At 38.1% G+C, this 57,671-nt stretch carries 61 protein-coding genes (2 of these 61 running past the window's edge); 7 read left to right on the forward strand and 54 right to left on the reverse strand.

Translation table 11 applies throughout. From position 1 onward, the window contains the following. Nucleotides 1–806, reverse strand: partial view of a 4Fe-4S dicluster domain-containing protein gene (locus KQI83_RS05490; RefSeq protein WP_216555283.1) — the 5' portion only. It extends 697 nt beyond the left edge of the window; the window shows 806 of its 1,503 coding nt (coding positions 1–806); the start codon lies at nucleotides 804–806; its stop codon lies off the left edge, out of view. Nucleotides 807–1,087: 281 nt separating this feature from the next. On the opposite strand from KQI83_RS05490, the gene KQI83_RS16685 reads away from it, so the two are divergent. The 3 genes from KQI83_RS16685 to KQI83_RS05505 are packed head-to-tail and all read left to right on the forward strand — an operon-like array spanning nucleotide 1,088 to nucleotide 2,288. Then, nucleotides 1,088–1,426: a spore coat associated protein CotJA gene (locus KQI83_RS16685; protein ID WP_253295496.1), complete on the forward strand. Its 339-nt coding sequence runs from the start codon at nucleotides 1,088–1,090 to the stop codon at nucleotides 1,424–1,426. Beyond that, on the forward strand, nucleotides 1,423–1,689 hold the full coding sequence (locus KQI83_RS05500) for a spore coat protein CotJB (RefSeq protein ID WP_216555285.1): 267 nt from the start codon (nucleotides 1,423–1,425) through the stop codon (nucleotides 1,687–1,689). Before KQI83_RS16685 ends, KQI83_RS05500 begins: the two co-directional genes overlap by 4 nt. Beyond that, nucleotides 1,689–2,288 carry a manganese catalase family protein gene (locus KQI83_RS05505; protein ID WP_216555286.1) on the forward strand — a complete coding sequence of 200 codons (600 nt, stop codon included), beginning with the start codon at nucleotides 1,689–1,691 and terminating at the stop codon, nucleotides 2,286–2,288. Before KQI83_RS05500 ends, KQI83_RS05505 begins: the two co-directional genes overlap by 1 nt. A gap of 73 nt (nucleotides 2,289–2,361) precedes the next feature. Here KQI83_RS05505 and KQI83_RS05510 read toward each other — a convergent pair whose 3' ends face one another. From KQI83_RS05510 to KQI83_RS05540, 7 genes are all read right to left on the reverse strand, one after another. Beyond that, nucleotides 2,362–3,987 (reverse strand): carbohydrate-binding domain-containing protein, encoded by a 1,626-nt coding sequence (locus KQI83_RS05510; protein WP_216555287.1) that lies wholly within the window; start codon nucleotides 3,985–3,987, stop codon nucleotides 2,362–2,364. Then, nucleotides 3,987–4,631, reverse strand: coding sequence for a DUF4956 domain-containing protein (locus tag KQI83_RS05515; protein WP_216555288.1), 645 nt, complete (start codon nucleotides 4,629–4,631; stop codon nucleotides 3,987–3,989). The genes KQI83_RS05510 and KQI83_RS05515 overlap by 1 nt, the downstream gene beginning before the upstream one ends. After that, entirely contained in the window at nucleotides 4,625–5,332 is a 708-nt protein-coding gene (locus KQI83_RS05520) for a polyphosphate polymerase domain-containing protein (RefSeq protein ID WP_216555289.1), read from the reverse strand. The genes KQI83_RS05515 and KQI83_RS05520 overlap by 7 nt, the downstream gene beginning before the upstream one ends. A 202-nt stretch (nucleotides 5,333–5,534) precedes the next feature. Beyond that, nucleotides 5,535–6,686: a hypothetical protein gene (locus tag KQI83_RS05525; RefSeq protein ID WP_216555290.1), complete on the reverse strand. Its 1,152-nt coding sequence runs from the start codon at nucleotides 6,684–6,686 to the stop codon at nucleotides 5,535–5,537. Nucleotides 6,687–6,690: 4 nt separating this feature from the next. Further along, on the reverse strand, nucleotides 6,691–7,425 hold the full coding sequence (locus tag KQI83_RS05530) for a hypothetical protein (RefSeq protein ID WP_216555292.1): 735 nt from the start codon (nucleotides 7,423–7,425) through the stop codon (nucleotides 6,691–6,693). A gap of 10 nt (nucleotides 7,426–7,435) precedes the next feature. Further along, nucleotides 7,436–8,653, reverse strand: coding sequence for a DUF5716 family protein (locus KQI83_RS05535; protein ID WP_216555293.1), 1,218 nt, complete (start codon nucleotides 8,651–8,653; stop codon nucleotides 7,436–7,438). A 15-nt stretch (nucleotides 8,654–8,668) separates the two neighbouring features. Then, nucleotides 8,669–12,208: a DUF5717 family protein gene (locus tag KQI83_RS05540; protein ID WP_216555296.1), complete on the reverse strand. Its 3,540-nt coding sequence runs from the start codon at nucleotides 12,206–12,208 to the stop codon at nucleotides 8,669–8,671. Between the two features lie 99 nt (nucleotides 12,209–12,307). Between KQI83_RS05540 and KQI83_RS05545 the strand changes: the two genes are divergently transcribed. The 4 genes from KQI83_RS05545 (at nucleotide 12,308) to KQI83_RS05560 (ending at nucleotide 15,405) form a co-directional block, all read left to right on the forward strand. Next, the gene (locus KQI83_RS05545; RefSeq protein ID WP_216555300.1) at nucleotides 12,308–13,396 is read left to right on the forward strand and encodes a pyridoxal phosphate-dependent aminotransferase; all 1,089 of its coding nucleotides are present in this window, start codon (nucleotides 12,308–12,310) and stop codon (nucleotides 13,394–13,396) included. A 94-nt stretch (nucleotides 13,397–13,490) separates the two neighbouring features. After that, on the forward strand, nucleotides 13,491–13,862 hold the full coding sequence (locus tag KQI83_RS05550) for a GntR family transcriptional regulator (protein ID WP_216555303.1): 372 nt from the start codon (nucleotides 13,491–13,493) through the stop codon (nucleotides 13,860–13,862). Continuing rightward, a complete protein-coding gene (locus KQI83_RS05555; RefSeq protein WP_216555305.1) occupies nucleotides 13,859–14,554 on the forward strand; it encodes an ABC transporter ATP-binding protein in 696 nt (231 codons plus the stop codon). The genes KQI83_RS05550 and KQI83_RS05555 overlap by 4 nt, the downstream gene beginning before the upstream one ends. After that, nucleotides 14,548–15,405, forward strand: coding sequence for a hypothetical protein (locus tag KQI83_RS05560; protein ID WP_216555307.1), 858 nt, complete (start codon nucleotides 14,548–14,550; stop codon nucleotides 15,403–15,405). Before KQI83_RS05555 ends, KQI83_RS05560 begins: the two co-directional genes overlap by 7 nt. Nucleotides 15,406–15,500: 95 nt before the next feature. On the opposite strand, the gene KQI83_RS05565 is transcribed toward KQI83_RS05560, so the two are convergent. The 46 genes from KQI83_RS05565 to cbiQ all read right to left on the reverse strand — a co-directional run. Next, a complete protein-coding gene (locus KQI83_RS05565) occupies nucleotides 15,501–17,093 on the reverse strand; it encodes a peptide chain release factor 3 (protein ID WP_216555309.1) in 1,593 nt (530 codons plus the stop codon). A 46-nt stretch (nucleotides 17,094–17,139) separates the two neighbouring features. Continuing rightward, a complete protein-coding gene (pepF, locus tag KQI83_RS05570; RefSeq protein ID WP_216555311.1) occupies nucleotides 17,140–18,945 on the reverse strand; it encodes an oligoendopeptidase F in 1,806 nt (601 codons plus the stop codon). A gap of 147 nt (nucleotides 18,946–19,092) precedes the next feature. Further along, entirely contained in the window at nucleotides 19,093–19,503 is a 411-nt protein-coding gene (gene atpC / locus KQI83_RS05575) for an ATP synthase F1 subunit epsilon (RefSeq protein WP_216555313.1), read from the reverse strand. 10 nt (nucleotides 19,504–19,513) lie between these two features. After that, nucleotides 19,514–20,917: a F0F1 ATP synthase subunit beta gene (gene atpD, locus KQI83_RS05580; protein WP_216555315.1), complete on the reverse strand. Its 1,404-nt coding sequence runs from the start codon at nucleotides 20,915–20,917 to the stop codon at nucleotides 19,514–19,516. Between the two features lie 13 nt (nucleotides 20,918–20,930). Then, the gene (gene atpG, locus KQI83_RS05585; protein WP_216555318.1) at nucleotides 20,931–21,836 is read right to left on the reverse strand and encodes an ATP synthase F1 subunit gamma; all 906 of its coding nucleotides are present in this window, start codon (nucleotides 21,834–21,836) and stop codon (nucleotides 20,931–20,933) included. Nucleotides 21,837–21,851: 15 nt separating this feature from the next. Beyond that, nucleotides 21,852–23,363, reverse strand: coding sequence for a F0F1 ATP synthase subunit alpha (gene atpA / locus KQI83_RS05590; protein ID WP_216555320.1), 1,512 nt, complete (start codon nucleotides 23,361–23,363; stop codon nucleotides 21,852–21,854). Nucleotides 23,364–23,368: 5 nt separating this feature from the next. Beyond that, nucleotides 23,369–23,872, reverse strand: coding sequence for an ATP synthase F1 subunit delta (gene atpH, locus KQI83_RS05595; RefSeq protein ID WP_216555322.1), 504 nt, complete (start codon nucleotides 23,870–23,872; stop codon nucleotides 23,369–23,371). After that, complete coding sequence (gene atpF / locus KQI83_RS05600) at nucleotides 23,853–24,302, reverse strand: F0F1 ATP synthase subunit B (protein WP_216555324.1); 450 nt, start codon at nucleotides 24,300–24,302, stop codon at nucleotides 23,853–23,855. The genes atpH and atpF overlap by 20 nt, the downstream gene beginning before the upstream one ends. Nucleotides 24,303–24,335: 33 nt before the next feature. Next, complete coding sequence (gene atpE / locus KQI83_RS05605) at nucleotides 24,336–24,560, reverse strand: ATP synthase F0 subunit C (protein WP_075719054.1); 225 nt, start codon at nucleotides 24,558–24,560, stop codon at nucleotides 24,336–24,338. Nucleotides 24,561–24,581: 21 nt separating this feature from the next. Beyond that, on the reverse strand, nucleotides 24,582–25,271 hold the full coding sequence (locus KQI83_RS05610) for a F0F1 ATP synthase subunit A (RefSeq protein WP_216555441.1): 690 nt from the start codon (nucleotides 25,269–25,271) through the stop codon (nucleotides 24,582–24,584). 414 nt (nucleotides 25,272–25,685) lie between these two features. Continuing rightward, nucleotides 25,686–26,843 carry a phosphopentomutase gene (locus KQI83_RS05615; protein WP_216555326.1) on the reverse strand — a complete coding sequence of 386 codons (1,158 nt, stop codon included), beginning with the start codon at nucleotides 26,841–26,843 and terminating at the stop codon, nucleotides 25,686–25,688. Between the two features lie 111 nt (nucleotides 26,844–26,954). Continuing rightward, entirely contained in the window at nucleotides 26,955–27,266 is a 312-nt protein-coding gene (locus KQI83_RS05620) for a Dabb family protein (protein ID WP_216555329.1), read from the reverse strand. A gap of 12 nt (nucleotides 27,267–27,278) precedes the next feature. After that, nucleotides 27,279–28,607 carry an MATE family efflux transporter gene (locus KQI83_RS05625; protein WP_216555331.1) on the reverse strand — a complete coding sequence of 443 codons (1,329 nt, stop codon included), beginning with the start codon at nucleotides 28,605–28,607 and terminating at the stop codon, nucleotides 27,279–27,281. Nucleotides 28,608–28,622: 15 nt separating this feature from the next. Continuing rightward, on the reverse strand, nucleotides 28,623–29,561 hold the full coding sequence (locus KQI83_RS05630) for a GTP-binding protein (protein WP_216555333.1): 939 nt from the start codon (nucleotides 29,559–29,561) through the stop codon (nucleotides 28,623–28,625). 18 nt (nucleotides 29,562–29,579) lie between these two features. Then, nucleotides 29,580–29,786, reverse strand: coding sequence for a hypothetical protein (locus KQI83_RS05635; protein WP_216555335.1), 207 nt, complete (start codon nucleotides 29,784–29,786; stop codon nucleotides 29,580–29,582). A 193-nt stretch (nucleotides 29,787–29,979) separates the two neighbouring features. Continuing rightward, nucleotides 29,980–30,735, reverse strand: coding sequence for a SpoIIIAH-like family protein (locus KQI83_RS05640; RefSeq protein ID WP_216555337.1), 756 nt, complete (start codon nucleotides 30,733–30,735; stop codon nucleotides 29,980–29,982). Between the two features lie 12 nt (nucleotides 30,736–30,747). Then, a complete protein-coding gene (locus tag KQI83_RS05645) occupies nucleotides 30,748–31,308 on the reverse strand; it encodes a stage III sporulation protein AG (RefSeq protein ID WP_216555340.1) in 561 nt (186 codons plus the stop codon). A 10-nt stretch (nucleotides 31,309–31,318) separates the two neighbouring features. Further along, nucleotides 31,319–31,864: a stage III sporulation protein AF gene (locus tag KQI83_RS05650; RefSeq protein ID WP_216555342.1), complete on the reverse strand. Its 546-nt coding sequence runs from the start codon at nucleotides 31,862–31,864 to the stop codon at nucleotides 31,319–31,321. Nucleotides 31,865–31,911: 47 nt separating this feature from the next. Beyond that, nucleotides 31,912–33,075 carry a stage III sporulation protein AE gene (locus KQI83_RS05655; protein WP_216555343.1) on the reverse strand — a complete coding sequence of 388 codons (1,164 nt, stop codon included), beginning with the start codon at nucleotides 33,073–33,075 and terminating at the stop codon, nucleotides 31,912–31,914. Then, entirely contained in the window at nucleotides 33,072–33,458 is a 387-nt protein-coding gene (locus KQI83_RS05660; protein WP_216555344.1) for a SpoIIIAC/SpoIIIAD family protein, read from the reverse strand. The genes KQI83_RS05655 and KQI83_RS05660 overlap by 4 nt, the downstream gene beginning before the upstream one ends. 15 nt (nucleotides 33,459–33,473) lie before the next feature. Further along, nucleotides 33,474–33,668 (reverse strand): stage III sporulation protein AC, encoded by a 195-nt coding sequence (spoIIIAC, locus tag KQI83_RS05665; protein ID WP_075719038.1) that lies wholly within the window; start codon nucleotides 33,666–33,668, stop codon nucleotides 33,474–33,476. 13 nt (nucleotides 33,669–33,681) lie between these two features. Beyond that, on the reverse strand, nucleotides 33,682–34,197 hold the full coding sequence (locus KQI83_RS05670; protein WP_216555345.1) for a stage III sporulation protein AB: 516 nt from the start codon (nucleotides 34,195–34,197) through the stop codon (nucleotides 33,682–33,684). Beyond that, nucleotides 34,191–35,129 carry a stage III sporulation protein AA gene (gene spoIIIAA, locus KQI83_RS05675; protein ID WP_216555346.1) on the reverse strand — a complete coding sequence of 313 codons (939 nt, stop codon included), beginning with the start codon at nucleotides 35,127–35,129 and terminating at the stop codon, nucleotides 34,191–34,193. The genes KQI83_RS05670 and spoIIIAA overlap by 7 nt, the downstream gene beginning before the upstream one ends. 190 nt (nucleotides 35,130–35,319) lie before the next feature. After that, nucleotides 35,320–35,496 carry a 30S ribosomal protein S21 gene (rpsU, locus tag KQI83_RS05680; protein WP_004054229.1) on the reverse strand — a complete coding sequence of 59 codons (177 nt, stop codon included), beginning with the start codon at nucleotides 35,494–35,496 and terminating at the stop codon, nucleotides 35,320–35,322. 133 nt (nucleotides 35,497–35,629) lie between these two features. Then, a complete protein-coding gene (alaS, locus tag KQI83_RS05685) occupies nucleotides 35,630–38,284 on the reverse strand; it encodes an alanine--tRNA ligase (RefSeq protein WP_330622312.1) in 2,655 nt (884 codons plus the stop codon). Nucleotides 38,285–38,317: 33 nt separating this feature from the next. Next, nucleotides 38,318–38,452: a vanadium nitrogenase gene (locus tag KQI83_RS05690; RefSeq protein ID WP_216555347.1), complete on the reverse strand. Its 135-nt coding sequence runs from the start codon at nucleotides 38,450–38,452 to the stop codon at nucleotides 38,318–38,320. 50 nt (nucleotides 38,453–38,502) lie between these two features. Then, nucleotides 38,503–38,982, reverse strand: a complete 480-nt coding sequence (rnhA, locus tag KQI83_RS05695; RefSeq protein WP_216555348.1) for a ribonuclease HI — start codon at nucleotides 38,980–38,982, stop codon at nucleotides 38,503–38,505. Between the two features lie 25 nt (nucleotides 38,983–39,007). Further along, entirely contained in the window at nucleotides 39,008–39,769 is a 762-nt protein-coding gene (locus KQI83_RS05700) for an MBL fold metallo-hydrolase (protein WP_216555350.1), read from the reverse strand. A gap of 106 nt (nucleotides 39,770–39,875) precedes the next feature. Next, a complete protein-coding gene (spoIVA, locus tag KQI83_RS05705; protein ID WP_216555352.1) occupies nucleotides 39,876–41,363 on the reverse strand; it encodes a stage IV sporulation protein A in 1,488 nt (495 codons plus the stop codon). Between the two features lie 88 nt (nucleotides 41,364–41,451). Continuing rightward, nucleotides 41,452–42,951 (reverse strand): 4-alpha-glucanotransferase, encoded by a 1,500-nt coding sequence (gene malQ / locus KQI83_RS05710; protein ID WP_216555353.1) that lies wholly within the window; start codon nucleotides 42,949–42,951, stop codon nucleotides 41,452–41,454. Beyond that, nucleotides 42,944–43,972: a LacI family DNA-binding transcriptional regulator gene (locus KQI83_RS05715; RefSeq protein ID WP_216555354.1), complete on the reverse strand. Its 1,029-nt coding sequence runs from the start codon at nucleotides 43,970–43,972 to the stop codon at nucleotides 42,944–42,946. The genes malQ and KQI83_RS05715 overlap by 8 nt, the downstream gene beginning before the upstream one ends. Before the next feature lie 24 nt (nucleotides 43,973–43,996). Next, nucleotides 43,997–44,836 carry a carbohydrate ABC transporter permease gene (locus tag KQI83_RS05720; protein ID WP_216555355.1) on the reverse strand — a complete coding sequence of 280 codons (840 nt, stop codon included), beginning with the start codon at nucleotides 44,834–44,836 and terminating at the stop codon, nucleotides 43,997–43,999. Beyond that, the gene (locus KQI83_RS05725; RefSeq protein WP_216555356.1) at nucleotides 44,836–45,678 is read right to left on the reverse strand and encodes a carbohydrate ABC transporter permease; all 843 of its coding nucleotides are present in this window, start codon (nucleotides 45,676–45,678) and stop codon (nucleotides 44,836–44,838) included. Before KQI83_RS05725 ends, KQI83_RS05720 begins: the two co-directional genes overlap by 1 nt. Before the next feature lie 78 nt (nucleotides 45,679–45,756). Next, complete coding sequence (locus KQI83_RS05730) at nucleotides 45,757–47,103, reverse strand: ABC transporter substrate-binding protein (protein ID WP_216555357.1); 1,347 nt, start codon at nucleotides 47,101–47,103, stop codon at nucleotides 45,757–45,759. A 276-nt stretch (nucleotides 47,104–47,379) separates the two neighbouring features. Then, nucleotides 47,380–47,697, reverse strand: a complete 318-nt coding sequence (locus KQI83_RS05735; RefSeq protein WP_216555358.1) for a hypothetical protein — start codon at nucleotides 47,695–47,697, stop codon at nucleotides 47,380–47,382. Beyond that, the gene (locus KQI83_RS05740) at nucleotides 47,694–48,224 is read right to left on the reverse strand and encodes a hypothetical protein (protein WP_216555361.1); all 531 of its coding nucleotides are present in this window, start codon (nucleotides 48,222–48,224) and stop codon (nucleotides 47,694–47,696) included. The genes KQI83_RS05735 and KQI83_RS05740 overlap by 4 nt, the downstream gene beginning before the upstream one ends. 11 nt (nucleotides 48,225–48,235) lie before the next feature. Further along, nucleotides 48,236–48,745, reverse strand: coding sequence for a hypothetical protein (locus tag KQI83_RS05745; protein WP_216555363.1), 510 nt, complete (start codon nucleotides 48,743–48,745; stop codon nucleotides 48,236–48,238). After that, nucleotides 48,742–49,203 (reverse strand): RNA polymerase sigma factor, encoded by a 462-nt coding sequence (locus KQI83_RS05750; protein ID WP_442969777.1) that lies wholly within the window; start codon nucleotides 49,201–49,203, stop codon nucleotides 48,742–48,744. The genes KQI83_RS05745 and KQI83_RS05750 overlap by 4 nt, the downstream gene beginning before the upstream one ends. Nucleotides 49,204–49,410: 207 nt before the next feature. Beyond that, nucleotides 49,411–50,280: an L-serine ammonia-lyase, iron-sulfur-dependent, subunit alpha gene (sdaAA, locus tag KQI83_RS05755; RefSeq protein ID WP_216555365.1), complete on the reverse strand. Its 870-nt coding sequence runs from the start codon at nucleotides 50,278–50,280 to the stop codon at nucleotides 49,411–49,413. After that, on the reverse strand, nucleotides 50,270–50,944 hold the full coding sequence (sdaAB, locus tag KQI83_RS05760; RefSeq protein ID WP_216555367.1) for an L-serine ammonia-lyase, iron-sulfur-dependent subunit beta: 675 nt from the start codon (nucleotides 50,942–50,944) through the stop codon (nucleotides 50,270–50,272). The genes sdaAA and sdaAB overlap by 11 nt, the downstream gene beginning before the upstream one ends. A gap of 9 nt (nucleotides 50,945–50,953) precedes the next feature. Further along, entirely contained in the window at nucleotides 50,954–52,120 is a 1,167-nt protein-coding gene (locus KQI83_RS05765) for an FprA family A-type flavoprotein (RefSeq protein ID WP_216555369.1), read from the reverse strand. A 109-nt stretch (nucleotides 52,121–52,229) separates the two neighbouring features. Next, on the reverse strand, nucleotides 52,230–53,615 hold the full coding sequence (gene gltA, locus KQI83_RS05770) for an NADPH-dependent glutamate synthase (protein WP_216555371.1): 1,386 nt from the start codon (nucleotides 53,613–53,615) through the stop codon (nucleotides 52,230–52,232). Then, nucleotides 53,615–54,502, reverse strand: coding sequence for a sulfide/dihydroorotate dehydrogenase-like FAD/NAD-binding protein (locus KQI83_RS05775; protein WP_216555374.1), 888 nt, complete (start codon nucleotides 54,500–54,502; stop codon nucleotides 53,615–53,617). Before KQI83_RS05775 ends, gltA begins: the two co-directional genes overlap by 1 nt. A gap of 216 nt (nucleotides 54,503–54,718) precedes the next feature. Further along, nucleotides 54,719–56,065, reverse strand: a complete 1,347-nt coding sequence (locus KQI83_RS05780) for an MATE family efflux transporter (RefSeq protein WP_253295497.1) — start codon at nucleotides 56,063–56,065, stop codon at nucleotides 54,719–54,721. Nucleotides 56,066–56,189: 124 nt separating this feature from the next. Next, nucleotides 56,190–57,011 (reverse strand): energy-coupling factor ABC transporter ATP-binding protein, encoded by an 822-nt coding sequence (locus KQI83_RS05785; RefSeq protein WP_216555377.1) that lies wholly within the window; start codon nucleotides 57,009–57,011, stop codon nucleotides 56,190–56,192. A 10-nt stretch (nucleotides 57,012–57,021) separates the two neighbouring features. Next, nucleotides 57,022–57,671: the 3' portion of a cobalt ECF transporter T component CbiQ gene (cbiQ, locus tag KQI83_RS05790; protein ID WP_216555380.1), read on the reverse strand. The gene runs 166 nt beyond the window's last position; the window shows 650 of its 816 coding nt (coding positions 167–816); the start codon falls outside the window, past its right edge — the gene reads right to left on this strand; its stop codon occupies nucleotides 57,022–57,024.

The following is a 57,671-nucleotide window of genomic DNA, read 5'->3' on the forward strand; positions in this document are numbered from 1 at the left end:
AATGCAACCTCATGAACTTCTGAAAATCCCAGTTGTTTTAATGCTGCCTTAACGCGGGCTGGAGTGGCTTCTGGACCGAACTGTCCTACATATGCCGGCGCTACTTCTGCAATAACCTCTCCGCCTTCTTTCATGCAACGAATCAACTGAAATATCTGAGATTTATCTGCAATTGCACCAAATGGACAACTTACCATACACTGACCACAAGAAACACATTTATTACTATCAATCTTAGCTCTTCCCTGATCATCGGTTCCAATTGCTTTTACACCACATGCCTTAGAACATGGACGCTCTTTCTTGGAAATTGCATCATATGGACAAGCTGCCTTACATTTACCACATTTAATACATTTACTCTGATTGATAATTGCGTGACCGTTTTCCTGAGAAATTGCTCCTCTCGGACAGACTTCCATACATGGATGAGCAATACATCCCTGGCACATATTGCTAACTTCGTATTTATTATCCTCACAGAAATTGCATGCGGATGGAATTACCTGCATTAGAGGTGGCTCATAATACTTTTCTGAAATGTTACTTTCTTCCACTCCATCTGTGATATGTACCGGCTTATCCTGCGGTCTTAAGCACATTCCCATTGCCAAACGTACTCGTTCAGATGCAACCGCACGTTCACGATAAATGCTTTCACGAAAACGCGGTTCATCTCCCGGTGTGATTTTATAAGGGATTGCTTCGATATCATTGTTTACATTATCAGACTCATACGCAACCTTTGCTACTTCTACAAAAACCTGTCTTCTTAACTGGTTTACTGGCGTATCAATTCCTCTCATCTGTAACCTCCTAAATATAAAACATATTTATCATAAAAAATTAATATTATTACACTGTTTTCGTTAATAATTTAACATAGTATATCCTCATTTACAAGGGCTTTGAACTATGTTTTCAATAATATACACATGTTTTTACACTTCCGCCATGCTCCTGCTTTCTACTTCTCAAATATTATATGATAGACGAGAATCAATATCAATAGTATTTATGTACCGATAACACATTTTTCTTTTTTTCATATTCTATAATAAATTTAACTTTTGAAAGGATTTTTCTTATGGAAAATTGCAATCATACACCCTCCAAAGAATGTGGCTGCAATACTGCTCCTTCTCGCTCTATGCCTATGCAGTCTCGTTCCATGCCCGGACATTCAACGCAATCTCGTTCCATGCAGTCTCGTTCCATGCCCGGACATTCCATGCAATCACGCCCCATGCAGCGTCCTTGTGAGCATATGAAAAACGACCCGCTTTCTAAGTTGCCAGTGGCTATGGCATATGTTCCATGGCAATATTTTGAAGAAACTTATGAACCGGATAAGGCACTTCAATACGGCACAATTTTCCCTGAATTGAACAAACCGTTTTACGGGAGAGGAGGCTGTCCGAGATGAGAGGAAATCAAATGGAACAAATTAAATTATTTCAGTGGATTAATATGGTCAGCTTTGCCGTAAATGACATTACATTGTATCTGGATACTCATCCAACAGATCAAAATGCCATTGCCTATTTTAATCATTTTCGCCAAATGCGCACCAAAGCTCTTGCAGAATATGAGCAGCTTTACGGACCTTTAACCATTGACTCTGCAATGCTGGAAGATAAATGGCTCTGGTCTACTCAGCCTATGCCATGGGAAGGAGGTTTCTGCTAATGTGGAATTACGAAAAACGTTTACAATACCCGGTAAACATCACTCAAACCAATCCCCAGATTGCTCAGGTTATCATCAGTCAGTTTGGTGGACCTGATGGAGAACTGGCAGCTTCTATGCGCTATTTATCCCAACGTTACACTATGCCTTATAAAGAAGTGTCTGGGTTGCTGACTGATATCGGGACGGAAGAGCTAGCACACCTCGAGATGGTGTCTACTATCGTCTATCAGCTAACTAAGGACCTGACTCCGGAAGAAATCAAAGCTTCCGGTTTCGATAAATACTATGTAGATCACACACTTGCCCTGTGGCCACAAGCTGCCGGTGGTATTCCTTTCAATGCATGTGAATTCCAGTCTAAAGGTGATCCAATTACAGACTTATTTGAAGACCTTGCGGCGGAACAAAAAGCCCGCAGCACCTACGATAACATTCTTCGTCTGGTAAAAGACCCTGAAGTTGCTGATCCGATTCGTTTCTTACGCGCCCGGGAAATTGTACATTTCCAACGTTTCGGAGAAGGACTGCGCATTGTACAGGATCAATTGGATTCTAAAAACTTCTATGCTGCCAATCCGGCATTCGATTGTAGATAAGAACTATATTTTTCAAAAAACAAGGAGCCCTTTCATAAGACTCCTTGTTTTTCTTAGTATTCTTTAATACTTTTTAATTGTCTGCTGTATTATCACTTTCTGTTGTTTCTCCCTGTTCCTGCTTTTGTGGCATTTCTCCGTTCTCCGGCATCTGCGGTTTTTCTCCGTCTTCCGGCATCTTTCCACCGCCATCGAAACCTCCCATATCATTAGAAGTTCCTCCGGCACTTATTACCATACCATCGGTAGTAAAGGAAATCGATTCTGTTCCTCCGGTATAAGAACCATTTTCATAATATCCATGATAACTATCACCGGTAATGGTTCCTTCGGTATAAACTGTATAATCCTGACCAGATGTAATAGTAGCTGTGGATAATAACATATTACTATAATTACCCGGTGCCTCAAATGCAAATACCGTATTACCATCGCTATCTAAGATTCCTATCATATCACCTTTGGATGCACTTCCCAGTAACACGGAGATTTGACTGCTTTCCGATTCAGAAGGTGCACTATTGGTTCCTCCGGTAGCAATCAATGTTCCGCCTGTAATCTTTATCTCATTCATATCACAGTCTGCACCACCCTCTGGCATCTGTGCACCAAAAGCTAAAATCAAACCGCCTGTAATCGTCATGCTTCCATTGGAATCTATCGCATCCCCTGCGGTCATTTCCACATATAGAATTCCTCCATTAATAGTTATGGAAGTTCTCGCATTTAGTCCATCATCATTTCCTGTAATCTCTGTAGTGCCGCCATTAATAGTAAGATCATTTTTACTTTCTAATCCTTCTTCACATTTACTAATCTGAATCGTTCCGTCATTTACTATCAGGTCCCCATATGCTGTAACACCCTTATCCTCTGCTACAATGGTTATTGTACCTCCATTAAGTGCAACAGGACCTTTACTTTGCATTCCGTCATCCGTAGCTGTAATCTGAACTTTACCGCCTTCCACGCTAATCCAGTTATTGGTATAAATTCCATCTTTGACAGCGGTAATCGTATACGTTCCACTTACTACATATACCTCATCATCACTACAAATTCCATGCTTATAGTTTCCATTTACGGTAAGACTACCTTCTCCTAATAATACCAATCTGTCATTAGAAAAAATGGTAGCTTTTTGCTTATCTTCGGTTTCAGCATAACTTTCTCCATCACTAAGTATGTTCTCGGTTCCCTCTGCTGTTTCTATATAACAAGACTTTGCCTCTTTTACATAAATTGCAGGTCCATCCTCGTTGGTAATGCTCACTCCTTGCAATATCAGCTTCACTTCTTCCTCTGTATCCACCTCAATCATTCCATCGGATAATTCTCCTGAAATCACATAGGAACCGCCTTCAGTAATAGTTACCGTATTATCATCAGACACTTCTGCTCCGGTTCCGTCTATGGAAACAGTATCCCCCAGGATAATCTTTGCCTGCTCATTCCAATCTGTTTTTAACTCCAGTGCTTCTATTTCAATGTCATCTGCCTCTTCATAGGCTTCTAATTCTTCCTGAGTTAGCTGTTGTTCCATTCCCGGTCCCTGCTGCATCCCCTGTTTTTCTCCTGATTCTTCGGTCTGTGTGTCAGATTCTGACTCCTTCGTACTACTGTTACATCCTGCCACACCCAAAACCAATGTTACACTAAGAAAAATAATTCCTAATTTTTTTATGTATTCTTTTTTCATTATAATTCCTCCTCTTCCATGTCTGTTCTTCCGAGAATCACCGTAAGATTTCCATTTCTGCACCGCAATGCATCTAAAAACTCCTTTTCTTTTGCCGCTTCTTTCAATGTGGTACGATAGCGAAGTTCATAAAGGCTTCCCATATTTGTGGTTTTTACCTGCAATAATTTATGTCCCTTGGTGTACTGTTCAAAAATCTCTTCAAAAATATTGGTGTAATCTAAATTTTCCGGAATGGTAATCCGTAAGTCCTTTTCCTCAGTACGTTTTTCTCCATAATGTGATAATTGAAGAACCACTAAAATCACACATACAAATACCGTAACGGCTGCTGCAAAAAGCAAATATCCCATACTACAGGTAAGTCCTGCGGTCATTGCAAAGAAGATAAATGCAATATCTCTGGAACTTCCCTGCAAGGAACGGAAACGAATCAGGCTAAATGCTCCCACAATCGCCACTGAAGTTCCTAAATTTCCATTTACCATAGTAATTACAACCGATACCAAAACAGGCAAAATAATCAATGTCCTTGCAAAATTTTTAGATACCTTTCCTGTTTTCATATAGGTAAGAGAAATAATTACTCCTAACACACCTGCTGCTACGGCATACACAAATGCCATCCATATTGCATCTAACATACTTTTCTTCCTCCGTTTTTCTCTAAATTTCTACGATATACATTTCCATACTTTGAAAATGAAGTACTGTGAATTTCAAGCTCCGTTAAAATTTTCACAAACCACAAAGGCATTGCATTGGATATTTTTACTTCCATAAGATAATAGCCATCCTTTAATAGCTTTGTAGTTTCCGTATCTTTTTCTAAGGTCAATGCAAAATCCCGACTTCGGATATTCTGATCAAAGGTCACACGAAATTCTGCATCTTCCTTTCCAAACAATGCAATCCTGTCATAGGCTAAGTATACCTTAGGCATAAGTTGATAATGATTCCACACATAATCCACTTCCCGAAAAATCTGTGATTGCTCCCTGGGCTTTTCTCCATTCTCTAAATACGCCTTTGCTTCCTGTGGTTTCATCACAATTCTTCGCTTATTTACAATGCCTTTATACTTCTTTTTGATTTCCAAAAAATAATCACTCTCTGCATTTGGTTCACCATAGCATCGTACTCGAAATTTTTCTTTGTACTTTGGTTTTTCCAATGACGTGCGTATTAATTCGTCATCCTCTGTGTCATAATAGATATTTCGAATGGTATGTAGTCCGTACTGGTCTTCTTCCATACACGGTTCCATTCTTTGCCTGATAACTTCATATTGTTGCCGGGTAAGCATATACTTTTTCTCATACCGGTTAAATACCTTTTGTATCATATTCCCAACTCCTTTTCCAATTGTAAAGTAATTGTAAAATTCTTAAGTGATGGCTATGTGATGATATTTTAAAGAATTTGAGAACTTTCAACTTTATATTGACACAATTTCCTATTGCATTAAAAAACTCCGGTAAAAAAGAAATATATGTTTTTCTTTTCTACCAGAGTCTTTTCCTTTTATTGTTATATGTAATTTCTAATTAAGACACTCCACATATCTTATCAAGAGAATTCAGTATCTCTCGAATTTCTCCCTCATGTTGACTATAATCTTTTATGAGTTTTTCTATCTCACTTTTTGCTCCCTGAATATTATCAATCTGCATATCAATTCTATCACGCAGTTTCTGTCTTCTTATCAAAAGCTCATGTTTTACTTCTACCATTTCCTTTTTATCTAGCAATGCTTTTGTCTGGTGTACCCATATTTTTGCATCATACAAATGATATGCATGCAAATCTCGTATCAATCTGCTACTAAAATACTCTAAATCTTCATTAGTACGCTGGAACTTTTCACGTTCTTTTACCGCTTCTAAATACTGTTCCCAAATATAATTTAATTCATTTGCATTGTGCACATGATATTTCTCACAGGCATAATCCACTGCATTGGTAATATTAACGTATTTTAATTTTACACCATTTAACAACGTAATTGCCCGATTGATACTTGCTTGAGATTTTTTTACCTCTCTTTCATCATTCTGCATGCGCAAAAGCACTCCGCCACATACACCGCCTGTTACTAACACTGCACCGAAAAGCCACATTTGCACATCCAATCGAATTACCTTTGAAAGTACTACAATGGCAATTACTGCTACGACAAATAATGCCACCATTCCATACAATACACGCTGCAATATCTGATACTCTTTTGAACGGCTTTCCTGATGAATATGCCATTCATTTTTTTCTCCTTCCAAATATTGCATATCCCGCTTTATAGCTGCCTGATAAGCCTCATTCGCCTTTAATCTTCCAATGGCATCGGGTATTTCATCCTGCAACTGATCCATCTGTACAAATTGTGCATCCGAAATCGTCTTTTCTTTTGCTCGATAAATATCTTTTGTTTCACTTAAATTTTGTACCTGTTGTGCAGACTCCTGTATCTTTTTCATATCCGGTTCCGGAAGTTCTTCTATCATCTGTATATCCGTCAGATAATCGGTCACAACTCGATATTCTCGCTTTGTCTCTTCTAAGTCTTTTGCTGCCTCCATAATCTGCTCGCAGTATTCCATTGCCACATGACGTGACTCCTTCTTCTCTGTTTGGACAAATTCCCCATTTTCCACCATTGCTTCTGCAATATACTTTTTTCTCTTTCTCTTAAATAATCCCATTTTCTCACTCGCTTCTCATATATTCTTCTACTAGCTGTTCTAATCTTTGATATACTTCTTTTTCATAACGCCAAATATCTTCCTGCTCCCTCACCTGCCGCAACTGTTCCTCTCGAAATGGCACACGGTTTTCTTCCAGTTTCTGTCCTTCCGCGTAAGCAGTTGCCAGCAAATACTGTTGACGACTTTCCTCATTATCCCCTAATTCATACGCTTTCTTGTAACATTGTGCCGCACGCTGAAATAAAAACTGTTTTGCATAAGCTGTTCCCATATTATGCCATAGTTTACTTTCAAACATTTTATCTGTACTCAGATTTAACAGTTGTAAGTATTCCCACATTGCTCCCTTATATCTTCCCTCTTGAAGCATCCGGTCTGCCTGTAATTTCTTACGTTCTTCCGGCTTTGCCTGTATAATTTGTGTAATAATGGTTTCTACTTTTTTCAGTTCTTCTTTGGTATAATATCCGCTTTCCCAAAGAAGAACTAACATACACCAAAATCCATCTTTACCTTGTGCTAACCCTGTTCGCAATTTCTCACACAAGTTTACAAGCCCCAGTTCCTTTTCTAACCAAAGCAATAACTTTTCATCAAAAAATGTTTCTTCTATTACCTCGGCATTTTGATATAAATAATAACACAATTCCTCTAAAGAATATACATTTATCTGCTGCTGTGTGAGATACAAAGGAATACCTGCTGTTTTATTCTGACATATCCATACTTTACTCATGGTCTTCTCCTTACCCTATTTCGTATTCCCATTCCTGATTACTTCCCGGTAAAAGTTCTCCTAAGCCAATATCTTTTATCTGAAGTTTCATGCCTTCGTCTAAAGTTCCTACTACCTGAAGCTTTAAACGACTTCTTTTTTCCTCCATTGGTTTCCATCCGGAAAGCTCCAGACTTTCAATAACAGCCTCTTTTTTCCCTAAAGGCTGTACCCATATATCCAAAGAAGGTTCTCCTTCCAATAAAATGGTACAATCCTGCTGCACCTGATGTCTGTTCTTTCCTGCCTCCACCAGCGGATACATATATTCTCGTTCCTGATGAGATGCCTTTAAAAATATATTCTTCTTTGTCTTATACTCGCAAAAATATACCGTTTCCATATCCTGGGCATGTTCGTCTAACATACCGGAATAACATGCTCCCTTGGTATAAAGATTTTTCCCTTGAAAGGCTCTGTGCCCTCGACATACCACCTGCAATGAAGTCTTCATCCAGTCCCCTTCAAAACCGTCTCCTATAAGGTATACCGAAGAAATCAGTCTTCCATTTAATGTCTTTTCCAATACTTTGGCAAATTCCAAATCTCGTTCTTCCCTTTCCTCCGGTAATTCCCCAATGTATTGCTTTGTTACCTTGGATACCTGTGGTTTCGTTTTTCGGTCATGGTTCATATTGTAATAACTAACTTCATTTTTTTCACAGGAAAACAGGGCTGCCTCATACATCCATAACTCCGGTTGCTGATTAACCGTATAGGCATAAAAGCTCTCCTTATTATCCTGAATCAGAAATTGTTCTGGCTTCATGCCCACTTCTACCGCCCATTTTGTCAGCAAGTCTACCACTTCTTTTGAAAGCTGTTCTAGGCTTAACACACACTTTGTAACTCCTGCCAATCCTTTTGTTGGTAATACCATTCGAATTACTTTTCGCAAAAACACGCTAAATAATTCTCGGGCATAATAACTTTCCTCTACTTCTACGATTTCTCCCTTTACTGCCTTATTCAATAAATCTTCCACTACAAGCTGCTTAGGTTGTTCTGTCAGATACCACTGGTTCATCCCCTCTTTTTTCCCAAGTCCTGTACTGATTCGATAACTCTGGCTTCCATTCACCAGTCCTTTCGTCTCCGGTTCTTTCATCCCTTCGGTATAGTAACTGACCATCGTCCATTTCCGTCCTATTTCAATTCCGATATACCATTCCTCTTTTAACGGTTGCATCCCTTATCACCACCTTTATATTACTATAAACTTCTCCTGTACTAACTGATTCATTTCTCCATACTGCTCTAAAAGTTTTTTCAGTGTCTTTTCATCCTTCATATGCCAACTGGTAATCATATCATTCAATAACTGATATCGATTTTCTTCCGTGGCAGGACACTGTTCGCCACCTCGTATATGACCACTTTCCGTTACTACCATTTCGCCTTTTTTCTCTTCTTTAATATAATAAGGAATTTCCTCCCCAAAAAACAGCACAAACGGTTTAACAAATATGCCACTGTACATCCTTGTCATTTCGCATTCCTGAAACTCCTCACTTTCCCATTTCCCAAAGCTGATTACCACTCTGGTATCCGGTACGGTTCGATACTCCAGGAATGTTTTATCATAATACATATACTTTTCCGCAAATTCTGCCGGCAGCTTTGTATAAAAAGGAAAATACTTCTTCTCTCCAATTGCCCATTGCAGAATCACTTCTGCCTGTTTCTTTTGTTTTTCTGTCAATGTTCCAATCTTAGCACACCATTTTAAAAATCCAAGACGACACGGTTCGTTTAATTCGTCTCCTTCTTCCAGTAACTCTAAGATTTTTTCAAATACATAATCCGAAACTTCCATATCCGTTGTCAGATACTTATGTGCCATTTGAGAAAGGTAAGCAAGCACAATTAATTTTCTTCCACCATTCTTCTCATAACTTTCAAAAATATCTTCCATACATCTTGCATAACTTCCGGTATACAAAAACTGTACTACACAACGTTCTTCCAAGTCATGGCATTCCATTTCAAAATCTTTTGCCACCTGCCAAAGTCCGGTCATTTCTTTTAAATTTCCGCAAAAATACTGGCACATGTAATGTAATACTAAATCATTGTACTTTCCTCGCAAAAATACACTTCTACACATTCCAATTAAGAAGTCATCCGGCTCCTCCTCTATTTCCCGTATTCGATTACAGATTACAGACAACAACTTCGCCGCGGAAAGGTTTTCACTTCCATATGCCAACACCAGTTCATATGCCTTATGGTAATGTCCTCTTGCTACCAAAAGTTCCATAAGTTTTCCTCTGATATTGCGTTCTAAACGTTCAAAGGACAAATTCAGCAAAAACTCGTCTAAGGTATCTCCCCGATAATTGTCATAATAATATGCAATCAACTGAAGTCGAATTTCCTCTTCATATTCCTTGCTGATTTTTTCGGACTCCATTAATTTCTTTAAATATGGTAAGTCCTCCTCTTCATAGGTCTGCCATATCTTTTTCCGGTCAAAATAACTTAACATATAGCTCAATTTATCATTGGCATATTCCATTCCTTTTCTGAGAAACGGAGCAATATTCATAAACGGCTTTATTATGATATCTTCTTTTGGCAAGAAACGATTTCCCTTTGCATCCTCTAACAGAATACTATACTCTGTTCCGTAAATATTTACATACGCACTGTGATTTATCACTGGAACTGCCTGCTCCTGTTGTAATTGATACTGTCTGACAATCACCCGCACTGCTTTTTCCTCCTTGCAAATAATCTGTTTGGAGAAAATTACATTTGAAAGCCACTGTGCCGATTCTTTATTAATCATTGCCGGTGTCAGCACTTCCTTATAAATCACTACCAGATTTTTATCTATCCTTCCGGCTCTTACCTGTTCTAAAGCAAATTCCTCAATAGCCTTTTGATATCCTTGGTATACCTGCTTCATGCTTTGCTTATTACTTATGATTGCACTATATAGCATAGCTCTCTGCTGATATGCCAAGTTACTGTGATACTGAAAATACATGGTTACTAACTTTGGAATTTTCTGCAACTGTTCCGGCTCTGCCGACAACATCCATGCCTCATAAAGCCCACCGATTCGCAACTCTTCACGAACCCCTGCATCATACCATGTGAAAAACTGTTTTCCGTAACGTCCTGCTCGTATACAGTAACTACAAATTTCCTGCAATAATTCATTAGAGGGAAACTTCTCATAACATGCTTCCATAATCCGATACCATCCTAAGTGAAAGGAATTCAACTGTGGAATTAACTGTTTCACCTGTTCTGCCATTTTTGCAGTCAAAATGTTTTTCTTAGCAGCCCATCCTAAAATCTTTCGCTCCAGCTTATCGCCCTTATGAATCAGATATGGCTCCTGACTTAACAGATAATATGCCTCAACATAGAGAATCGGACTATTGCATCCTCTCTCTATCTGTCTTGCAACGGTCTCTAATTTACGATTGCTACTATAATTTAACTCTTCATCTATGTATAGTAAAATCCACAACAATAGAGCATTTTCCTGATTGCAATGATAGATTTCTTCTATTTGGCTTGTTAATTGATTCACATACGCCGGCTCCGGGTCTGCTAAGGTACATAAATACAAATAATATGCATATAATGGCGTATCTTTTTCCTTATTTTCTCTCCGAAAGGCATCCAATAACCACTGCGCTTCCTGCTTTTGCCGATTGATTAAAAGTGCCTGCGCCTTATATAAAGCACACCACTTATTCTCCGGTTCAATATTCATCAAAAAATCTAATTCTTCACAGGTTCTTTTTGCCCATACCCCTGTTACCATTTGATTCAGGCGAAATGCCACATAACATTTTAGTAGGGATTCTCTGTGTTTTTGAATTTCTAAATAAGTTTTTTCCTTTTCTTCCTGCTTTTTGTCTTTTATAATACAAAGTTCTACGCTCTCTTGTTGAAACTGATTTTCAAAGGTGAGCCTTACATAGTTGTTCCCTGCATGTAACTTGTCCTCTAAAATTACATACTCCGCAACTGCTCTGTTTCCTATAAAATCCTCGGTAGTAATCACTTTTTTCACCGGTTCAACACACGCTGCATCGCTCTTTACTTCAATTGTGGCATAGCCCCAGTTATCCTTTTTCAGGATGATATGCTGTTTCTCATTTTGTCCAATTCCATCTATCTGTGTCTGACTTTCTTCGATGGAAAAAGTAATTCGTTTTTTCTTTTTCGTTAAAATAAGAAATTCTTCTACCTGCGCCATGGTACACGGCTTCTTTAACAAGCCTAAATATCCCAATCGCTCTTCTTGTTCTCTGTCTTTAAAAATATTGATAAATTCCGGCTTTCCAAATACCTCTACTGCCTCTTCATAAGACTTCTGGGCAAGATTGGCAAAACTAAAAATACTATCAATCATTCCCATGGAACTTTGGGGATATCCCTTAGAAACAGATACCAAAAAAGGAAGGTCATATTCTCCTTCATTACAGATAACATAAAAGTTACCCTTGGAAGAATCTCCTTCTACCATGCCTTCACTGTGAAATTCATATTCTATGGTTACTTGTGTTCCCTGAAACTGGGATTCCAGACATTCCATTCGTGGATTGGAAGAATAGATAATGCCACGCATCGGCACTTCATTCACACTTGTTATGGTAAACTTTCCATGTAACGTCTGTTCCTCTAATACGGTTACTTTTAATTCTTCTTCTGAAAATTCCACAATAGGACACTTTTTATCACATTTTCCTGCTGCCAATTCCTGTATTTTCTTTCGCAAATCGTCACCTGCTTTTAGTTGCTTTTTTGTCATTATTCGTTATAATTAAGTATAAACGATTTCCACGAAGGTGTAAATGAAAAGTTTGGAGGCATAAACATGTTACAACATAAAGATCATTTCCATGGCAGCGACCTGGAAAAAATAGAACAAATCTATGGTATTAAAAAGGAAGAAATTACAAGTTTCAGTGCAAACGTAAACCCACTTGGAGTTTCCCCTCTTTTAAAAACAACGCTTGCTAATCATATTGATGCTATTACCACATATCCTGACCGAGAGTATACTTCTCTTCGAAAGTGTATTGCAGATTACGTCAATACTGATTACGAAAACATTATTATGGGAAATGGTTCCACTGAACTGATTTCTCTCTTCATTCAGATTGAACACCCGAAAAAGGCTTTGATACTTGGTCCTACCTATTCTGAGTATGAACGCGAAATTTCTCTGGGAGGCGGCACTTGTCTCTACTACCCATTGAAGGAAGAACAGGGCTTTTGTCTGGATGTTACACACTTTACTTCTCAGTTAAATGAAAACATTGACTTATTGGTTATCTGTAATCCAAATAACCCAACTTCTACTGCCATTACCCAAAAGGATATGCGTACGATTTTAGACATCTGTAAGCAATACGACATTTTTGTCATGGTGGATGAAACCTATGTGGAATTTGCAGATAATTATGATGAAATTGATTCCATTCCGTTGACTGCTTTTTATAATAATATTGTAATCCTGCGAGGAACTTCTAAGTTTTTTGCAGCACCGGGACTGCGCCTTGGCTATGCCATCACCGGTAACCGGGATTTAATCAAGGCAATCAATACACGAAAAAATCCATGGACCATTAACTCACTTGCTGTAATTGCCGGAGAAATCATGTTCAAAGACACCGATTATATTCAAAAAACACGTCAGCTGATTTCTTCCGAACGTGCCAGAATGTATGATGCTTTTTCTAAGGATTCCAGATTTAAGGTATACAAGCCCAGTGGCAATTTTATGTTAGTACGTCTTATGGACGATACTCTTACTTCCGAACTTTTATTTGACCGTGCAATTCGTGAAAAAATGATGATTCGTGACTGTTCTACTTTCCCGTTTCTGGACAATAAATACATCCGTTTCTGTTTCATGAATCCGGAAATGAACGATAAACTTTTAGAATGCTTAATGCGATAACTTGAGAAACACGAAAAATCCTTGACTTTTTTGCCAAAAGCATTTAATGTATTACTCAGATAGTACAATAATACATTGAAAACGAGGTGATATTATGCCATGGAACTTAGATTCCGATAGACCAATTTTTATACAGATTATTGAAAAAATTCAAATGGATATTATTTCCGGTGTATACAAGCCCGGGGATAAGCTTCCCTCTGTGCGGGAGCTTGCAGCTGAGGCTTCTGTAAACCCAAACACCATGCAAAAGGCACTTTCCGAATTAGAACGGACAGGTCTTGTTTATTCCCAGCGAACCAGTGGACGATTTATTACGGAGGATACAAAGATGATTGATGATATAAAGTCAGAAATGGCACGGGAAATTATTTCTCAATTTCTTGAAAATATGCAAAAATTAGGTTTCCAGAAAGACGAAACCGTATCTCTTATGAAACAAACAATTGAGGGGGATGCAAAATGACTTTATTAGAATGTAAAAATTTGAGCAAACAATATGGACGCTACCCTGCCCTTTCCAATATCAATCTGCAAATTGATGGTGGACACATTATCGGTCTGCTTGGACCAAACGGAAGCGGAAAAACAACTTTCATAAAATTAATTGCCGGTCTTCTTACTCCTTCTTCCGGTGAAATCTATCTTAAGGAAGAACCGATTGGAATCGAAAGTAAAAAAATGATTTCTTATTTGCCGGACCATACCTACTTAAATGACTGGATGAAGGTAAAGGAAATCATTGGTTTCTTTGCTGATTTCTATGAAGATTTTGAAACCGAACGTGCTTATGACATGCTGGCTAAGTTGAATATTGATCCAAATAGCAAGTTAAAAACCCTTTCCAAAGGCACCAAAGAAAAAGTACAGCTTATTTTAGTAATGAGTCGTAAGGCAGATTTATACTTATTAGATGAACCCATTGCCGGCGTAGACCCAGCAGCCCGAGATTATATTTTAAATACGATTATCTCTAATTATGACGAAAATGCTTCCATTCTCATTTCCACTCATTTGATTTCGGATATTGAGAATATCTTAGATGAAGTCATTTTTATTCAAAATGGTCAAATCCGTATGCAAACCTCGGTAGATGACATCAGAGAAAACGAGAATAAGTCCATAGATACATTATTCCGGGAGGTATTCAAATGTTAAAAAAATTAATGAAACATGAATTTGAAGCAACTCGTAGGATTTTACTTCCACTGAATCTTACCATTGTTCTTATTACCGTTGTAGGTTGTCTTATTCTATGTACCGATATTTTGCAACGTGATACCTCACTGCCATTAGTGATTTTATTGATTATTTTATATGCACTCTCAATGATTGTACTTACACTTGCAGCCTATATTTATTCAATGGTTCGATTTTACAAAAATTTGTTTACCTCAGAAGGGTATTTAATGTTTACTCTTCCGGTTACACACACACAACTTTTAAACTCCAAATTAATTGTGGCATTTCTCTGGAATTGTTTTAATGTATTACTTACCGTAGGTTCTATCTTTGCTATAAGTTTTTCCAGTAGTTATTACGCAATTGCACATGCTGATTCTGCCAATGAAAAAAGCGCATTTCTTTCCGGTTTTGTTTCCGCCTTGTCCGACGGTGCCCAAACCACTGCTTCTTTCCAGGATATATTTGGATATGGACCATTACAACTTCTGGGGATATGTTGTCTGTCACTTATTGTTGGCAGCTTCTTTTCATTAACTATGGGATACCTTGCTATTGCACTGGGTCAGTTGATGGAACGTCATAAATTAGCATCTTCTATTGGATTTTATATTGCATTTTACATAGTTACACAAATACTTTCCAGTATTCTTATGATTGTGATTAACCTTAACACTTTGCTGGGAACAGAATTGGATTCTTTGACACTTACCCGAAGAATATACAGTTCTTTTCTCCCTGCAACCTGTATATTTAACTTAATTCTTGGTGTTATATTCTATCTTATTACGCGGTTGATTATACGCAGGAAAGTAAACCTTGAGTAATAAACAACATACAAAAAGGATGATAACTGAACGATTATCAGTTATCATCCTTTTATATCTTTTTTATCCTTTATATCTCATTTTTAGATATATCTCTAGTCTCTTCCGAACTCAGATAATTCCAGTCCTTCGTTTCTATCTAAGGTCATTCCCACACTCCAACTATTGATAAACAACAGTAATGGATTTCCCTTTAAGTCCTGAATTTTCTTCATATCAGAGGTTCCTATTAGCTTATCCATATCAATTTCTTTATTCTCAATCCAGCGAATATGCTCATATGGCAGTTTTTCTAAGCGAATTTCTACATTGTATTCATTCTCCAGACGATACTTCAATACATCAAACTGAAGTTCTCCTACCACACCTACGATAATCTCTTCCATACCGGTATTATATTCCTGGAATATCTGAATCGCACCTTCCTGTGCAATCTGGCTGATACCTTTTACGAACTGCTTACGCTTCATGGTATCTAACTGACGTACTCTTGCAAAATGTTCCGGTGCAAATGTAGGAATTCCTTCAAATGCAAACTTTTCATTGGCATTGGTAATCGTGTCACCAATAGAGAAAATACCGGGATCAAACACACCAATAATATCACCTGCATATGCTTCTTCTACAATCTTACGCTCCTGTGCCATCATCTGCTGTGGCTGAGATAAACGTATCTTTTTATTTCCACCCTGAATATGGGTTACTTCCATTCCTGCTTCAAACTTTCCGGAACATATCCGCATAAATGCGATACGGTCACGATGCGCCTTATTCATATTTGCCTGAATCTTAAATACAAATGCAGAGAAATCTTCAGAAAACGGATCAATTTCTCCAATATCAGCTTTTCTCGGCAACGGTGAAGATGTCATCTGTAAGAAATGCTGCAAGAATGTCTCTACACCAAAATTTGTCAAAGCAGAACCGAAAAACACCGGAGATAATTCTCCCTTTGATACTAATTCCATATCAAATTCAGCACTTGCTCCATCCAAAAGCTCAATTTCTTCTAAAAGCTGTGCTTTTTGGTCTTCACCTACGAATTCTCCCAATGCCGGATCATCAATATCAAAGTCACGTTCTGTTCCTTCTTTTGTTCCCTTTAAGGTATCTTCGAAGATTTTTACTTTTCTTGTATTACGATCATACACACCTTTAAAATTCTTTCCGGAGCCAATTGGCCAGTTAATTGGACAAGTTGCTATTCCCAGCTCTTTTTCAATCTCGTCTAACAAATCAAAGGTATCATTAGCATCTCTATCCATCTTATTGATAAATGTAAAAATTGGAATATGACGCATAACACATACCTTAAATAACTTTCTGGTCTGTGCCTCTACACCCTTAGAACCATCAATTACCATGACGGCAGAATCTGCTGCCATCAAGGTACGATAGGTATCCTCTGAGAAATCCTGATGTCCCGGAGTATCCAAAATATTGATACAGTATCCGCCATAATTAAACTGCAATACAGAGGAGGTGACAGAAATACCTCTCTCCTTTTCTATTTCCATCCAGTCAGATACCGCATGTCTTGCTGTGGCTTTTCCTTTTACAGAACCGGCTAAATTAATAGCTCCTCCATATAACAAAAACTTTTCTGTTAAAGTTGTTTTTCCCGCATCCGGATGAGAAATAATCGCAAACGTTCTACGCTTTTCTATTTCTTTTTGTAAATCTGCCAAAAAAATGTCCTCTCTTTCTATTCCCTTATCACTGTTCTTTCCCTACTTATGCATACATTTCATCCAGTTCTTTTATTAATTCACCGAATGTCTTAAGTGCTTCGCTAATTGGTTTCTTTGTTGTCATATCCACACCTGCACCTTTTAATAACTCAATTGGGGACTTTGTACAACCACCACTTAAGAATTCCAGGTATTTATCTACTGCCGGTTTTCCTTCTTCTAAAATCTTCTTGCTGAGTGCCATAGATGCGGAAAAACTGGTCGCATACTGATATACATAGAAATTGTAATAAAAATGTGGGATTCTTGCCCATTCAATTGCAATTTCATCATCCACTACGATATCATTTCCGTAATATTTTACATTTAAGTCATAATATACTTTTTTCAAAGCTTCTGCTGTGAGTGCTTCCCCACGCTCTACCATTTCATGAGTACGAAGTTCAAATTCTGCAAACATCGTCTGACGATACAAGGTTGTACGGAACTGCTCTAAGAAATGGTTGATTAAGTATGCTTTTTTCTTCTTGTCGTTTGTACGTTTTAACAAATAATCCATTAACAATGCTTCGTTACAGGTAGATGCTACCTCTGCCACAAATATTTTATACTCACTATCAAAAATATTATTATTCTTGGAAGAATAATAGGAATGAAGCGCATGCCCCATTTCATGTGCCAAGGTAAATTCAGAATCTAAGTTATACTGATAATTCATCAATACATATGGATGTACTCCGTAGTTTCCGGCAGAATAAGCTCCGCTTCTCTTTCCTTCGTTTTCATATTTATCAATCCAACGATTTTCAAATCCACGTTTTAATACGCTTACATAATCATCACCAAGTACCTGTAATGCTTCTGCGATTTCCTTCTGAGCCATTGGATAAGTGATTTCTTCCTCTTCCTGCTCTACCATTGGTGTATATAAGTCGTACATGTGAAGTTCTTCTACACCTAATAATTTCTTTCTCAGCTTCATATACTGATGCATATAGTCCATGTTTTCATTTACAGCTTCAATTAAGTTGTAATATACTTCCTTTGGCACATTGTTTGCATCTACTGCTGCTTCCATAGAAGCGCTGTATTTTCTTGCTTTTGCATAGAAAAAGTTAGCCTTTGCTTTTCCTTCATATAAGGATGCAAATGTATTCTTGTACTGTTCATATCTTGCATAATATGCCTGGAATGTCTCACGGCGAACACGCACGTCCTTGCTCTCTAACATTGGAACAAATCTTCCGCTGCTTACCTTCACCATTTCCCCATTTTCATCTTTTACTGTTGGATTTTCAAAATCTGCATTTTCCAATAAGCTATATACTTTATCTACTGCACTTCCCATGTCGTTAGATGCTGCTAACAAAGCTTCTGCCTCTGAAGATAACATATGTGGTTTTAATCTTCTTAAATCCTCAATGCTTACTCTATATTCTTCTAACTCCGGTACTTCTTTAAAATACTGATTTATCTTTGCATCATCCATTGCTACAATATAACTTCCAATCGTAGCAGTTACTTCTGCTAATTTATAGTACAGATTTTCTGCTTTACCTCTTAATGCCTGATAATGAGTATTTGAAGTATCTACATCTGCATTTCTTTCAGAATAATTTAATACCTTATCTAAAATCAGCATAACTTCTTCTAAATTCTTATAATACTCTAACAGATGTGCACCACTCTCATTTAAGTACTTTTCATCATACTTGGTAAGTTCTTCCTTCAGTTTCTTTTCTACACTATCTGCATCTGCTAAAAATGCTTCCTCTGTTGCATAAATATCTTCTACTGCCCAGGTATCTTCTACTGCTACCTGTTCTCTTTTTAATAATTCTTTTGCCATTATAATTCTCCTCTATCCTCTTCCTATCTTCTAGGAACACTATTTATCATTATAATTTCCTTATGGAAAAATTGCAATCCCTTTCACTATTATATAATAAAAAAACTACTGCAATAAGTGATTTCACTTAATTACAGTAGTTTTTTCTTACTGATTATACTTGCTGGTTGCCTTCAATCTTGACATTGCTCTTGCAAGAGATGCCTGGGAATGATGGAACTCTTGTATACTCTGTTTCTGACGCATCTGCTCCATAGCTCGTTCCTGAGCTTCTTTTGCTCTTCGTGCATCAATTTCTTCCGGTCTTTCTGCCGTTTCTACTAACAGTGTGACACGGTTATTGATAATCTGTACAAATCCCATACCTACAATACCAATATGTACGGTACCATCTTCTGCTGTTACACGAATCTCACCTTCGTTTACTGCGATTACCATATCTTCATGGTGTGGAAGTATTCCTTTTTCACCATCAATGGCAGGTACAATCAATGACTGGCATTTTCCTTGGAAAAAAGTATGGTCTGCCGCAATCACTTTTAAAAAAAATGTATTCATGAAACCACTCCTATTCTCCGGCGGATTCTTTCATACGCTCTGCCTTTTCTTTTACTTCGTCAATGGTTCCTACATTGAAAAATGCATTTTCCGGATACTCATCCATTTCACCATCCAAAATGGCTTTAAATCCACGGATTGTCTCCTGTACCGGTACATATTTTCCTGAAATTCCGGTAAAGTTCTCTGCAACACTAAATGGCTGTGATAAGAACTTCTGTACCTTTCTTGCACGATATACTGTAAGTTTATCTTCTTCTGATAATTCTTCCATACCGAGAATTGCGATAATATCCTGTAATTCTTTGTATTTCTGTAATACTTCCTGTACTCTTCTGGCTGTCTGGTAATGTTCTTCACCTACTACATCAGCCTCCAAAATACGGGAGTTTGACTCCAATGGGTCAACTGCCGGATAAATACCCTGTTCTACAATCTTTCTGGATAATACGGTAGTTGCATCCAAATGTGCGAATGTAGTTGCAGGTGCCGGGTCAGTTAAGTCATCGGCTGGTACATATACTGCCTGTACAGAGGTAACAGAACCATTCTTCGTAGATGCGATACGTTCCTGTAACTCACCCATTTCTGTTGCCAGTGTTGGCTGATATCCTACTGCGGAAGGCATACGTCCTAACAATGCAGATACTTCAGAACCTGCCTGTGTAAAACGGAAAATATTATCAATAAACAATAACACGTTCTGATGTTTTTCATCACGGAAATATTCTGCCATAGTAAGTCCGGTTTCTGCCACACGCATACGAGCTCCAGGTGGCTCATTCATCTGTCCAAACACTAATGCTGTTTTCTCTAATACACCTGATTCGCTCATTTCAGACCACAAATCATTACCTTCACGGGAACGCTCTCCAACTCCGGTAAAGATAGAATATCCACCATGTTCTGTAGCTATATTGTGAATCAACTCCTGAATCAATACGGTTTTACCTACTCCGGCACCACCGAACAAACCGATTTTACCACCTTTTGCATATGGAGCTAAAAGGTCAATAACCTTAATTCCTGTTTCTAACATTTCAACAACCGGACTCTGCTCCTCAAAAGTAGGTGGATCTCTATGGATAACCCAGTGTGGCTCCTGTTCCAGAGACTCTCCCTTATCCAATGTATCACCTAATACGTTAAATAAACGTCCTAATGTCTTTTCTCCAACCGGAACTTTGATACCGCTTCCTGTTGCAGTTACTACCATATCTTTATGCAGTCCTTCGCTGGAAGCCAACATAATACAACGTACGGTATTATTTCCAATATGTTGTGCCACTTCCATGACGCAACGTTTTCCATCGTTGTCTACTTCCAATGCATCTTTGATTTCCGGAAGTTCACAATTTTCAAACTCTACGTCAACTACAGGTCCCATGACCTGGACAATTCTGCCCTGTTCCATGTATCTGACCTCCTTACTTTCCACCTTGTTCTTTCTTTTTCTTCTGAGCTTTAGCTCCGGCAATTACCTCTGTAATTTCCTGTGTAATTGCTGCCTGCCTTGCTCGGTTATACAATATATCCAATTCCTTTAACATGTCTTTCGCGCTATCCGTAGCCGCCTGCATTGCCATCATTCTTGAATTCTGCTCACTAGAATAAGATTCTACCAATGCACCATATATAAATCCTACAATATAGTCCGGTACAATTCGATTCATTACCGCTTCCGGTGTAGGTAATAACGCTAATTCTTCCATTTTAACGCCAATTGGTATTGACTGGCTACTAAAATCCGCCTTCTTTAACGGAAGAAGCTGTAATACTTCTGCCTCAGCCTGAACTGCATTTACCATTCTGGTATAAATAATATACACTTCATCTAATTTTTCCTGACTATACCATTCTAATACCGTCTCTGCAATATTTCTTGCACGGTTTAATGTTGGATTCTGTACGGTATAATGAAACTGCTCTTCAATGGGAAATTTTTTATGTTCAAAGTATTGTCTTCCTAATTCTCCTAATACAAACAATACCGGATTATCACTTTGCTGCAAATGCTCTTCTGCCACTTTTAATACGTTATGGTTATAAGCACCTGCCATTCCCTTATCGGCAGTAACAACAACATATCCTGTATGCCGCTCACTTTGACTTTTATTTTCACGTTGGTCAAAATAAATGCTTTTTATGTCCGGAATATGTCTCAGAATACGGCTCATGGTTGATTGCAGTGTGTAAAAGTACGGCTCTGTATCTTCCAAACTCTTTTTTGATTTTTTCAATTTGGAAGAGGAAATCATATACATGGCATTGGTAATCTTCATCGTATCCTGAATACTCTTCATTCGGCTCTGGATTTCCTTTGTATTAGCCATTTTTCCTCACCATCCTTACATTACTGCTGTCTGCACATATTCCTTTGCAGCTGCTACAATCTTGTCTGCTGTCTCATCATTAAGCACTTTTTGCTCTTCGATTTCTTTTACCAATTCCGGATGTGCATCTGCCATATGTGCTAACAGATTCATCTGTGCTTCTTTTACTTTCGGTACCGGAACCTTATCGAAAACTCCGTTATTGGCTGCACAAAGTGTAATTACCTGCTCCGGCATACTCATTGGATGACACAATGGCTGCTTTAATAATTCCATCAAAACATTTCCGTGTGCTAACTGTTCCTTTGTACTTTCGTCCAAATCAGAACTAAACTGTGTAAACACTTCCATTTCACGGAACTGTGCCAAATCGATACGGATACTTCCGGTTGCCTTTTTCATTGCCTTTGTCTGCGCTGCTCCACCAACACGAGATACGGAAAGTCCTACGTTTACCGCCGGTCTCATACCGGAGAAGAACAAATCACTCTCTAAGAAAATCTGTCCATCTGTGATAGAAATTACATTTGTTGGAATATATGCAGATAAGTCTCCTGCCTGTGTTTCAATGATTGGTAATGCGGTAATAGAACCTCCGCCTAATTCATCACTCAAACGACTGGAACGCTCTAACAATCTGGAATGAAGATAGAATACATCTCCCGGATATGCCTCACGTCCCGGGGAACGCTCTAATAACAGAGATAATGCACGGTATGCTACTGCATGTTTTGATAAATCATCATATACAATTAATACATCTTTTCCCTTATACATAAAGTACTCTGCTAACGCAGTACCTGCATATGGTGCAATATACTGTAGTGATGCCGGATCACTTGCTGTTGATGATAATACAATTGTATAATCCATTGCATCATGCTGCTGTAATGTGGATACTAATTTTGCAACACTGGAAGCCTTCTGACCGATAGCTACATATACACAAATAACATCTTTTCCCTTTTGGTTCAAAATGGTATCTGTTGCAATTGCAGTCTTACCTGTCTGTCTATCTCCAATGATTAATTCACGCTGTCCGCGTCCGATTGGGAACATGGAATCAATTGCAAGAATTCCTGTTTCCATTGGTGTATTTACGGATTTACGATCAAGAATTCCAGGAGCATCTTCTTCGATTGGACGATAGTCCTCTGCCTTGATTTCTCCTTTTCCGTCAATCGGTTCTCCAAGAGCGTTAATAATTCTTCCTACATAGGCATCACCTACCGGAATACCTGCTTTTTTCTTTGTTCGAACAACTTTTGTTCCTTCTTTAATTCCGGTATCTTTTCCGAACAGAATACATCCGATTTCATTTCTTCTGATATCCTGTACCATACCTTTTAATCCATTCTCAAAAACGACGATTTCACCATATACAGCATGATCGATTCCGTATACAGTTGCAATTCCGTCACCTACCCAGATAACTTCACCTGTTTCCTGACCTTCTTTTTCCCAGTCATAGTGCTCGATTTCGCTTTTTAAAATGGAAATAATATCTGATGCGCTGATTGCACTCACCGCTTTCACCTCCCGGTTAATTTTAATTCCAACTGATGCAGACGTCCTTCGTAGCTATTATCATATTCCATATTTCCAGCTACGATTTTGGTTCCACCCATCAGTTTTTTCTCAATATCGTAGGATAATTGATAAGTCATATCCGGATATTGTTTCTGTAAAAACTTTTCAATTTCCTGTTTCTTTTCATCACCCAGAGGCTTTGCTGAATATATTTCAGCCTTTAAAATATGATGAATACGTCTGTATTCTATCTCATATGCCTCACAGATATTTGCAAGCTGATCTGCCCGGTCATAATCACATAAAAGTTTTACAAAGGATCTCGTCTCTTCCGGGAAAATCCGGTCTGCCACACGACGTTTTTCTTCCTTTGGGACAACCGGGGCTTCTAACACTTCACATACAGCCGGAACTGCTTCGATAATTGCTTTTATCGTCTGCATACTCTCTCTGCTGATATTTAATTCATGAAGTGCCTTCGCATAATTAATAGCTGTCTGTGTCATGGGCATCACCTGCTTCTATAATTTTTCTTGCAGCTAATACCGCAAGTTTGGCAATCTCTTCTTTTGCTTCCTGCTGTGCCTGCTCTTGCTCTGACAAAATGGCAGCCTTGGCTTTTTCTATCATCTGCTCTGACTCAGCTCTGGTCTTCTCTAAAATGCCTGTTCTTTCCTGTTCTGCCAATTCTCTTGCATTATGAACAATATTCTGTGCTTCTTCTTTTGCCACAGAAAGTTTTTCTTCATAATCAGCCTTCAGTTCTTCTGCTTCCTGCTGACTCTTTCTTGCTTCTTCCATGTTAGCTGCAATCATTTCTTTTCGCTTCTCTAGCACTGCCAGTACAGGCTTAAATAAAAACTTCTTCATTAACAGGTACAATACCAGTACGTTGATTACCGTAAACAGCAGATTCCAAACGTCTAAACTTAACATGTTACCGCCGCCTTTCTTATTGTTTTCCTGTTATTATTTTAAGAACATGATAATAAGTAATGCGATAACGAAACCGTAAATAGCGGTTGCTTCTGCAAGTGCACATCCTAATAATAATGCTTTACTAATCTTACCTTCTGCTTCTGGCTGTCTTGCAATAGCATCTGTTGCTTTAGCGGTTGCAACACCGATTCCGATTCCTGCTCCGATTCCTGTTAAAACTGCGATTCCTGCTCCAATAGCGATAATTGTATTCATAGTAATACACTCCTTTTCTTCTTATTCTTCAATAGCTTCTTTAATAAATAATGATGTAAGGAATACAAACACATATGCTTGTATTAAACCGTCAAAAATATCAAAATAGCAGCTGAACGCCACTGGTACCACAACTGGTACTAATAACTTTATCAGTTCCATAACTACGAATGCACCTAATACATTTCCGAATAGTCGCATACATAATGACAATGGTCTGATAAATACTTCCAGAATATTAATAGGAAGAATAATTGGTACTGGCTCTGCAAAACTCTTAAGCCATCCCTTCATCCCCTTCTTGCGTACGCCGGCAATTTCAATTAAAACAATACTCATAATTGCCAGTGCAGCGGTAATATTCAAGTCCTTGGTGGGAGGTTTGAACCCGATTAATCCTATCAGATTCGAAATTCCTATGTAGATAGCAACAGCACTTAAATATGGAATATATTCCTTTCCAAGTCCTCCCATGGTGTCTTCAAAGAATCCGTAGATTCCTTCCACGGCTGTTTCTACAATCAGCTGCCTTCGTCCCGGTTGTTCCACTCGCAGATTTCTGGTGAGTAAAAAGGCGGCAACAGTAAGTCCTGCCATAATAAACCAGGTAACTACCACTGCTTCAGATACGGGAATTCCACCAAATAGGGGGATGGTAAAAACTGTCTCGCAGTTTAACTCCTCCAATAGTGATTCTACGAAAGCATCCATTCTATTCACTTCCTTTCCACCTGCCGGCAGTTCTGACGGTTGACGGTATCCGTGCAAACTCACACTGCCACAGTAATTTCTTTATCTAATTTAATCCCATGTTAAAATAATGTCAATCTTTGTTTTGAGCCTCAAAGTTTACCAAAATACCCCATTTTTTTTGTGAATCACTGACACTGTTTCTTTATTATTTTTTTACTTTTTTGTAACAATTGTATATTGCTTTTTTTACTTTTTATGACCTTTTACTAAATTTCTGTTTTTTTAGGAAATTTCTCTTCAAAAAAAAAATTTTTTTGAAAGAATTGCCTATAATTTTTTCCCATTCTATTGCTAATAAACTGCTAAGTTTTTTTCATTAAAAAAAGGAATTACTGTAAAATCACAAAATCTTACAATAATTCCTCTTTTTTTCTAAAATTTAAGAAGAGTTTCCCCTGAAATTTTCTTTTTTATGCCAAAATATTCTAATATTGTTGCACCAATATCGGAAAAAGTCCGCCGTGTTCCAAAATTACCACCTGCCGGAATGTTCTTTCCGTACATCACTAATGGAGTATATTCTCTGGAATGGTCGGTGGATGGTGTGGATGGGTCGCATCCATGGTCTGCCGTAATCATGAGGATATCTTCTTCTCGCATTTTACCAAGAATTTCAGGTAACCGTTCATCAAAATACGTTAGTGCCTTTGCATATCCCTCCACATCGTTACGATGTCCGTAAAGCATATCATAATCTACCAGATTTACAAAACAAAGTCCTTCAAAATCTCTGTCCATATAGTCAAGTGTCTTATCAATGCCATCCGGATTTCCTGTAGTTCTCACATAATCTGTAATACTTTTTCCTGCAAAAATATCAAATATTTTTCCAACACCCAATACTTCATATCCAGCATCTTTTATCTGATCCAGCATGGTTACTTTGGGAGGAACTAGCGAAAAGTCATGACGTCTTACCGTTCGCACGAAAGCTCCCGGTTTTCCCTCGAAGGGACGAGCTATTACTCTTCCTACTCCATTTTTTCCTACCAGCATATCTCTGGCTATCTGGCAATATTCGTATAATTTTTCTACCGGTACAATATCTTCATGGGCTGCCACCTGAAATACGGAGTCTGCCGAAGTATATACAATTAAATCTCCGGTTTTCATATGTTGTTCTCCGTAATCTTTGATAACCTCTGTTCCGGAATATGGTTTATTGCATAGCACCCCACGTCCTGTTTTTCGAGAAAATTCCTCAATAATTTCTTTAGGAAATCCTTCCGGATAGGTAGGCAACGGAGATTCCGAAATAATACCTGCAATCTCCCAGTGTCCAATCGTAGTGTCTTTTCCCATAGACTGTTCTGTCATTCTGGCAAAAGCCCCCGTAGGATATTCTTCCTTTGCTCCAATTTCTACTCCATCAATATTAAATAGCCCCAATTTTCTCATATTAGGCATAGAAAAATATTGACTGGTAGAAGCTGCCTTCAAAGTATTGCTTCCCTCATCTCCAAATGCTGCTGCATCTGGCATTTCTCCGATTCCAACACTGTCTAATACAATTAAAAAAACCCTTTTCATAGCACAGCACCTCCTGTATTTACTTACTTTCAGCATAATATCTTTTTATTTTCTATGCAAGCCTTTTCCTTTATTTATTCCCACTTTATATTTTTAATATTGCTTCTCTTTTTATTTCTCTTTCTCTGTCTTTAAATCTCCGCAAAGTCGGTCTGTTACAATATCCTTGCATCGTTCACGATGTGCCACATGTAACGGATGGTTTTGAAATGTCTTTAATGCAGCCTCATTCTGAAGTTCTGCATAAAATACCAGATCATATTCCCCGCCTGCAATATTGTTTCCGATTTCCGCGTGCAACAATCCATCAATTTTTCCTTCCATTGTTGCCACTGAATTCTGCAAAAATTCAAGTGCTTCTTTTTCTTTCTGTTCCCCTTTTACCTTTTCTGTATACTTCCAAAATAAAATATGTCGAATCATACTATATCTCCTTTATTTTTTGTCCTTCTTAACTATATAATATACCATTCCGATTATGTCGGCAAGCAACCAGCCAATGGGAACAGACACCCAGATTCCCACTACTCCTATGGTCGGTATTGCCGATAGCAAATATGCCAATAACACTCTTGTTCCCAATGATACAATGGTAATTACTACCGACATCGCCGGGCGATTTACCGCCCGATAATAACCATATAACAGAAATAACACTCCGATTCCTATGTAACAGGCACCTTCTATTCTCAGATATTGTACTCCGACTTCTACAATGGCTTTCTCCTCCGGTGCGATAAAAATATGCATTAGTGGTTTTGCAAAACCTACCACCAAACAACTGATGATGATACAAAAAACGGCTGATGTTATAACTGCGCTGCGAATGCCTTTTCGAATCCTTTCTTTTTGATTTGCTCCATAGTTTTGCGCAACATAAGTAGAAAAAGCATTTCCAAAATCCTGCACCGGCATATAAGCAAAAGAATCGATTTTTACTGCTGCAGCAAACGCAGCCATAACTACAGTTCCAAAACTATTCACAAGTCCCTGCACCATTAAAATCCCAAAATTCATAATGGACTGCTGCACACTGGTTAGCACTGAAAGATTTAATATCTCCAACAGATTTTCTTTTTTCCAATGCATATCAGTTTTCTTTGGTATCAACTGTGGAAATTTTTTAACCATATACATTAGTATTCCAATTCCAGCAATAAACTGTGACAAAACAGTTGCACTTGCTGCTCCTGCAACACCCCAATGAAATACCATAACAAATGCCATATCCAAAATCACATTTAAAATGGAGGATACTGCCAAAAAGACCAGTGGTATCACTGAATTTCCTATCGCACGAAGTACGTTTGCAAAATAATTATAAAGAAATGTTGCTATTATTCCCATAAATATAATGATAAGATACTTTTTCATTAATGGCTGAATATCCGTGGGCACCTGAAGTATCCAAAGTATAACATCCATGCCAATGTATACAAGAATGTTTAGAATCACTGAAATTCCTGCAATGGATACAAAAGACATGAAGATACTTTGCCGCATTTTATCATATTCTCCACTTCCATACTGCATAGAGATTGCTGCACCACTTCCCATACAAAGTCCTAATATGATAGATGTCAAAAACATCATCAATGTATAAGAGGAACCCACTGCCGCTAATGCATCTGCTCCTAAATACCGTCCCACAACCCAGGTATCTGCGATATTATACATTTGTTGCAATAAGTTTCCACACATGAGCGGAAGTGCAAACAACAGAATATTAACGGTGATAGGACCCTTTGTTAAATTTCGTTGCATTCTTCTCTGCCCCTCTTATTCCTGCTTTAAATAACTTTTAATTTTATCTTCCTGCAATTTTTCACCAATTACAATCAATACCTCTTGTCCTACTTCAATGGGCTGCATAGTAATTTCATTATGCGTTGCATTCAGTTGTAACCACTTATCTTCTGCATTTTTTACAAAGCCTTTTACACGGAAAACAGAACCACATTCAGGATCATCCATTATTTTCTTTACAATCTCTTGAATGTTATCTTCCGTCACGTTTTCATTCATAAAATACAACGAATCAAAACCTTTTTGTTCCTCCATATCCATTTTCCGATAATTTTCCATTACATACCCGCAGTTCAATAATTCTTCAAAATCCGCTTGTGAAAGATTTGGCAAACTTTTACACAAAATTTCTTTTTCTAATCTTCTTTTGCATTGTATCTGTTCCAATGCTTTGTTTAAATGCTGTATGGTATGACTCTTTTGTTCTTCTGTGGCTTCATCTGCGTGACTTAAGATAATACGTCCGGCATATGCAGCTTCCGATGCCAAAAGGTAATTTGCTTCCTCTGACATCTCTTCTTCCAATTTTGCATCTACAATGGTAATTACGTTACCAATCTCATACCATTGATCCAATGGTTCATCACGAAGTACGTCAAAAAATTCATCCATATCAAAAATGCCGGATGGCTCTACAATCACTCGGTCATATCCACACATTCCCATGGAAATCAATTTTGTACGAAAACGTCTTCTATGTGTCTCTTTGTCACATCCGCCCGAAATCATTTCTAATTCGCAATTATCTCCCATGAGATTTTGCAGTAACATCATGTCCACGTTTACTGCGCCAAAATCGTTCTCAAGAATTCCTATCTGCATTCCCTTATCTAATAAATATTGGGCATACTTTTTAATAAATGTTGTTTTCCCAGCTCCTAAAAAGCCGGTAATTAAGTCTATCTTTACCACTTTGTATCTTCCTCGCTTTTATTTTTTCTTTTTCGTATTTTCTGCGCTATCTTTTTTCTTTTGTGTTACAGCACCAAATGCAGAGCCAAAACACAAACCGATTCCAAGCCCCAATGCCAGGTTATGAAAAACTATTCCATAAGCAATCCCCATACATACTCCGATACTTAAACCTGCTATTGAATATTTTTTTATCTTTTTCTCGTTTTTTTCTGTCTTTCCCATAAACATTTTCTCCTTCTACTTTTCATTCTAATTATACCAATACCACTATTACTTCTCAACCCCGGCTTTTTTATCCCCGGCTTTTTTATCCTATGATATTACAATAGAATAAAGAGTCCGCTTATGATGACCGGACTCTTTCGTGCTTTTCTCTTGCATAACCTTCCTATCAAACATTTTATTTCTCTTTTGGTTACTCTTGTGTTACTGTACCGGATGTACCTCCCTGTATTGGTGTAATAATAATATTTTCCGGATTCACATTTGTCTTACGTTTTACAATATCCTCAATCTGTGCACGTTTTGCGTCTGTTACTTCTCCCATATTCAGAACCACATCTGCATTATCATCGGTAATACTTACCACAACATCTGTAAATCCTTTTGCCTCTAACAGCATTTCTGCCGCATTTTCCCGTTCTGAAATATCTGTAATGGCAACCATTGCATCAATGGCATTTTGCTTTTGTTCCTGTGAAATATTGGTATTATTGATTACCTCTAATAACGTAGCTTTATTCTGGGAACGCATTTGCTCACGATTTAATTTTACTTCTGCCGCAAAATTTACATTTTCCACTGTATTGCTTGTAAGTACTGCTTCTCCCGGATTTTCTACTGCCTCTTTTTCCTTTGCATTCTGAGCTGCAATGTCTTCTCCTGTCTGGATTCCTAACGGTGCTTCTTCCGTCTGGGTTTCTGCCTGTGGCTGTGCTGCCGCCTCTGTCTGCGCTGTGGTTTCTTCGCCTGCTTCTGTGTCCGTAAAGATATTATCTGCGCTAAATTCTTCGTCAGAAATCTCATATGTAGTATCACTTAAATCCGCACTTGCTTCTTTTGCAATCTTATCATCACTCTGACTTCCGGTATACTGCAAATACCCTGCTACTGCAATCATCATTGCCAGAGCTGTAATAATAATCTGATTTTTCCTGAATATGTTTTTCAAAACAACACCCTCCTAAAGATTCATCTTAACTACCTTAATTTTATGTGCTTCTACTGGAAATAATGCTAAAACTGCATCTGAAATATTTTTTATCACAACGGAATTGCCACCTCCTTCTGCTACTACCAGAATTCCTTCGATTTGTGGGGTTACTTCTTTTGAAATAAAGGGTTGCTGCCCACTTCCCTGTTGCCCTGAAAACACAGTTTCTTCCTGCGACTGATTCTCTGCCGTATTTCGTGCAGAACTCCCTTCTCCCTCTTGCGTATTCTGACTACTGGTGGTTACATCCTTTTCTACTACACTTTCTCCATTGTCTTTCAGTGTAATCATTACTTCTACCTTTCCCACACCATCTATTTTTTCTAACACTTCGGTCAATCTACGTTCTAACTTTTTTTCGTAAACTCCTTCCTGGGATTCTCCTTCTGACATAGTCTGCTGCGTGGATATTTCCTGCGTTTTTTTCTTTCCACCGTCTATTGGAATGGCAATTACCAGTAATAATATTCCCACCAATCCCCCGATTAATATTTGATTTTTTGGAATTTTCTTCCACTTTTCCCGCTTCATCCTTCCACCTCTATTCCTTTACCACAATCTCTATTGCTTCTTCATCAACCTGATAAAACTTCGCCAGTTCTTTTTGCAATTCATACACCTGTGGGTATTCTGCACCTTTTGCAAACGCCGCTTTTTGTTTGGCAGAATCCTCAGATATAAATGCGGTTTCTATATAAATATGTTTTACCAGACATTCTTCCGTAAGACTTACCTCCACCTTTTTCGCCTGTAATTCCTGCCTTTTTGCCATCTGTTCTATATCCATACAAATTGCCTTTTCATATTCCTCCTGATAAATTTTCTGTTGGGATGCCTCCAGATATGCGGTGTCCAATTTCAGATTCTCCATTTTCTGAAAAAAACCCATCTGTTCTATTTTTTCAGAAAGATTCTCACGATTTCCAAACAAGGAAAGTACCGGAGTCAGTACCAATATTGCTAATAACAGTCCCTCGAAGAATCGAACGTATTTTCGATAGCTTTCTTTTGGCAACAAATGTAGTACTGCCGTTATAAAGATGTAAAAACAAACTAAATTTTTTACCCAACCGTATACTACCTCCATATGTTGCTCCTTTCCTATTTCTGCTATGTAAATTAACGTGATATGACTCACCGAAATGTAGTAGCTGCCGTTACCATTGCTATGGTTACTAAAAACATTACAACGGTTGTTACCGTTACCCTTCCAAGCAATCTTCCTCCTTCGCCTGCACCACTAATACAACCTAACATTCGTTTATCTGCAATGGGCTGCATAACCGCAGCAACCATACGATACAAAAATGTCATTACCCATACTTTTATCACCGGTCCTGCACACAATATTAATAATATTAATATGGCTGCCACTCCTACTCCGTTTTTTATTACAATTCCACTTCCAACCATGATTTCTGTAACTGCATTAATGGAAGTTCCCAATCCCGGTATCATTCCGGCTGTTCTGGATATCAGGTTAGACTTAAAACTATCAATTACCGGCGTTAAGAGATTTTGTACCACGTTAATTCCTACAACCATGGTAAATACCAGCTTTAACAGCCATTCTATTCCCTCTTTGATAAGCTCTGTCAGTTTTGACAGCATTTCTTCCTCCGTGAGATAATTCATCATTTCTACTATTACATATATCTGTATCGCCGGAACAACTAAATTATTCATCAGCCATTCAATTGCATATATTACAAAAAAAGTAAGCTCGTAAAATGCCGTTCCGATTGTCATTTGTCCGGAAAACACCATACTTAGGGAAAAGGTGGGGACTAATAATTTTAAAAATACCAGCATGTCCTCTAACACCACCAAAACCACATCTTTTAGAACGAAAAAGGATTTTAATAACAGCACCAAAAGTAACATATATACCATGTAAAAACTGATTTCTGTTACTGCCGGATTTTCAAATATATTGGTAAAATTATAAAGAATGGAAAATACCACACACAGCAGAATCATCTGCAACAGGTCATATCGAAATGCCAAAACTTCTTCAAATATTACCGTCAAAAACTTCTTTAGCAATTCTCCTTTATCTATTTCTTCTCCATTTATAATGCTTTGTACCAATCCCTCAAATGTAATTCCGGTTCCCTTTTCTGCTAACATGCTATCTACTTCATCAAAATCTAACTGTTCTAAATATTCCTCTATGGTATCCTCTTCTGATACCGACTCTGTGAAAGCTTCTTTCCTGTCCTCTTCCATTGCATATGCCTGTATGGAATTCCCGCCTAACAATACCACCAATCCTAATCCCAGCATCCATCTTTTCACGTCAAAAATTCTCCTACGGTTTCTAATAACACCAACAACACCGGCATACTAATTGCTAATATGGATAGTTTTCCAAACATTTCTATCTGACCTGCAACTGCCTGATACCCGGCATCTTTACACAAATTTGCCGAAAACTCTGCGATATATGTAATTCCTATCATTTTGAAAAGAAGTCCTACATACCCTGCATCGATTTTTACATAGTTTTGCATCTGATTTATTACGGATAGCACAATTTCTAACTTCGTAACAATAAAATAAAAAATACACAGACAAGCTCCCATGGAAATAAATAACTCATATTCTTTTTTCTGCCCTTTTAACATAATTCCAAGCAAAGTTCCTGCAAGCCCAAGGGCTGCAATTTTTATAATGTCCATTTTGCCTCCCCGGTGCTATAATGCGAAAAGATTTTTCATAGTTTCAAATAAATCATATATGTAGGGCACAATCCAAAATAATACGATCAAAAGTCCTGCCAGACTGGTAAGAAATGCATGTTCTTCCCGCCCACTATGTTTTAATACCTGACTTAGTACGGTAACTAAAATTCCTACTGCAGCAATTTTAAAGATTAAACTGATACTCATTGTTCCTCCGTGTCTATAACAGCAGAATAATCACAAATAACCCGCACATCACACTTAATGTCTGGGCAAGTTTCTGTTTCTCTTTTAACTCCTTTTGAAACTGCTCTATCATCACTTCTGCCTGTCCAATATATAACTCCAAATTTTTCAACTGCATCTGTCCATCCAGATACCCAAAATTTTCTCCTGCTCTTTTTAATAATTCCCGTTCTTCTTTGGAAAATAAAAATCGATTTTCTTCTTGTTCTACCAGACTTCTCCAATAGTCTCCCATACTTTTTCGATTTTCTAAAAGACCTTCTGCTGCCTTCTTTAAAAATCCTGCAAAGGGCTCTTTGTTTTGAGTTGCAATGCGTACAAATGCTTCTCTAAGAGGTGTTTTTGTATAAGAAATCTCCCCTTCTAACATTAAAAACATTTCTTTCATTGCCAATAACTGTTCTAAATGTTCCTGTTGCTCCATGGATAACCGCCACCCGTAAAAGGCAGCTGCCACAAGCACAATGATTCCACCTGCAATTTTTAACATAGTTGTCTCAACGCCTCATCATATACTTCAAATTCCCGTTCCCCTTCTAAAGTTCTTTTTAAAAATACAAATCGTTCAAAAACTCCTCTTTTCAACCACTCGGATAAATATACTTTTTCTTTTAACTCATCGATACTTCCTACATGCATAGTTCCAAGGATTCTACACCCACAATGCAATACTTCCTCTACTGCCTGATAATCTTCCTGTCCTCCCAATTCATCTACTGCGATAATCTGTGGAGACATACTGCGCAGCAATAACCGCATTCCCTCTGCCTTTGGACAACAATCCAATACATCGGTGCGAATTCCCAAATCGTTTTGAGGAATTCCCTGAAAAGACGCTGCTATCTCACTTCGCTCATCTACTACTCCTACTTTTTTCCCCGCTATTTTTTCATCACCGTTTGACAAGGTTCGAATACAATCTCGTAACATTGTGGTCTTTCCAATTCCCGGTGGCGACAAAATCAATGTATTATGTATCTCTTCTCCCTTTCTCATATAGGAAAGTATCTTTTTTGCACAACCTGGTTTTTCTCGTGCAACTCGTATATTCAGACCACTGATGTTACGCATGGCTGTGATTTTTCCCTGTTCACATACGGTTTTTCCTACAATTCCAATACGATGTCCTCCCTCCATGGTAAAGAATCCTCTTCGGATTTCTTCTTCTAAGGCATACATGGAATATTGACTCATATGAGAAAGCGTTTCTCGCATATCTTCTTCCTTCCAACGATAGGCGTCTTTTCCCCGCGTTTCCAGCACATTCATTTCCACATTCCAGAAATACTCCTGGGCTTTTCCGATTATCATCACGGGCTGTCCTATCCGAAGCCTTATTTCTTCCGGTTCTATTTCCTTTTGAAAACTTTTCTTACACAAATGTTGAAGTGGTTTTGGAAATACATTGATTATTTCCTCCATAAGTTGTCCTCCTTCCCTACACCTGATTTCATATATATGAGAATTTTAGAAAGAATATTCCTGAGATTTGAAAAGAAAATTTTGTTAATGAAATGATATATCCTTAGCAGAGCGTTTTTTATGCAATAGGACGCAATTTCCTATTGCATAAAAAAGACCACCACATTCCTGTGATGGTCTTTTTACACAATTAATTATATTTACGCTTTCTAGCTGCTTCGGATTTTTTCTTACGTCTTACGCTTGGTTTTTCGTAATGTTCTCTCTTACGAATTTCCTGCTGAATCCCTGCTTTCGCACAGTTTCTTTTAAATCTGCGTAAAGCGCTATCCAAAGTTTCGTTTTCTTTAACGATTACATTTGACATAGTCTCACACCTAACCTCCCTCCAGTTGCGTATTGTGCATATTCAACTGTTTGGGTAATATTTTATTGCACTAACAATTATTTTAGCAGATATTTCCCGTAAGTCAATACCTTTCATAAAAATATTTCGGAAATTATTTTATCTGTCCTTCTAATGCTGCTTTTGCCTCAGCAATAGCGTCCGGAATACCTGCCGGATTCTTACCTCCAGCCTGTGCCATGTTTGGACGTCCACCACCGCCACCGCCGACTTTTCCTGCAATGGCTTTGATTAAGTTACCTGCATGAGCACCTTTCTTCATAGCGTCATCTGTTGCCATAGCTACCAGATTTACTTTTCCTTCTAAATCAGATGCTAATACAACAACACCCTCGCCAAGTTTTTCTTTTAACTGGTCACCCAAATCACGCAGTCCATTCATATCTACACCAGATACACTTGCAGCAAGAAGTTTTACACCATTTACTTCTACAACCTGATTCATAACATCACCAAGTGCATCTTTTGCAACCTTGCTCTTTAAGGATTCATTTTCGCTCTGAAGTTCTTTCATTTCTGCTACTAAATGCTCTAATTTTTCTACCAATCCTGCTGGATTCGTCTTAGCAATCTTAGCTGCTTCATTTATTGTTTCTTCTAATTTGTCATAATATTCAAATACAGCCTTTGAAGTTAAAGCTTCAATACGTCTTACACCTGCTGCTACACCGGACTCAGAAATAATCTTAAATGCTCCGATACTTCCTGTATTTGCCACATGAGTACCACCACAAAGTTCTATGGAGAAATCACCCATTTTTACAACACGTACCTTATCTCCGTATTTTTCACCAAACAGTGCCATTGCTCCTGTTTTCTTCGCTTCCTCTAAGGACATAACCTCTGTAACAACCGGAATAGCCTCTGCAATCTTGGCATTTACAATCTTTTCTACCTGTGCAATTTCTTCTGGAGTCATTGCTGCAAAATGTGAAAAGTCGAAACGCAATCTGTCTTCGTTTACATCAGAACCATGCTGTTCTACATGACTTCCCAATACTTCACGAAGAGCACGCTGAAGTAAATGTGTTGCACTGTGGTTTCTTCCAATCAAAGCACGTTTTTCTGCATCTACGGAAAGTTCTACGCTATCTCCTACTTTAAACATTCCCTTAGTTACAGTTCCAACATGTCCGATTCTTCCACCACGCAAATGAATGGTATCTTCTACCTTAAATTCGCTTTCTCCGGCACGAATCACACCTGTATCGGCATTCTGACCACCCATGGTAGCATAGAATGGTGTCTCATCTACAATAATGGTTCCCTTATCTCCGTCAGATAAAGCCTCTGTCAACTCTGTTTCAGTTGTAAGTACACTGATTTTAGAAGTATGTGTTAATCTATCATAGCCTACAAACTCGGAAGTGATTGCTGTATCGATTTCATCGTAAACAGTTGCATCTGCTCCCATGTAGTTGGTTTCTTTTCTTGCACTTCTTGCTTTATTTCTCTGCTCGTCCATGCACTTTTGGAAACCTTCTTCATCAATGGTAAATCCTTGTTCTTCTAAGATTTCCTGTGTTAAATCCATAGGGAATCCATAAGTATCATAGAGCTTAAATGCATTTTCTCCTGACAGCACTTTTGCTCCTGTCTTTTTCAATTCTTCCTGCATTTCAGAGAGAATGGAAAGTCCCTGATCAATGGTCTTGTCAAACTTTTCTTCTTCCTGAGATAATACCTTGAAAATAAACTCTTTCTTTTCTTCTAACTCTGGATATCCGTCCTTACTTTCTGCGATAACTGTTGCACTTAAGTCTGCTAAGAATTTACCATTAATGCCCAATAATCTTCCGTGACGTGCTGCACGACGAATCAAACGACGCAGTACATATCCTCTTCCTTCATTGGATGGCATAATTCCGTCAGAAATCATAAAGGTAGTAGAACGAATATGATCTGTAATCAAACGAATGGAAACATCATCCATTGCGTCTACCTGATAAGCCTTGCCACTGATTGCACAGACTTTATCACGAATTGCCTTCATCGTATCAATATCAAAAACAGAACCAACATCCTGTACTACTACTGCAAGACGTTCCAATCCCATACCGGTATCAATATTTTTATTTGCAAGTTCTTCATAATGTCCATGACCATCACCATTAAACTGAGTAAATACGTTATTCCAAACTTCCATGAAACGGTCACATTCACAACCAACTTTACAATCCGGACTACCACAGCCGTATTTTTCTCCACGGTCATAATAAATCTCGGAACATGGACCACAAGGACCTGCACCATGCTCCCAGAAGTTATCACACTCTCCGTTTTCATCACGATAAAAACGTGTAATCTTCTCAGCTGGCACTCCGATTTCCTTTGTCCAGATTTCAAATGCTTCTTCGTCTTCTCCATAAATAGATGGATATAAACGTTCCGGCTCCATACCTACCACTTTGGTAAGGAACTCCCAAGACCATGCAATTGCCTCATGCTTAAAATAATCTCCAAAGGAAAAGTTTCCAAGCATTTCAAAGAAGGTAAGATGTCTTGCTGTCTTTCCTACATTTTCAATATCTCCGGTTCTGATACACTTCTGACATGTAGTTACACGTCTCTTTGGTGGTATCTCCTGACCTGTAAAATATGGCTTTAAAGGTGCCATTCCTGCATTAATTAATAACAAACTGTTATCATTATGCGGTACAAGTGAAAAACTTTTCATTGCGAGATGATCTTTGCTTTCAAAAAATTCCAGATACATTCTACGCAATTCATTTACTCCATATTTTTTCACAACAAATTCCTCCAACTGTCTATTCTCTTTATTTTACTTCTCGCTTAAGCCCTTTTTAGCATCGCTTCTGTCACGCAACTTCTTTCCCAAAAAGATTCCCAGTCCCGCGACTGCAACGAGAAGAACAAAAATAATTGCATACTGTAAAAAACTAGCCCAAAATGTCATATTCTGCACCTCCTATCAAAGTTTAATCATATCATATGGTTTGTTCATTTTCAAGTGTCGGAAATAGTATCTTCCAACAGATTATCCCCATCTGCCGCCGTTGTTGCTAAATAGTCACAACGCTCATTCATGACATGTCCGTCATGTCCCTTTACCCAATGAAAAACTACTTCATGCGGTTGCATTGCCTGTAATAATTCTTTCCATAAATCAATATTTTTTACAGGCTTTCCATCTGACTTTTTCCACCCCTTTTTCATCCAGCCATAAATCCATTTCTGATTAAATGCATCTACTAAATATTTGGAATCAGAATACAAGTCCACTTTGCATGCCCGATTAAGTTGCTGCAAACTTCGGATTGCTGCTAATAACTCCATTCGGTTATTCGTTGTCTTTTTATATCCTGCGGAAATTTCTTTTTTATAGATTTTTCCGCTGGCATCCATATAAGTGAGTACAGCTCCGTAACCTCCCGGTCCTTCCGGATTACCTCTTGCTGCACCATCGGTATATATCTTTACTTCCATTCTTTTAGTCCTTTTCTAACTTATTCTATATCTGCAAACATTCCTGATTTTCATGGGAAATCTCTATCACATGAGCTGCCTTTTCTTCCGGCAAGGTATCCTTATACTGACGAATACACTCATATTGCTTCCACATATGCATAGGAATCACATAATCCGCCTTCACCTGTTCTAAAAAATAATCCATTCCAAGCGTCATATCTTTGCTTTGCCTTGGATCTAATACCACAAATGCCACTTGAATATGCTTGTCCTTCAAACAATTCACCTGTTCTTTATAGGTGTGTTCCTGATATTGATTATCTTCTTCGGTCTCACCCTCCCAGTGCCACCAGTTTAAGTCTCCTGCATGATAAATTGTCTGCTCTCCATACGTTACCACAAATGCCACTCCACTGTCTGTAGACTCTAATGTTTCTACCTTGATGTCGCCAAGCACTAAGGTTTCCTGTGGCTTCATGTAATGTATGTTTTCCTTTAGCTTTGCTATGTCACTATTTGGAAGAAGCCGCTGCAATGCAGAATTTCCCAATTTCTTTTTGATTTCTTTTGCAAAAATATAATGAATGTTTGCATAGCGGCAACTCCACTTTAACACTTCCATGTCAAAATGGTCTCTGTGCCCATGGCTGGAAAACACATACATTTCGGTATCTTCCGGGAACTCCGGCATTTCTCCATAATAGATACAGTCTCCGGAACTTTTTCCATCGTAATAGTCAAATACCAATACTTTTTTATTCCATTCTACATAAAATGCACTGTGATGAATATAGGTTACCTTCATATGTTTCCTTTCTTTTGCCCATATATGTTATATTATACTAAATTTTTTCTGCCTTGTACATAAAAAGGTTAGGAAATGTTACTCCATTTCCTAACCACTATGCTTATTATATAATAATGCATACCAGACCACCATTGCTGTCGTTTACAATCTTTTGCATGGTATCTTGAAGCTTTAACTGACTTTCATCATCCATCATGGTTATCTTGCTTCGTATTCCATCCTCCACCAATTCTCCGATAGATTTGCCGAAAATATTGGTCTGCCACAAACCATCTTCCTGATCCCTTGAGGTCTTGATATATCCGATTAAATCCTGTGCCTGTTCTTCATTTCCGATAATCGGTGCAATTTCCGTTTCCACATTGGCTTTAATCATGTGAATAGACGGAGATTGTGCTTTGATTTTTACACCAAATTTATTTCCATGTTTAATAAGAACCGGTTCTTCGATTTCGATATCAGAAAGCTGTGGCGTTACCACTCCGTATCCTTTTTGTTTCACTGCTTCCATGGCACTTGCCACCTTATCATACTCTCGTTTCATTCCGGATAACTCTTTTATCATGGAAATCAACTGATACTCTCCCTGAATCGGCACACCGGTTAATTCACTCATATTTTCATAATAGTATTTTTCATCAATATCAAAAATAATCTGTACCCTTCCTTTGGATAATTCCATTTTATCCAGCTTTATTTTCTTAATATATTCTCCCTCTGGTGCAAGTGTAACATTTCTGGCATCTCTGGCATAGGTAAACTGATTTAAAATATTCTTTGCATTTTCAATTATATTTTCCTTAATCTTATGGGTGTTTTCCAGCATTTCTACCCATTTCGGCAGATAAAATTCCACACGTTCAATTGGAAATTCATAAAGAATACTTTCCAAAATTCGATAAATATCATCTTTTCTAAGTTGCTCACAATTCACCGGTAACACAGATACACTATATTTCTGCGCCAATTCTTCGGACAACTTCTGACTTTCTGCACTGTATGGCTTTTGCGTATTTAGCAACACAATAAATGGTTTTCCTAACTTTTTTAATTGCGCTACTGTCTTTTCCTCTGCGGGAATATAACTTTCCCTTGGAAGTTCTGTAATGCTCCCATCTGTGGTAAGTACAATTCCAATATTAGAATGTTCTCGAATTACCTTTTGTGTTCCGATTTCTGCCGCCTGTGTAAAAGGAATCTCATAGTCAAACCATGGGGTTTTTACCATGCGCTCGTTTCCATCTTCCTGATGTCCGGTTGCCCCTTCTACCATAAATCCTACACAGTCAATCAGCCTTACCTTTACTTCCAAATCCTCTGCCAATCGTATTTTAGCTGCCTCTTTTGGTACGAATTTCGGTTCAGTCGTCATAATAGTTTTTCCCTGTGCAGACTGTGGCAATTCATCCGTTGCCCGCTCTCTGTCATTTTCATCTTCCATTTCAGGTAATACCATCACGTCCATAAAACGTTTGATAAACGTAGACTTTCCTGTCCGCACTGGCCCTACCACACCAATATAAATATCTCCATTTGTCCTTGCGCTGATATCTTTATAAATATTATATGTACCGGCACTGATATTTTCCATAAAAAAACCTCCTGTTCTACTGTTACCAGTATATGCAGGAGATTTTTTTACAATACCTTTTTCTTATGATATGTCTGTTTTTCTATACTTATTTTGCTTCTACCGCTTTCTTTGGAGCTCGTCCATATACTTCTACATAATTGCAAACTTTTTCTGCAAGTTTATCATCTATGGCATCTTCTTTCATACGCCACTTCCAGTTACATCCTAATGTAGAAGGAATATTCATTCTTCCTTCGCTACCGATTCCCAGAATATCCTGCATAGTAACTACTGCCATATCGCCTACACTGGCCCATACACCACGCATTACGCCCCAGTGATATCCTTCTGCACGATCAAGCTTCAAATATTCTTTTGCATATTCTACACACTCTTTTGATGCAGTATCCATCCAGCCGATAATGGTATCATTATCATGTGTTCCTGCATATACGATACAATTCTGGGTATAGTTATGAGGCAGATAATCTCCATCTTCTCTGGTATCAAAAGCAAACTGTATTAATTTCATTCCCGGATATCCGGAATCTTTTAACATCTGTCTTACAGAATCTGTTAAGAAACCTAAGTCTTCTGCAATGACATTCATCTTACCAAGCTTTTTCTCCATGGTACGGAAAAGTTCAATTCCCGGACCTTCTCTCCATTCCCCATTTCGTGCAGTCTTATCGCCAAATGGAATTGCATAATAAGAGTCAAATCCACGGAAATGATCAATTCTTACTACGTCAAAAAGCTTTGTCATTTTTTCCATTCGTTTTGTCCACCAGGTAAAGTCATCTTTTTTCATAACATCCCAACGGAACAATGGATTTCCCCAAAGCTGTCCATCTTCTGAGAATGCATCTGGCGGACAACCTGCTACATCAATTGGATCTAATTTTTCATCTAAATAGAACTGTGTTGGATTTGCCCATACATCGGCACTATCCATTGCTACATAAATTGGAACATCACCAATAATCTTGATTCCGTTATCATTTGCATATGTCTTTAATGCATTCCACTGCTGATAGAATAAGTACTGAAGCATTTTCCAGAACGCTACCTCTTCTGCCAGATCTGTTGCTGCCTTATTCATAGCTTCCGGTTTACGAAGTTTTAATTCTTCTTCCCACTGGCTCCAAGCTACGCCATTATGTGCATCTTTCAATGCCATAAACAATGCATAATCTTCTAACCAATCTTCCTGTTCTTTACAGAACTGATTGTATGCTTCCGGAACTGCCTTTTTAAATCTTTCATATGCCTTGTGCAATAAAGGATAACGGCTCTCATATAAGGTTCCATAATCTACTTCCTTGGCATTATCTCCCCAAGGATAAGCTTCACATTCTTTTTTTTCTAATAAACCTTCTTCACATAAAGTATCTAAATCGATAAAATATGGGTTTCCTGCAAAACTGGAAAAAGACTGGTAAGGTGAATCTCCGTAACTTGTTGGACAAATTGGTAACACCTGCCAGTATGTTTGCGCTGATTTTACGAGAAAGTCAACAAACTCTCTTGCCTCCTTTCCCATGGTTCCAATACCATACGGGGATGGTAAAGAAGAAATATGCATTAAAATTCCACTACTACGCATGCTGCGTTCCTCCTATTATTTTTTTCACACTTTCGCCTTCAATGAGAGTAAATGGTACAATCTCATGCACCGGACTAGTGCTTAACTCAATATAATTTAACAGTATTTCTACACTTCTGGATGCCAGGGTACTGTACTGCTGCTGTATGGTGGTAAGTTTTGGGTTATAATATTTTGCCAAAGCAATTCCATCAAATCCCATGACGGAAACATCTTCCGGAACCCTTACCCTCATATCAATCAAAGCTCGAATTGCTCCAATTGCAGTGACATCACTCATTGCAAATATTGCAGTAATATCACTTGCTCTTTTATACAGACGTTGCATTGCACCATATGCACTGTCATAAGAGAATCGAGCCTTTTCATAATATACACTTTCGTCAAAAGCTACCTTATGTTTGGTAAAACTTTTCACACAGCCGGCATAACGCTGTTTACTTGTATGGGACAAACTAAAATCTCCTCCTAAGATTCCGATTTTGGTATGTCCTTGTTCAATCAGATAATCGATGGCACATTCTGCTGCCGCCGGGTCATCTGTTGCAACACTTGATAAATTATCAAATTTCAGAGCATTCCCCTGGTTGGTTACCAGTACACAAGGAACATTTACTTCCTGGAAAGATTCTTCAAATGACTTTGGATTACCTCCAAGGAATAACATTCCCATTGGTTTGCGTTCCCTGCATACAATAACCGCTTGCTCTACTTCATTATCATCCTCATCTATGTAGGTGATACTTGCTGTATATCTTGTTTTTTCTATTTTTTTCTGTATTTCTTCTACAATGCTGGCAAACAACATATTCGAAGTTCCCTTTACCAAAACCGCTATGGTCTTACTACTATTTTGCTTTAAATGCTTTGCATTATTATTTGGCACGAAATGATGTTCCGCAACAATCTCCTCTATTCTTTTTTTTGCCTCAGGGCTTACATCCCTTCGATTATTTAGCACCCTAGATACGGTACTTACCGAATATCCGGATTCCTTTGCTATGTCTTTAATCGTTATCATATCATTTCCTGCCTTTTCGTGAATTTATCCCTTTACAGCCCCTGCAACAACCCCTTCAATAATATATTTCTGGCAAGCCATATAGAATACGATAATTGGTATAATTGCTAATACCAGCATCGCCATCATAGCACCCATATCTACGGAACCATATCCACCTTTTAAGTACTGAATTGCAATTGGAATTGTCTTCCATCTCTTAATATCTAATACCAGATATGGTAACAAATAGTCGTTCCAAATCCACATTGTCTGCAAAATTGTAACTGTAATGCAGGTTGGTTTTAAAATTGGAAGTACTACTTTAAAAAATGTTTGTAATGGATTACATCCATCAATCATGGCTGCTTCTTCTATTTCAAGCGGTATGCCCTTTACAAATCCACAGAACATAAATACCGCAAGGCCTGCTCCAAAACCTAGGTACACTGGTATAATACCTACTGGGCTATATAAATGCAACATATTTGCTAATTTTGATAACGTAAACATTACCATCTGAAATGGTACAATCATTGAAAACAAGCATAGGCAATACATCCCTTTTGAAAATTTAGAATTTACCCTTGAAATATACCATGCACACATTGATGTACATAAGATAATTGCTGCTACTGAGAATACTGTAATAAACAAGGAATTCTTAAATGCATCAAAGAAATGTATTCTCTCAATACCTCTAACATAATTTTCAAACTTGACAAACATTTTATCCACCGGGATAGAAAATGGTTGTCGGCTAATATAAACCTTTTTCTTAAATGAATTGATTGCTACCAATACAATCGGAAATACCCATGCGATTGAAATCAACACGAATAATATAGTCAATATCCAACCATGTTTAGCCTTTCTTACACCCATTACTGCTGCACCTCCTTATCTCTGGTAAGTCTCATCTGAATAACTGCTATTATTGCTACCAGAATAAAGAATATAACTGCTTTCGCCTGTCCTACGCCTTCCCATCCGGTTCTGCCGTAGAATGTATTAAAGATATTCAAAGCTAACAACTCTGACATATTGGATGGTTCACCGTTGGTCAATGCCAAGTTCTGGTCAAACAACTTGAATCCATTGGTCAAGGTCAAAAATGTACAAATTGTAATAGATGGCATAACCATCGGAATTGTTACATTTTTCAAAATCTGTCCAGAAGTTGCACCGTCAATTTTAGCAGCTTCTATTAATTCTCCCGGAATATTCTGAATACCTGCAATATAGATAATCATCATATATCCAATCTGTTGCCAGCACATTAAGATAACCAATCCCCAGAAACCATATGTAGAACTATAAGTCAAAGTCTTTTGGAAATGTGCTAAAATACCATTTAATAACAACTGCCATGTATATCCCAATACAATACCACCAATTAAGTTTGGCATGAAAAATACAGTTCTAAAAACATTAGTACCACTAATTCCCTTTGTTAAAAGCATCGCAATAGCAAATGCCAATACATTGATTAACACTACTGAAACAATTGTAAATAAAGCAGTGTACCACAATGCATGTATAAATGTTTTATCCGTAAATATTTTTAAATAATTACTAATACCTACAAATTTCGCATCGGTAACCGTTGTAAACTTACAAAACGATAAATAAATACCCATAATAAAAGGAACTAAAAATCCAATTGTAAATGCTACTAAAGTTGGCAGTGCAAAAATAGGAAAGTATTTTTTTATTGATTTTTGCATACCTTTCTTCCTTTCTATTAAAAATAGGGCAGGCATTACCTGCCCTATTCACTTAAATTCTGCTAAACTATTTGCGTCTTATTTGTTTGCTGCTGCATATTCGGAAGCCCATCCGTCAACAAATGCGGTTTTAACTGCATCCCAATTGCCTGTGCCCTGTGCATATTCAAGTAATGCACTTCCTACACCATTCTTCCACTCTTCAGATGGCATTGTTGTAAAGCACCATGCAACAGATTCTTTTCCATCATCTACATATTCATTTGCAGCTTTTACTAATGGGTTCTCTGGTAAGTAATCATCCATAGATTTGAAAGGTGTTACGAACTGTAATTCGTCTCTTACAAATTCACATCCTTCATCACTTGTCATTACCCAGTTAATGAAATCTAATGTAGCTTTAATATCTTCTTCCGAAGCTTTCTTGTTTACACACCAGTAGTTTTCAGATCCGGTACAAAGTCCCTGATTCTCTTCACCGTCAACTCCAATGTAAATTGGAAGCATTCCCATATCATCATCAGCTACTTCGTTGTCTTTGATATCGTTGTATGCCCATGTACCATTCTGGTAAAATACAGCTTCACCCATTGCAAATTCTGCTGCTGCATCTTCACCGGTTGCACTAGAAAGCATTGTTGGTTCAATTGTAGAATCTGTGATATATAAATCCCAAATATTCTTGTAGTTATCAAGGTAAGTTCCTTTGATAGCATCGGTAGATTCGATTCCATCTGCTTTGTATTCATAGTAGATTGGAAGGTTTGCTAAATGAGTTTTGAATCTCCAGTCTGAGGAAGAATCCATACCAGCGGAAGTAAATGCTCCGTTGATTCCTAACTCATCCTTACGAGCCTGCATATCATCAGCTACTTCTTTTAACTTATCAAAGCTATTAATTTCAGAAGCATCTGAAATTTTAGCTCCGTCTAATGCACAATAATCAGCTACTAACGCTTTGTTGTAAATGATTCCGTATGTTTCGATAACGTATGCAATTCCCAATACCTGTCCATCATCTGATTTTAATGCGAAATCATCACTCTTTAACTGGCTGTAAAGATCGCTATCTTTTAAGTCATAGCAGTAATCTTTCCATGAAGCCAATCCAACCGGTCCATTTACCTGGAATAATGTAGGAGCTTCGTCTTTTGCCATTTCAGACTTCAAAGTAGATTCATAAGTTCCGGAAGCTGCTGTTTCAACAGTTACAGGTACTCCTGTTTCGTCTGTGTACTTTTCAGCAAGTTCCTTCCACTGATCTGCCTGTTCCGGCTTGAAATTCAAAAAGTATACGGTTCCTTCGCTGCTTGCATCTTTTTTCCCACCTGAATTACTAGTTTTCCCATTGCTATTACCGCATCCTGCAAGCATTGATACAGCCATAGCAGCCACTAACATAAGTGATACTAATTTTCTTTTCATAGTATACATCCTCCTAATATAATGATATGAATCATATTCTGAAAACGATTCCGAAAGCGTTTCCGGTAACGTTTTCATTTGATAGTATAAGTATAGTGCCTATTTCAGAAAAAATCAATAGTATTTTGTATTTCTTTTGTGACTTTGTTTCTTTTTTACAGTTTACTCATTGTTTTTTTGTGAAATACGCACAATTTATTTCCTATTGCAGCACAAAAGAGTCCGGCAAGCGGACTCTTGCGCGCCCGAGCGGTGTCGCTCACGACTAATTTCATTTTAAGAAAGATACACATACCCGTGCTGCACATAATATTCCATTCCCATTTGGAGAATTCCCATTCCCATAGAAAAGCATATCAGCAAAAATGTAATAATAATGGCTCCTTTGTCATACTTGATAATCTCTTTCTCCCAGGTAGATTGCCGTATATTTGCCACAAGCATTTCTATTCCCAATGCAATTAGAATTACAGGCCATAGCTTCATAATGATTACCAGACTTAAGGATGGAAAAATCATATGCACGAAAAACAACATTCCAAATACGATTAACAAACTCCCACAAGTAATACTTCCTACTCTTCTGGTTCTCATAAGTTTTCCTCCTTTTCCTCATCTTTATCTAATGCTGCCTTTTTTCCACGAATCATCATAATTCCTATTATAATCAAGATTACTGCTACTACAATCTGTGGAACCTGTTCGATAACCTCCAGACAAATTCCTTCCGGTAGAAAATCATATAAATAATCAGAAAACTGTCTCCACAATACTGCTGCTCCTACAAAAATCAAAACCCCTGCAACAACATTTTTCTGCTTTTTTTCCCACTTTTCTTTTTGAAATACCTGCTCTATATGAAACAGATAGTCATCTTCTACTGCATAAAACTCCTCATCCGGCAAACTTCTTAAGTTGTGTACATGGAACAAACTATAACACCATAATATCGGTAATACGAATAGCACCTGATCGATTTGCAGATAGGAAGCTACAAATATTAATCCCCAAAATGCTCCCATAATGCTTAATCCCTGTTTCATAAATCCCATATACATTTCTCCCACTCCCGGTATCAATGAAAAACAAAATGCTAAAAATCCATTTTTCTTTCCTGTCATCTCAATTCCTCCTATTTCTGTTCTTCCGGCGTTTCTCGCTCTATCTGAAAGAAGCCGCTTGTTATACTATTTAGTGCATCATTAACAAAACTACTACCTTGATTTAATCTATCTGTAATACTTTCCTTTCTCTGAACACTTTCTGTCTGTTTTGGTTGTTCTTGTGGTGCTACCGACTTCATACTTTGAAAGTTTGTTGTTATAGTTAATAAAAATATGGAAGCCACAACCGCAAGACCTACCTTCAGACTATATATCATTAATTGCATTCTCTTTGTCGTCCGCTTTACTTTGACTACCGTCTGTACATCTACCTGTCTGGTTCTCTTTATAATTTCTTCTTTTAAATAAGCAGGTGGTTCCATTAAGTCCTGTTCCATCCAGTTTCCAAATTGTTCTGCACAATAGGTGCACTTTCCTGTATGTAACAAAAAAGCTTCTTCTTCCTGACTATTCAACGTTCCCTGTTGCCAGTTTTCAAACATTTCTTTTGTAATATGTTCTTTGTTTACTTCTGTCATCTTCTGGTTGCCCTCCCTTCTATCAACTTCTTAATCATCGCTTTCGCTCGATATATTTGGGTTTGTACTGTTTTTATTCCTTTTCCCGTTTCTTCTGCTATTTCCTTTGCTGATTTTTCCCGGTAAAAATGTTCTGTCGCTACTTCTTTATATGGACTTTTCAGGCTTTGACAGATAGTAAATACATATTCTTTGGATTCTTCCTGTAAGTATGCCGCTTCCGGTCCATCTCTGTTGTCTTTTACTTCTGCAAAATAAGTATCTTCCGTAGGTTCACTTCTTCTTCCTGCTGCCTTGCAAAAGTCTAATCCTTTGTTTGTGGCAATCTTACAAATCCACGCCTTTTCATAATCCCTTTGAAATGTAGCTAAATTTTTATAGACGGATAAAAATGTATCCTGAGTCAAATCTTCTGCATCAAACTGATTACCTGTAAATTTAAAACATATAGAATACACTAATTTCTGATACGTCTCTAACAGATAATCAAAATATTCTTCTTGATTAATTTTTATCCGCCTCCTTTCTTTTTTACTATCTGTTCATTTATTATAACGAGAGTTATCCATAAATGTCTTCAAAATAATAAATTTTTTTCATAGAATTTTTTTTCATAGAAAAAGACCAAATCTCTTTCAAGATTCGGCCTCATATACTTTTTTCTTTTATTTTGACATTCTTCTTGCGATTTCTTCTCCGGCGAGTGTTGCGGCCAAACCGCCTTCTCCTGTTTCTTTTAACGTTCCGGGCAATGCCATACCTACTGCGCGCATAGCGTCAATTACTTCATCCGGCGGAATGCGACTGACAATTCCAGCCATTGCCATATCCGCACTGGTAATCGCATTGACTGCTCCTATCACATTTCGCTTTACACAGGGAACCTCTACCAATCCCGCTACCGGATCACATACCAATCCTAACAGATTCTTCAAGGACATTGCTGCCGCATGTACAATTTCTTCTTCGGCACCCCCCTGTAGATAAGCCAATCCACCTGCTGCCATTGCACTGGCACTTCCTATCTCTGCCTGACAGCCTCCCGTTGCGCCTGCAATAAAAGCCCGCTCTGCGATTACTTCACCGATACCCGCAGCCACAAACATTGCCTCAATCATTTTTTCATCTGGCACTTTATACTTTTCCTGATAGGTTAAAAATACTGCCGGCATAACACCACAAGAGCCTGCTGTGGGTGCTGCAACAATTCGTTTCATACAGGCATTGGATTCTCCCATTTTCAATGCTTTTACCATAACATCTCCGATGAAATCTCCCGCCATGGTTTTTCCTGCCTCTACTGCCTCTTTCATTTTCTTCCCATCGCCACCTACCAGACCACTGGCAGATTTCAATTTTTCATCATACGAGGCATCCGCCATTCGCATAGTATCGTACATTCCCTGCATCGTTCCAAAAGATTCTTCTTCGGATACCATACGTTCTGACATATCCTCTTCTAAAATAACTCGCCAAAAAGGCTTCTTTTCTTTATTGGCACAATCCACGATTTCTTTTAAAGATTTAAAACTCATAATTTTCCACCAAACTCAAATATGTGACCTTTCGAATTCCTTCTAATTTTTCTAACCATTCAATAGATTCTTTTGGCAATTCTTTATCACATTCGATAATCATAACTGCATTGCCGCCTCTTCTGTCTCGATACAACTGCATGGTAGCAATATTCACAGACTTATGTGCCAACATGGAAGTAACCTCTGCTACATGTCCCGGCTGGTCTTGATTATGCACAATCAATGTAGGATAATCTCCACAGAAATTCGCCTCTAATCCATCTAATTTGCATATCTTAATTCTACCTCCACCAAGAGACGCTGCCTGAACCTCCAATTCTCTTCCGTGTTCTCCGGTAAGTTTTAATAAGACAGAATTAGGATGGGCATCCCGAAGTTCAATTCCCGCAACGGTAAACTCCATCCCGCATTCCTTTGCCACCTGAAAACTATTTGGAATTCGTTCATCCTCCGGATGCATTCCCAATAGTCCGGCAATAATGGCACGATCTGTTCCATGCCCCTTTCCTGTTGCCAGAAAAGAGCCATGGAGGTAAATCTCTGCCTTGTGTACTTTTTCATTCAATAATAAATGTGCAATATATCCAATCCGCACAGCACCTGCTGTATGGGAACTGGAAGGACCTACCATTACAGGTCCCACAATATCAAATAAATTCATTTCTTTTTCCTACTTTGTCAGTAATTCCTCTGCAAGTTCTTCCATTTGTGTTACATTTTCCGGTTTCATGGTGGACTTAATGGTAACTGTTTTCTCGCAAATTGTAATTTCCTTCATTCCTTCTAAAATTCCCTTCATGGTCTTTGCTGCCATTGGCCCCCAAGAACCATTTTCAATCAGGGCAATCTTACGTTTTTGATAATTCTTGCTCTTTAAATGATGAAGAAAATCTTCCATACACGGGAATACTCCGCCGTCATAGGTTGCTGCTGCAAGCACCACCTTATCATAACGGAATGCATCTTCTACTGCCTCTGCCATATCATCTCTTGACAAGTCTGTAATTGCAACCTTGGCAGCTCCTTTCGCTTCTAATATTTCCTTCATCTTTTCTGCTGCCTTTTTGGTATTTCCATGAATCGAAGCATATGCTACCAATACACCATCGTCTTCTGGTTCATAACTGCTCCAGGTATTATATTTTCCAATATAATATCCTAAATTTTCCTTTAAAATCGGTCCATGTAACGGGCAAATCATCGCTATATCTAATGTTGCAGCCTTTTTCAAGAGGGCTTGTACCTGTACACCGTATTTTCCAACAATATTGAAATAATAACGTCTTGCTTCACATGCCCAGTCTTCTTCTGTATCAAGTGCACCGAATTTTCCGAATCCATCTGCTGAGAATAAAATTTTCTCGCTCTTTTCATAAGTAACCATAACTTCCGGCCAATGTACCATTGGTGCCATGAAGAACTGCAATTCATGCTGTCCAAGACTTAAGGTATCGCCTTCTTTTACAACAACAGAACGCTGGGATAAATCTACATCAAAGAACTGATTAATCATTGGAAATGTTTTTGCATTTCCAACTACTTTCATATCCGGATATTTCTCTACTAACTTTTGAATATTAGAAGCATGGTCCGGTTCCATATGGGAAACCACTAAATAATCCGGTGTTTTTCCTGCTAATGCTTTTTCCAGATTAGTAAGCCATTCCTCTGTTCTTCTTGCATCTACCGTATCCATAACCGCGATTTTTTCATCCATAATAAGATAAGAGTTATAAGAAACTCCATTTGGAACCTGATATTGGCTTTCAAATAAATCAATATCTTTATCATCTGCTCCAATATACAAAATGTTTTGTGTAATTGTAGTATCCTTCATTATTCTTTCCTCCTTGATTAGCTTTCATACGTTAACGCAACATATTTCTCTATATACCAGAAAAGGGACTTACCTTTACGGCAATCCCTTTTCTTTGGTTTCTTTTATTTTACTTGTTAGAAAGATATTCGTCAATACCTTTTGCAGCAGCTTTTCCTGCTCCCATTGCAAGAATTACAGTAGCAGCTCCTGTTACTGCATCTCCTCCGGCAAAGACTCCCGGCTTGCTGGTAGCACCGTTTGCTTCTTCTGCTACGATACATTTTCTTCTATTAATTTCCAGTCCTTTTGTGGTAGAAGAAATTAATGGATTTGGTGATGTTCCAAGTGACATGATAACAGTATCTAAGTCTAATTCAAACTCAGAACCCGGAATCTCTACCGGACTTCTTCTTCCGGACTCGTCCGGCTCACCTAATTCCATACGAATACAGGTCATTCCTTTTACCCATCCATTTTCATCCACTAAAATCTCTGTCGGATTGGTCAATAAATCAAAGATAATTCCTTCTTCCTTGGCATGATGAACTTCTTCCACACGGGCTGGAAGCTCGGATTCACTTCTTCGGTATACAATATGTACCTCTGCACCAAGTCTTAATGCTGTTCTTGCAGCGTCCATAGCAACATTTCCACCGCCAACAACAGCTACTTTCTTTCCTTTCATAATCGGAGTATCATACTCTTCTTTAAAGGCTTTCATCAGGTTATTTCTGGTAAGGAACTCGTTTGCAGAAAATACTCCGTTTGCCTGTTCTCCCGGAATCCCCATAAATCTTGGAAGCCCTGCTCCGGAACCTACGAATACTGCTTCAAATCCTTCTTCTTCCATTAACTCATCAATGGTAGTAGATTTTCCGATTACAACATTTGTCTCTATTTTAACGCCAAGTGCCTTAACATTCTCGATTTCCTTGGCTACTACCTTGCTCTTTGGTAAACGGAACTCCGGAATACCATAAATCAATACTCCACCTGCTTCATGGAGTGCTTCGAAAATGGTAACATCATATCCCATCTTTGCTAAGTCTCCTGCACAGGTAAGACCTGCCGGACCAGAACCGATTACAGCTACTTTATGTCCCTTCTTCTCGGTTGCAGGCTGTGGCTTGATTCCATTTTCTCTTGCCCAGTCAGCTACAAAACGTTCCATCTTACCGATAGAAACCGCTTCTCCTTTGATACCACGAATACACTTTCCTTCACATTGGCTTTCCTGTGGGCATACACGACCACATACAGCAGGAAGTGCGCTGGACTTACTAATAATATGATATGCTTCTTCAAAGTTGCCTTCTTTTACCTGAGAAACAAATCCCGGAATATCAATGGAAACCGGACAACCTTTTACACACTGTGCATTTTTACAATTCAGGCATCTGGTAGCTTCTGCCATTGCCTCTTCTTTATTATATCCTAAACATACTTCTTCAAAATTCTTGGCACGAACCTGTGGCTCCTGCTCTCTTACTGGTACTTTCTTCATTACATCCATTATTTGTCACCTCCGCAATGTCCACAGCCACCGTGATGTGTATCACCTTCCTGTAATTTTAACATGGCTCTTCCTTCTTCTGTCTTATACATCTGCTGACGTTTCATTGCCTGATCAAAATCTACCTTATGTCCATCAAATTCCGGACCATCAACACAGGCAAACTTCACTTCTCCGCCAACAGTTACACGACATGCTCCACACATTCCGGTTCCGTCTACCATAATTGGGTTCAGGGAAACAACGGTTGGAATCTCTAATTTCTTTGTAAGCAGACAGACAAACTTCATCATAATCATAGGTCCGATTGCAATACATAAATCATATTTATTTCCTGCATTCACCAGTTCTTCTAACTGATTGGTTCCCATACCGTGGAAACCATAAGAACCGTCATCGGTTGTTACATATAGATTTCCTGCTACTTTTTCCATCTCATCTACTAAAATCAACAGGTCCTTTGTCTTAGAACCCATGATAACATCACAGTCTACACCATTTTCATGCAGCCATTTTACCTGCGGATATACCGGAGCTGTACCTACACCACCGGCAATAAATACAATTTTCTTTTTCTTTAACTCTTCAATTGGTGTCTCAGTTAACTCAGAAGCACATCCTAAAGGACCTACAAAATCCTGGAAGGCATCTCCTTCTTCTAAACTTACCATTCTCTCTGTAGAAGCACCTACTGTCTGGAATACAATAGTAATGGTTCCTGCTTCTCGATTGTAATCACAAATTGTAAGAGGGATACGTTCTCCTTCTTCATCCATTTTTACAATTACAAATTCTCCAGGCAGACAAGACTTAGCAACGCGTGGTGCCTTTACTTCCATAAGATAAATCTTATCAGCCAGTTTTTTCTTTTTTACGATTGGGTACATTCTTAAACCTCCGCAACTTAGTTTCGTACATTTTATTCAACGTTTCTATTCTAATATACTTCTACCGAAAATTCAATGAATTTATCAAAAATTCTGTAAAGCGCAACAACATTAAAGCGTTAAAGTGTGTTTTTATTCTCCTTTTTTATACCTATCATTCTTTTTGCTTATGGCAATACCCATTATGAGCAAACTAATAGCTACTACCACTCTATATCATTTTACTGTTTTAGATACTCTCTTTACACAAGAAATACAAACCGGAACAATATAGAAACATGCAGATATCCATGCTGTCTGGTCCGCAAAACAAATTGCTGTAAATCCATAAGTTGATACAAAGACCATACTTACAAATATTCGCGCTACCATCTCAGTCATTCCGGAAAAAATAGCTCTTCCTGAAAATCCAAGTCCCTGTGTTGTCATTCGACAAACATTTAAAATTCCAAGGCTCCAGAAGAAATATCCCATGCAACGTAAATATTTTGCTGAAGCGTCTAATACTGCCGTTGCGCTTGATTTTACGAAAATAAGGGATAATGTTCTACCTGCGAAAATCAAAATAATTCCTGCAATCAGTCCATAGGTAACTCCTACCATTACTCCCTGGCGGATTCCCTTCTTGATTCGTTCTATTTTTCCTGCACCCAGATTCTGTCCACAGAATACAGATACTGCTGTTGCTACCGCATCAAACGGACACATGAAGAACTGTTTGATTCGCATACCTGCTGTAAATCCGGAAACGTACACACTTCCCAAAGAATTATTGGCTGACTGCATCACCATACTTCCGATTGCCGTAATGGAATACTGCAATCCCATAGGTATCCCCATAACAATTAAATCCTTCGTAACTGCTCCGCTCATTTTGCGGTCTTCTTTTCCCAAATGCAGAATTTCAAAGCGTTTATGTATAAAAATCAAACATAAGATTCCACTTACTGCCTGTGCCGTAATGGTTGCAATTGCTGCTCCTGCACACCCCCAATGCAATACAATAATGCACAATAAGTCTAAAAAAATATTTAATACCGTAGAACACGCAAGAAATAAAAACGGGGTCTTACTGTCTCCTACACTTCGTAAGATTCCTGCCAGAAAATTATATAAAAGTGTTGCCGGAATTCCCAAGAAAATAACTAACAAATACTGGTATGCTCCGTCATATATATCTTCCGGGGTAGACAGTAAATGTAAAATCTGAGGACACAGTATTGCACAAACAGCTGTCAAAACAACTGCAATTCCAACCGTTAATATCATTGCCTGAAAAATATAATTTCGCATTCGATCATAATCTCTCGCACCAAACCATTTTGCCACCGGAACTGCAAAGCCACAACATATGCCGATGCAAAATCCTAATACCAAAAACTGCACACTACTGGAAGCTCCCACACTTGCCAATGCATCCTGCCCTAAGAATCTTCCTACAATAGCTGCGTCAATAATGTTATATGTTTGTTGTAATAAATTTCCAATAAAAAGAGGCAACGCAAACTGTAACATCAGTTTTAGCGGATTGCCCTCTGTCATACTTTTGGTCACGTTTTTCATTCCTTCCACTTTTTACTTATATCATAAGATAATGTATCGCAGTATACGTTCAAAAATCTCTGCTTTTTTAGTATACCACAAATATAAAAAAGCGGAAATCCGTAACCTATTATTTTATTTTCTTTTATTTCAGTACGCCTTTTAATTCTTCCGGCACTCTGGGATAGCTTCCGTCCTCTACCAATCCCTTTTCTACCAAAGTCTCATATACGGTAAACATTGCCGGTTTTTTCAGGTGTGCCTGTTTTAACACTTCTTTGTTTTGAAAAATCTCTAACGGTGTTCCGTCAGCAATAATCTTTCCACCGCAAAATACTACAATTCGCTCTGCCCAACGATAAGCAAAATCTACATCATGGGTAGAGATTAGCAATGTTTTTCCCTCTGCTGACATTTTTGCCAGTACTTCTTCTAACATCTCTGCACTTAGTGGGTCCAATGCAGCCGTTGGTTCATCAAACAATACTACTTCTGACTTCATCGCTATAATATCTGCAATACTGACACGCTTTTTCTCACCACCGCTTAAATAGTGAGGGGGACGGTTTCTGTATTCGTTCAGATTCATGTATTCTATTGCTTCGTCTACCCGCTTTTTTACTTCTTCTCGTGGTAACTTCAGATTCATTGGTCCAAAGGATATTTCCCCTTGTACATCTGATGCAATCATCTGACTGTCTGCATCCTGAAAAACAAATCCTACATTTTTTCGCAATTCGTTTAAATCCTTTTTTCCAATTGCTTTTCCGCGATATGCAATCGTTCCTTCGTCCGGCTGTAACACACCGTTCAGATTCAAAAAAAACGTGGATTTTCCGGCACCATTAGAACCCATTACTGCAATTTTTTCGCCTTCTCTTACAGTCATATCAATATGTGCCAATGCATGTGTTCCCGTCTGATATGCATATGCCAAATTTTCTATTTTTATAATCTCTTCTGCCATTTTTCCGCCTTTATCTTCCTATATACCAAATCAAAACTAATGCTATCAGATATGCTGCCATTCCTGCAATTTGTACAAATGTTACCTTTTTTTCTTCTTCCAGAAATCTGATTTCTCCGTCATATCCTCTTGAAATCATTGCATCATAATAAGTATCTGCCTTTTTCAGTGATAAAATAAACAGGTTTCCTGCAATTTTTCCAAAAGAGCCACAAGCGGTTTTAAAGTCAATATAGCCTAATCTTGAAACTGCTGACCGCTTCATTCTGCCTTGCACATCTGTCAAAATAAAAATAAAACGATATATCATATTCATCAATTCCACAATAAGTTTCGGCACATGAGCCTTGCGCAGTACATTAATCAATTCCCCTGCCGGGGTAGACAATGCCATAAAATACATAGCTCCTACTGCACCTAATGCCTTAAAAAATAATTCTATTGCTTTCCATATATCTGCCTTCGTCATATAGAAATAGAACCATTTTAAATAAACACGATATTCGCCCACCGGTTTTGTAGATATTCCAAATGCAATAGCGACACATCCGAGTACCAAAAACGCAATTGGAATCTTCATCAGTTCCACATATTGACGGAACGGAACCCGATTTCCAATTACGTTTAACATCCCTACTGTAACAATTACTGTTAAGGATA

Origin of the sequence: Roseburia sp. MSJ-14 (assembly GCF_018918225.1) — a bacterium.
GTDB lineage: Bacteria > Bacillota > Clostridia > Lachnospirales > Lachnospiraceae > Petralouisia.

What these genes read in the sequence shown, in the direction of transcription:
- KQI83_RS05520 (WP_216555289.1), bottom strand. Translation starts at nt 5,332, where the DNA reads ATGATACAAAAGGTATTTAACCGGTATGAGAAAAAGTATATGCTTACC.
- KQI83_RS05785 (WP_216555377.1), bottom strand. Translation starts at nt 57,011, where the DNA reads ATGGCAGAAGAGATTATAAAAATAGAAAATTTGGCATATGCATATCAG.
- rnhA (WP_216555348.1), bottom strand. Translation starts at nt 38,982, where the DNA reads ATGGAAGTAAAGATATATACCGATGGTGCAGCAAGAGGTAATCCGGAA.
- KQI83_RS05700 (WP_216555350.1), bottom strand. Translation starts at nt 39,769, where the DNA reads ATGAAGGTAACCTATATTCATCACAGTGCATTTTATGTAGAATGGAAT.
- spoIVA (WP_216555352.1), bottom strand. Translation starts at nt 41,363, where the DNA reads ATGGAAAATATCAGTGCCGGTACATATAATATTTATAAAGATATCAGC.
- KQI83_RS05780 (WP_253295497.1), bottom strand. Translation starts at nt 56,065, where the DNA reads ATGAAAAACGTGACCAAAAGTATGACAGAGGGCAATCCGCTAAAACTG.
- KQI83_RS05615 (WP_216555326.1), bottom strand. Translation starts at nt 26,843, where the DNA reads ATGAAAAGGGTTTTTTTAATTGTATTAGACAGTGTTGGAATCGGAGAA.
- KQI83_RS05720 (WP_216555355.1), bottom strand. Translation starts at nt 44,836, where the DNA reads ATGGGTGTAAGAAAGGCTAAACATGGTTGGATATTGACTATATTATTC.
- KQI83_RS05500 (WP_216555285.1), top strand. Translation starts at nt 1,423, where the DNA reads ATGAGAGGAAATCAAATGGAACAAATTAAATTATTTCAGTGGATTAAT.
- pepF (WP_216555311.1), bottom strand. Translation starts at nt 18,945, where the DNA reads ATGGCAAAAGAATTATTAAAAAGAGAACAGGTAGCAGTAGAAGATACC.
- KQI83_RS05730 (WP_216555357.1), bottom strand. Translation starts at nt 47,103, where the DNA reads ATGAAAAGAAAATTAGTATCACTTATGTTAGTGGCTGCTATGGCTGTA.
- KQI83_RS05510 (WP_216555287.1), bottom strand. Translation starts at nt 3,987, where the DNA reads ATGAAAAAAGAATACATAAAAAAATTAGGAATTATTTTTCTTAGTGTA.
- KQI83_RS05690 (WP_216555347.1), bottom strand. Translation starts at nt 38,452, where the DNA reads ATGACATTTTGGGCTAGTTTTTTACAGTATGCAATTATTTTTGTTCTT.
- atpH (WP_216555322.1), bottom strand. Translation starts at nt 23,872, where the DNA reads ATGACACAGACAGCTATTAATTATGCGAAGGCACTTCATGAATTAAAT.
- atpG (WP_216555318.1), bottom strand. Translation starts at nt 21,836, where the DNA reads ATGGCTAATACAAAGGAAATCCAGAGCCGAATGAAGAGTATTCAGGAT.
- atpF (WP_216555324.1), bottom strand. Translation starts at nt 24,302, where the DNA reads ATGTTAAGTTTAGACGTTTGGAATCTGCTGTTTACGGTAATCAACGTA.
- KQI83_RS05515 (WP_216555288.1), bottom strand. Translation starts at nt 4,631, where the DNA reads ATGTTAGATGCAATATGGATGGCATTTGTGTATGCCGTAGCAGCAGGT.
- KQI83_RS05650 (WP_216555342.1), bottom strand. Translation starts at nt 31,864, where the DNA reads ATGGAGGTAGTATACGGTTGGGTAAAAAATTTAGTTTGTTTTTACATC.
- atpD (WP_216555315.1), bottom strand. Translation starts at nt 20,917, where the DNA reads ATGGAACAGGGCAGAATTGTCCAGGTCATGGGACCTGTAGTTGACGTA.
- KQI83_RS05610 (WP_216555441.1), bottom strand. Translation starts at nt 25,271, where the DNA reads ATGGATGCTTTCGTAGAATCACTATTGGAGGAGTTAAACTGCGAGACA.
- atpC (WP_216555313.1), bottom strand. Translation starts at nt 19,503, where the DNA reads ATGAATACATTTTTTTTAAAAGTGATTGCGGCAGACCATACTTTTTTC.
- sdaAA (WP_216555365.1), bottom strand. Translation starts at nt 50,280, where the DNA reads ATGAGTTTTAAATCTTTAAAAGAAATCGTGGATTGTGCCAATAAAGAA.
- KQI83_RS05765 (WP_216555369.1), bottom strand. Translation starts at nt 52,120, where the DNA reads ATGAAGGATACTACAATTACACAAAACATTTTGTATATTGGAGCAGAT.
- spoIIIAC (WP_075719038.1), bottom strand. Translation starts at nt 33,668, where the DNA reads ATGAGTATCAGTTTAATCTTTAAAATTGCTGCAGTAGGAATTTTAGTT.
- KQI83_RS16685 (WP_253295496.1), top strand. Translation starts at nt 1,088, where the DNA reads ATGGAAAATTGCAATCATACACCCTCCAAAGAATGTGGCTGCAATACT.
- KQI83_RS05560 (WP_216555307.1), top strand. Translation starts at nt 14,548, where the DNA reads ATGTTAAAAAAATTAATGAAACATGAATTTGAAGCAACTCGTAGGATT.
- KQI83_RS05775 (WP_216555374.1), bottom strand. Translation starts at nt 54,502, where the DNA reads ATGTACCCAATCGTAAAAAAGAAAAAACTGGCTGATAAGATTTATCTT.
- KQI83_RS05530 (WP_216555292.1), bottom strand. Translation starts at nt 7,425, where the DNA reads ATGAGTAAAGTATGGATATGTCAGAATAAAACAGCAGGTATTCCTTTG.
- KQI83_RS05725 (WP_216555356.1), bottom strand. Translation starts at nt 45,678, where the DNA reads ATGCAAAAATCAATAAAAAAATACTTTCCTATTTTTGCACTGCCAACT.
- KQI83_RS05505 (WP_216555286.1), top strand. Translation starts at nt 1,689, where the DNA reads ATGTGGAATTACGAAAAACGTTTACAATACCCGGTAAACATCACTCAA.
- KQI83_RS05525 (WP_216555290.1), bottom strand. Translation starts at nt 6,686, where the DNA reads ATGGGATTATTTAAGAGAAAGAGAAAAAAGTATATTGCAGAAGCAATG.
- KQI83_RS05535 (WP_216555293.1), bottom strand. Translation starts at nt 8,653, where the DNA reads ATGCAACCGTTAAAAGAGGAATGGTATATCGGAATTGAAATAGGACGG.
- atpE (WP_075719054.1), bottom strand. Translation starts at nt 24,560, where the DNA reads ATGAATACAATTATCGCTATTGGAGCAGGAATCGCAGTTTTAACAGGA.
- KQI83_RS05670 (WP_216555345.1), bottom strand. Translation starts at nt 34,197, where the DNA reads ATGTTAAAAATTGCAGGTGGAATCATTGTGCTTGTGGCAGCTGCCTTT.
- KQI83_RS05635 (WP_216555335.1), bottom strand. Translation starts at nt 29,786, where the DNA reads ATGGGAAAGACAGAAAAAAACGAGAAAAAGATAAAAAAATATTCAATA.
- KQI83_RS05620 (WP_216555329.1), bottom strand. Translation starts at nt 27,266, where the DNA reads ATGATTCGACATATTTTATTTTGGAAGTATACAGAAAAGGTAAAAGGG.
- malQ (WP_216555353.1), bottom strand. Translation starts at nt 42,951, where the DNA reads ATGCGTAGTAGTGGAATTTTAATGCATATTTCTTCTTTACCATCCCCG.
- KQI83_RS05555 (WP_216555305.1), top strand. Translation starts at nt 13,859, where the DNA reads ATGACTTTATTAGAATGTAAAAATTTGAGCAAACAATATGGACGCTAC.
- spoIIIAA (WP_216555346.1), bottom strand. Translation starts at nt 35,129, where the DNA reads ATGGAGGAAATAATCAATGTATTTCCAAAACCACTTCAACATTTGTGT.
- rpsU (WP_004054229.1), bottom strand. Translation starts at nt 35,496, where the DNA reads ATGTCAAATGTAATCGTTAAAGAAAACGAAACTTTGGATAGCGCTTTA.
- gltA (WP_216555371.1), bottom strand. Translation starts at nt 53,615, where the DNA reads ATGGATGTAATGAAGAAAGTACCAGTAAGAGAGCAGGAGCCACAGGTT.
- sdaAB (WP_216555367.1), bottom strand. Translation starts at nt 50,944, where the DNA reads ATGAATTTATTTGATATTGTGGGACCTGTAATGGTAGGTCCTTCCAGT.
- KQI83_RS05645 (WP_216555340.1), bottom strand. Translation starts at nt 31,308, where the DNA reads ATGAAGCGGGAAAAGTGGAAGAAAATTCCAAAAAATCAAATATTAATC.
- KQI83_RS05740 (WP_216555361.1), bottom strand. Translation starts at nt 48,224, where the DNA reads ATGACAGGAAAGAAAAATGGATTTTTAGCATTTTGTTTTTCATTGATA.
- KQI83_RS05715 (WP_216555354.1), bottom strand. Translation starts at nt 43,972, where the DNA reads ATGATAACGATTAAAGACATAGCAAAGGAATCCGGATATTCGGTAAGT.
- KQI83_RS05660 (WP_216555344.1), bottom strand. Translation starts at nt 33,458, where the DNA reads ATGGACATTATAAAAATTGCAGCCCTTGGGCTTGCAGGAACTTTGCTT.
- KQI83_RS05545 (WP_216555300.1), top strand. Translation starts at nt 12,308, where the DNA reads ATGTTACAACATAAAGATCATTTCCATGGCAGCGACCTGGAAAAAATA.
- KQI83_RS05625 (WP_216555331.1), bottom strand. Translation starts at nt 28,607, where the DNA reads ATGCAACGAAATTTAACAAAGGGTCCTATCACCGTTAATATTCTGTTG.
- KQI83_RS05745 (WP_216555363.1), bottom strand. Translation starts at nt 48,745, where the DNA reads ATGACAGAAGTAAACAAAGAACATATTACAAAAGAAATGTTTGAAAAC.
- KQI83_RS05550 (WP_216555303.1), top strand. Translation starts at nt 13,491, where the DNA reads ATGCCATGGAACTTAGATTCCGATAGACCAATTTTTATACAGATTATT.
- KQI83_RS05735 (WP_216555358.1), bottom strand. Translation starts at nt 47,697, where the DNA reads ATGAGAACCAGAAGAGTAGGAAGTATTACTTGTGGGAGTTTGTTAATC.